The 57,671-nt window shown below is 62.6% G+C and carries 44 protein-coding genes and 3 tRNA genes (2 of these 47 only partly in view); 25 read left to right on the top strand and 22 right to left on the bottom strand.

What is annotated here, in order from left to right; translation table 11 throughout:
* The 3 genes from M0D66_RS09825 to mfd all read right to left on the bottom strand — a co-directional run.
* On the bottom strand, nt 1-634 hold the 5' portion of the coding sequence (locus M0D66_RS09825) for a pyridoxal-phosphate dependent enzyme (protein WP_093632675.1). The gene continues 401 nt to the left of window position 1, outside the view; the window shows 634 of its 1,035 coding nt (coding positions 1-634); it begins with the start codon at nt 632-634; its stop codon lies beyond the left edge, outside the window.
* Nucleotides 635-689: 55 nt separating this feature from the next.
* Nucleotides 690-1,928 carry an acetylornithine deacetylase gene (argE, locus tag M0D66_RS09830; protein WP_093632676.1) on the bottom strand — a complete coding sequence of 413 codons (1,239 nt, stop codon included), beginning with the start codon at nt 1,926-1,928 and terminating at the stop codon, nt 690-692.
* A gap of 212 nt (nt 1,929-2,140) precedes the next feature.
* Nucleotides 2,141-5,623, bottom strand: a complete 3,483-nt coding sequence (gene mfd / locus M0D66_RS09835) for a transcription-repair coupling factor (protein ID WP_200622566.1) — start codon at nt 5,621-5,623, stop codon at nt 2,141-2,143.
* 121 nt (nt 5,624-5,744) lie between these two features.
* Between mfd and ispD the strand changes: the two genes are divergently transcribed.
* Both ispD and ispF read left to right on the top strand, forming a co-directional pair.
* Complete coding sequence (ispD, locus tag M0D66_RS09840) at nt 5,745-6,461, top strand: 2-C-methyl-D-erythritol 4-phosphate cytidylyltransferase (protein ID WP_266210667.1); 717 nt, start codon at nt 5,745-5,747, stop codon at nt 6,459-6,461.
* Between the two features lie 46 nt (nt 6,462-6,507).
* Nucleotides 6,508-6,987, top strand: coding sequence for a 2-C-methyl-D-erythritol 2,4-cyclodiphosphate synthase (ispF, locus tag M0D66_RS09845; protein WP_093632679.1), 480 nt, complete (start codon nt 6,508-6,510; stop codon nt 6,985-6,987).
* Nucleotides 6,988-7,107: 120 nt separating this feature from the next.
* Here ispF and M0D66_RS09850 read toward each other — a convergent pair whose 3' ends face one another.
* The 3 genes from M0D66_RS09850 to ompR form a co-directional block, all read right to left on the bottom strand.
* Nucleotides 7,108-7,656 (bottom strand): peroxiredoxin, encoded by a 549-nt coding sequence (locus tag M0D66_RS09850; protein ID WP_093632680.1) that lies wholly within the window; start codon nt 7,654-7,656, stop codon nt 7,108-7,110.
* Between the two features lie 186 nt (nt 7,657-7,842).
* Nucleotides 7,843-9,192: an ATP-binding protein gene (locus M0D66_RS09855; RefSeq protein WP_093632681.1), complete on the bottom strand. Its 1,350-nt coding sequence runs from the start codon at nt 9,190-9,192 to the stop codon at nt 7,843-7,845.
* A 142-nt stretch (nt 9,193-9,334) separates the two neighbouring features.
* Nucleotides 9,335-10,060 (bottom strand): two-component system response regulator OmpR, encoded by a 726-nt coding sequence (gene ompR / locus M0D66_RS09860; protein ID WP_033379433.1) that lies wholly within the window; start codon nt 10,058-10,060, stop codon nt 9,335-9,337.
* Nucleotides 10,061-10,298: 238 nt separating this feature from the next.
* On the opposite strand from ompR, the gene M0D66_RS09865 reads away from it, so the two are divergent.
* The 3 genes from M0D66_RS09865 to M0D66_RS09875 all read left to right on the top strand — a co-directional run bounded on the left by M0D66_RS09865 (nt 10,299) and on the right by M0D66_RS09875 (nt 13,811).
* Nucleotides 10,299-10,631: a hypothetical protein gene (locus M0D66_RS09865; protein ID WP_093632682.1), complete on the top strand. Its 333-nt coding sequence runs from the start codon at nt 10,299-10,301 to the stop codon at nt 10,629-10,631.
* Between the two features lie 194 nt (nt 10,632-10,825).
* Nucleotides 10,826-12,466, top strand: coding sequence for a DUF1800 family protein (locus M0D66_RS09870; protein ID WP_266210668.1), 1,641 nt, complete (start codon nt 10,826-10,828; stop codon nt 12,464-12,466).
* 127 nt (nt 12,467-12,593) lie between these two features.
* A complete protein-coding gene (locus M0D66_RS09875) occupies nt 12,594-13,811 on the top strand; it encodes a DUF1501 domain-containing protein (RefSeq protein WP_266210669.1) in 1,218 nt (405 codons plus the stop codon).
* Between the two features lie 53 nt (nt 13,812-13,864).
* On the opposite strand, the gene M0D66_RS09880 is transcribed toward M0D66_RS09875, so the two are convergent.
* Nucleotides 13,865-14,689: a squalene/phytoene synthase family protein gene (locus tag M0D66_RS09880; protein ID WP_266210670.1), complete on the bottom strand. Its 825-nt coding sequence runs from the start codon at nt 14,687-14,689 to the stop codon at nt 13,865-13,867.
* Between the two features lie 219 nt (nt 14,690-14,908).
* Here M0D66_RS09880 and M0D66_RS09885 point away from each other — a divergent pair.
* Nucleotides 14,909-14,995: transfer RNA gene (locus tag M0D66_RS09885), tRNA-Leu, on the top strand.
* A gap of 97 nt (nt 14,996-15,092) precedes the next feature.
* Here M0D66_RS09885 and M0D66_RS09890 read toward each other — a convergent pair.
* The gene (locus M0D66_RS09890; RefSeq protein WP_093632685.1) at nt 15,093-15,386 is read right to left on the bottom strand and encodes a hypothetical protein; all 294 of its coding nucleotides are present in this window, start codon (nt 15,384-15,386) and stop codon (nt 15,093-15,095) included.
* Between the two features lie 514 nt (nt 15,387-15,900).
* On the opposite strand from M0D66_RS09890, the gene M0D66_RS09895 reads away from it, so the two are divergent.
* On the top strand, nt 15,901-19,317 hold the full coding sequence (locus M0D66_RS09895) for a DUF2339 domain-containing protein (RefSeq protein WP_266210671.1): 3,417 nt from the start codon (nt 15,901-15,903) through the stop codon (nt 19,315-19,317).
* Nucleotides 19,314-20,840, top strand: a complete 1,527-nt coding sequence (locus tag M0D66_RS09900; RefSeq protein WP_266210672.1) for a DUF3999 domain-containing protein — start codon at nt 19,314-19,316, stop codon at nt 20,838-20,840. Before M0D66_RS09895 ends, M0D66_RS09900 begins: the two co-directional genes overlap by 4 nt.
* Before the next feature lie 160 nt (nt 20,841-21,000).
* Here the strand turns inward: M0D66_RS09900 and M0D66_RS09905 are convergent, their stop codons facing one another.
* Both M0D66_RS09905 and M0D66_RS09910 read right to left on the bottom strand, forming a co-directional pair.
* Nucleotides 21,001-21,453, bottom strand: coding sequence for a MarR family winged helix-turn-helix transcriptional regulator (locus tag M0D66_RS09905; protein WP_054039525.1), 453 nt, complete (start codon nt 21,451-21,453; stop codon nt 21,001-21,003).
* 64 nt (nt 21,454-21,517) lie between these two features.
* The gene (locus M0D66_RS09910) at nt 21,518-22,663 is read right to left on the bottom strand and encodes a glycerate kinase (protein WP_093632689.1); all 1,146 of its coding nucleotides are present in this window, start codon (nt 22,661-22,663) and stop codon (nt 21,518-21,520) included.
* A 578-nt stretch (nt 22,664-23,241) separates the two neighbouring features.
* Here M0D66_RS09910 and tig point away from each other — a divergent pair.
* The 8 genes from tig (at nt 23,242) to M0D66_RS09950 (ending at nt 32,530) form a co-directional block, all read left to right on the top strand.
* A complete protein-coding gene (gene tig / locus M0D66_RS09915; RefSeq protein ID WP_054039527.1) occupies nt 23,242-24,588 on the top strand; it encodes a trigger factor in 1,347 nt (448 codons plus the stop codon).
* Nucleotides 24,589-24,794: 206 nt separating this feature from the next.
* Nucleotides 24,795-25,448: an ATP-dependent Clp endopeptidase proteolytic subunit ClpP gene (gene clpP / locus M0D66_RS09920; protein ID WP_007182010.1), complete on the top strand. Its 654-nt coding sequence runs from the start codon at nt 24,795-24,797 to the stop codon at nt 25,446-25,448.
* Between the two features lie 197 nt (nt 25,449-25,645).
* Nucleotides 25,646-26,917, top strand: coding sequence for an ATP-dependent Clp protease ATP-binding subunit ClpX (gene clpX, locus M0D66_RS09925; protein WP_007182009.1), 1,272 nt, complete (start codon nt 25,646-25,648; stop codon nt 26,915-26,917).
* 202 nt (nt 26,918-27,119) lie between these two features.
* Nucleotides 27,120-29,546, top strand: a complete 2,427-nt coding sequence (gene lon / locus M0D66_RS09930) for an endopeptidase La (RefSeq protein WP_054039529.1) — start codon at nt 27,120-27,122, stop codon at nt 29,544-29,546.
* Nucleotides 29,547-29,798: 252 nt separating this feature from the next.
* Nucleotides 29,799-30,161, top strand: a complete 363-nt coding sequence (locus tag M0D66_RS09935; RefSeq protein ID WP_266210673.1) for an HU family DNA-binding protein — start codon at nt 29,799-29,801, stop codon at nt 30,159-30,161.
* Nucleotides 30,162-30,305: 144 nt separating this feature from the next.
* Nucleotides 30,306-30,381 (top strand) — tRNA-Val (locus M0D66_RS09940).
* A gap of 47 nt (nt 30,382-30,428) precedes the next feature.
* Nucleotides 30,429-30,505: transfer RNA gene (locus tag M0D66_RS09945), tRNA-Asp, on the top strand.
* A gap of 87 nt (nt 30,506-30,592) precedes the next feature.
* Nucleotides 30,593-32,530, top strand: a complete 1,938-nt coding sequence (locus tag M0D66_RS09950; protein WP_093633787.1) for a SurA N-terminal domain-containing protein — start codon at nt 30,593-30,595, stop codon at nt 32,528-32,530.
* 142 nt (nt 32,531-32,672) lie between these two features.
* On the opposite strand, the gene M0D66_RS09955 is transcribed toward M0D66_RS09950, so the two are convergent.
* Together M0D66_RS09955 and M0D66_RS09960 are read right to left on the bottom strand one after the other, a co-directional pair.
* Nucleotides 32,673-33,014, bottom strand: a complete 342-nt coding sequence (locus M0D66_RS09955; RefSeq protein ID WP_200619936.1) for a hypothetical protein — start codon at nt 33,012-33,014, stop codon at nt 32,673-32,675.
* Between the two features lie 116 nt (nt 33,015-33,130).
* Nucleotides 33,131-33,826: an arylesterase gene (locus M0D66_RS09960; RefSeq protein ID WP_093633785.1), complete on the bottom strand. Its 696-nt coding sequence runs from the start codon at nt 33,824-33,826 to the stop codon at nt 33,131-33,133.
* Here M0D66_RS09960 and M0D66_RS09965 point away from each other — a divergent pair.
* On the top strand, nt 33,825-34,511 hold the full coding sequence (locus M0D66_RS09965) for an ABC transporter ATP-binding protein (RefSeq protein WP_093633784.1): 687 nt from the start codon (nt 33,825-33,827) through the stop codon (nt 34,509-34,511). The two genes, M0D66_RS09960 and M0D66_RS09965, sit on opposite strands and share 2 nt — an antisense overlap.
* Nucleotides 34,512-34,669: 158 nt before the next feature.
* On the opposite strand, the gene pgi is transcribed toward M0D66_RS09965, so the two are convergent.
* The 3 genes from pgi to M0D66_RS09980 form a co-directional block, all read right to left on the bottom strand.
* Complete coding sequence (gene pgi, locus M0D66_RS09970; RefSeq protein WP_200619938.1) at nt 34,670-36,292, bottom strand: glucose-6-phosphate isomerase; 1,623 nt, start codon at nt 36,290-36,292, stop codon at nt 34,670-34,672.
* Nucleotides 36,293-36,621: 329 nt separating this feature from the next.
* Nucleotides 36,622-38,235: an NAD(P)H-hydrate dehydratase gene (locus M0D66_RS09975; protein ID WP_266210674.1), complete on the bottom strand. Its 1,614-nt coding sequence runs from the start codon at nt 38,233-38,235 to the stop codon at nt 36,622-36,624.
* Between the two features lie 84 nt (nt 38,236-38,319).
* Nucleotides 38,320-39,618, bottom strand: a complete 1,299-nt coding sequence (locus M0D66_RS09980) for an FAD-dependent oxidoreductase (RefSeq protein ID WP_266210675.1) — start codon at nt 39,616-39,618, stop codon at nt 38,320-38,322.
* Between the two features lie 280 nt (nt 39,619-39,898).
* On the opposite strand from M0D66_RS09980, the gene purL reads away from it, so the two are divergent.
* On the top strand, nt 39,899-43,978 hold the full coding sequence (purL, locus tag M0D66_RS09985) for a phosphoribosylformylglycinamidine synthase (protein WP_266210676.1): 4,080 nt from the start codon (nt 39,899-39,901) through the stop codon (nt 43,976-43,978).
* Between the two features lie 134 nt (nt 43,979-44,112).
* Here the strand turns inward: purL and M0D66_RS09990 are convergent, their stop codons facing one another.
* The 5 genes from M0D66_RS09990 to M0D66_RS10010 all read right to left on the bottom strand — a co-directional run bounded on the left by M0D66_RS09990 (nt 44,113) and on the right by M0D66_RS10010 (nt 48,042).
* The gene (locus tag M0D66_RS09990; protein WP_054042673.1) at nt 44,113-44,892 is read right to left on the bottom strand and encodes a peptidylprolyl isomerase; all 780 of its coding nucleotides are present in this window, start codon (nt 44,890-44,892) and stop codon (nt 44,113-44,115) included.
* Between the two features lie 11 nt (nt 44,893-44,903).
* Nucleotides 44,904-45,218, bottom strand: a complete 315-nt coding sequence (locus M0D66_RS09995) for a BolA family transcriptional regulator (protein ID WP_266210677.1) — start codon at nt 45,216-45,218, stop codon at nt 44,904-44,906.
* Between the two features lies 1 nt (nt 45,219).
* Entirely contained in the window at nt 45,220-45,750 is a 531-nt protein-coding gene (locus M0D66_RS10000; RefSeq protein ID WP_054042677.1) for a septation protein A, read from the bottom strand.
* A 274-nt stretch (nt 45,751-46,024) separates the two neighbouring features.
* On the bottom strand, nt 46,025-46,447 hold the full coding sequence (msrB, locus tag M0D66_RS10005; protein WP_093633779.1) for a peptide-methionine (R)-S-oxide reductase MsrB: 423 nt from the start codon (nt 46,445-46,447) through the stop codon (nt 46,025-46,027).
* Nucleotides 46,448-46,485: 38 nt separating this feature from the next.
* Nucleotides 46,486-48,042: a YdiU family protein gene (locus M0D66_RS10010; RefSeq protein WP_200651043.1), complete on the bottom strand. Its 1,557-nt coding sequence runs from the start codon at nt 48,040-48,042 to the stop codon at nt 46,486-46,488.
* Nucleotides 48,043-48,308: 266 nt separating this feature from the next.
* Here M0D66_RS10010 and M0D66_RS10015 point away from each other — a divergent pair, with 266 nt between their 5' ends.
* From M0D66_RS10015 to M0D66_RS10025, 3 genes are all read left to right on the top strand, one after another.
* Complete coding sequence (locus tag M0D66_RS10015) at nt 48,309-49,994, top strand: 3-(methylthio)propionyl-CoA ligase (protein ID WP_200651042.1); 1,686 nt, start codon at nt 48,309-48,311, stop codon at nt 49,992-49,994.
* A gap of 142 nt (nt 49,995-50,136) precedes the next feature.
* Nucleotides 50,137-52,221, top strand: coding sequence for a 3-hydroxyacyl-CoA dehydrogenase NAD-binding domain-containing protein (locus tag M0D66_RS10020; protein WP_200651041.1), 2,085 nt, complete (start codon nt 50,137-50,139; stop codon nt 52,219-52,221).
* Nucleotides 52,222-52,426: 205 nt separating this feature from the next.
* Entirely contained in the window at nt 52,427-53,605 is a 1,179-nt protein-coding gene (locus M0D66_RS10025; protein ID WP_256454905.1) for an acetyl-CoA C-acyltransferase, read from the top strand.
* 169 nt (nt 53,606-53,774) lie between these two features.
* On the opposite strand, the gene M0D66_RS10030 is transcribed toward M0D66_RS10025, so the two are convergent.
* Both M0D66_RS10030 and M0D66_RS10035 read right to left on the bottom strand, forming a co-directional pair.
* The gene (locus M0D66_RS10030; RefSeq protein WP_266210768.1) at nt 53,775-54,296 is read right to left on the bottom strand and encodes an LEA type 2 family protein; all 522 of its coding nucleotides are present in this window, start codon (nt 54,294-54,296) and stop codon (nt 53,775-53,777) included.
* A gap of 70 nt (nt 54,297-54,366) precedes the next feature.
* Nucleotides 54,367-54,744: a hypothetical protein gene (locus M0D66_RS10035; protein ID WP_266210678.1), complete on the bottom strand. Its 378-nt coding sequence runs from the start codon at nt 54,742-54,744 to the stop codon at nt 54,367-54,369.
* A gap of 178 nt (nt 54,745-54,922) precedes the next feature.
* Here M0D66_RS10035 and M0D66_RS10040 point away from each other — a divergent pair, with 178 nt between their 5' ends.
* From M0D66_RS10040 to M0D66_RS10055, 4 genes are all read left to right on the top strand, one after another.
* On the top strand, nt 54,923-56,452 hold the full coding sequence (locus tag M0D66_RS10040; protein WP_244179282.1) for a PLP-dependent aminotransferase family protein: 1,530 nt from the start codon (nt 54,923-54,925) through the stop codon (nt 56,450-56,452).
* Nucleotides 56,453-56,515: 63 nt separating this feature from the next.
* On the top strand, nt 56,516-56,818 hold the full coding sequence (locus M0D66_RS10045) for a Dabb family protein (RefSeq protein WP_266210679.1): 303 nt from the start codon (nt 56,516-56,518) through the stop codon (nt 56,816-56,818).
* 8 nt (nt 56,819-56,826) lie between these two features.
* Nucleotides 56,827-57,312: a PaaI family thioesterase gene (locus tag M0D66_RS10050; RefSeq protein WP_054042689.1), complete on the top strand. Its 486-nt coding sequence runs from the start codon at nt 56,827-56,829 to the stop codon at nt 57,310-57,312.
* Between the two features lie 112 nt (nt 57,313-57,424).
* A protein-coding gene (locus M0D66_RS10055; protein ID WP_200619949.1) for an NADP-dependent oxidoreductase crosses the window boundary here: on the top strand, nt 57,425-57,671 show its start. Its footprint extends 752 nt past the window's final position; the window shows 247 of its 999 coding nt (coding positions 1-247); its start codon is at nt 57,425-57,427; its stop codon lies beyond the right edge, outside the window.

A 57,671-nucleotide genomic window follows, 5' to 3' on the forward strand; every position in this document is an offset into this window, starting at 1 on the left:
CCCGCGGATTCGCGAGCCGCATGGCGGTGGCCACGCCGGCAGCGAGACCGCCACCGCCGATCGGCACGATCACCGCTTCGAGGTCGGGCGTTTGCGTGGCCCATTCATAGCCGAGCGTGGCTGAGCCGAGCACGGTGCGATAGCCGTTGAACGGATGCACGAAATAACGGCCTTCCTCCGCCTCGATACGGCGCACAAGCTCGAAGGCTTCGGCGAGGTTTTCCGCGAAGACGATGTCGGCGTGATACTGCCGGCACAAGGCGACGCGTGCCGGATTGGCCGCGCGAAACAGCACGACCTTCGCGCTAACGCCGAGACGCATGGCGGCGTACGCGACCGCCACCGCATGATTGCCGCCCGACACACAGGTGACGCCCGCACTGCGTTGCGCTTCGTCGAGCGCGAGCAGGTTAGTGAACGCGCCGCGCGCCTTGAAGCTGCCACCCGCCTGCAGCAACTCGAACTTGAAGTTCACCACCGTGCCTTCCAGCGACGGAAAATCGAGCCGGTCGAACACCGGCGTTCGCGTTACCCACGGCGTCAACGCAAAATGCTGTGTGGCGATGTTGTCGAGAGTGGGGATCGGCTCGCCGTTGATCGTGTGGTCGGTGTGCTGCGGTGTGGCGGTTGACATGGCGTGGGCGTGTTTTTCCTCGATATGGCTAAGACCGTTTTTACCGCGCTCAGTTTCAGTGCGCGTGCGCTTCCACCGACATGCTGTGGATGAATTTTTGCAGGAAGCGCTCGCATGCCACGAGCTGATCCAGCGCGACGAATTCGTTGGCTTTGTGTGCCTGCTGGATGTCGCCGGGACCGCACACAATGCTCGGAATGCCCGCCAGCGAGAACAGCCCCGCCTCAGTGCCGTACGCGACCTTGCGCTTGTCCTGGTCCGCGGTCAGCGCGCGCACGAGTTGCGTGATCGCGGCTTGTTCAGACGAATCGAGGCCGGGCGCCGCGGCAATCTTTGTGATCTCGATGGCGGCAGATGGATGCTCGCGCAACATTTTCGGCAGCAGCGTTTCGCGTGCGTATTGATCGATGCGCTCGAAGATCGGTTCGGGATCGAGCGTGGGCAGATTGCGGAATTCGAACTGGAACTTGCATTCGGCCGGCACGGTATTGATCGCGTTGCCGCCGATGATCGTGCTGGTTTGCGCGGTGGTGAAGGGCACGTCGTATAGTTCGTCGAACGGGCCTTGCGCGCGGAATTGATCGGCCATATCGCGGATGTAGCAGATCAGGCGCGCGGCGTATTCGATCGCGTTCAAGCCCTTCGGTGTGAGCGACGAATGCGCCGCCTGGCCGCGCACGCAGCACTGATACGCGTTGATGCCTTTGTGCGCCACGATCGGGCGCATGCTGGTCGGCTCGCCGACGATGCAACCGTCCGGCTTCACGCCACGCTTCATCAGATCGGCAATCAGGAGCGGCGCGCCGGCACAGCCCACTTCCTCGTCAAACGACAACGCGAAGTGAATCGGCCTCGCGAGCCTGGTACGTTGCATCTCGGGCACGAGTGCGAGCGCCGCGCCGATGAAGCCTTTCATGTCGCAGGTGCCGCGGCCGTACAGTTTGTCGCCGCGAATTTCCGGTTTGAACGGATCGCTGTCCCATTGCTGACCGTCTACGGGCACAACATCTGTATGGCCCGACAGCACCACGCCGCCGTTGGTCTCACCGTCGTGTGCGGGAATCGTTGCGAACAGATTCGCCCATTTGCCGCTTTCGTCGTGGGTGAGCGTGGCTTCGATGCCGACTGCGCGCAATTCGTCGCGTACGGTTTCGATCAGGCCGAGATTCGGATTGCGGCTCACCGTGTCCATCGACACGAGACGGGTCACCCACGGAAGCGAGGCAGGCAACGAGGAATTCGATTCAGAGGCGGGCGTTTGCGAGGACTGCGCTGTTTCAGCGACGTGAGACATAACAAGACTCCGGCATTTGAGTCTTTCGATCATACCCAAAAAAAACGCACCCGTATGCTGCGGCGCGCATTTGCGCACCGCAGCATAAACAAAAAAACGGCTAGACGTACCCCGTTTTTTTAATGGTGCCGCCGTTGGTTCCGTTGGCGGCGCCGGTGTTGACACCGGTGTTGCCGCGACACCGGCGTGCGGGTACGCAACGGTGCGCAGCCTTAGCGCGCGGCAGCCGTGGCCGCTGTGCCGCGGCTGGGCGTGCCGAGTGCGCGCAAGGTTTCTTTCACCGTCGCTACACGCACGGCCAGATCCGGGCTGCGCGTTTCAATGCGCAGCTTGTCCTGGCCCGCGAGCTTGATGTGTTTGTGTTTCTGCACCATCTCGATGATCCGCATCGCGTCGATCGGCGGATTGGGGATGAACTGCAAGCCGATCACCGTTTCGCCTGCATCGATCTTCGAAATGCCCAAGGGTTTCGCCGCCAACCGCAGGCGATGCGTCTCGACAAGCGCATGCGCTTGCGGCGGCAACTTGCCGAAGCGGTCGATCAACTCCTCCTGAATGCTGTCGATCGAATCGTTGTGTTCGCAATTAGCGAGGCGCTTGTAGAGCGACAGGCGTTCCTGCACATCGCCGCAATAGTCCGCCGGCAGAATCGCGGGGGCGTGCAGATTGATCTCGGTGGTCGCCGCGAGCGGTGCCGTGAGGTCCGGTTCCTTGCCTTCCTTGAGCGCCTTCACGGCGTCGTTCAGCATGTCGGTGTAAAGCTGGAATCCGATCTCCTGAATCTCGCCCGATTGCTTGTCGCCGAGCACTTCACCCGTACCGCGAATTTCGAGGTCGTGCATCGCGAGATAGAAGCCCGAACCGAGTTCCTCCATCTGCTGGATCGCTTCGAGGCGGCGCTGCGCCTGCTTTGTCAGTCCTTGCGGGTCATGCACCAGCAGATACGAATACGCCTGGTGATGCGAGCGGCCCACGCGGCCACGCAGCTGATGCAATTGCGCGAGACCGAACTTGTCGGCGCGGTGAATCAGAATCGTGTTGGCGCTCGGCACGTCGATACCGGTTTCGATAATCGTCGTGCACAGCAGAACATTCGCGCGTTGCGCAACGAAGTCACGCATCACGCGTTCGAGTTCGCGCTCATGCATCTGTCCGTGCGCAACGGCGATACGTGCTTCCGGCACGAGCGCTTCCAGCATCTGCCGGCGATTCTCGATCGTTTCGACTTCGTTGTGCAGGAAGTACACCTGGCCGCCACGCTTCAACTCGCGCAACATCGCTTCGCGAATCACGCTGTCTTCTTCGCGGCGCACGAAGGTTTTGATCGCGAGGCGCTTTTGCGGCGCCGTGGCGATCACGGAGAAATCGCGCAGTCCTTCGAGCGCCATGCCGAGCGTACGCGGGATCGGCGTCGCAGTGAGCGTGAGCACGTCGACTTCGGCGCGCAACGCTTTCAAGGCCTCTTTCTGACGCACGCCGAAACGGTGCTCCTCGTCGATGATCACGAGCCCCAGCCGCTTGAACTGCACATCCGACGACAGCAGCTTGTGCGTGCCGATCACGATATCGACCGTGCCTTCGTTGATCTGCTGGATCGCCGCGTTGACTTCCTTGGTCGACTTGAAGCGCGACAATTCGGCGATCCGCACCGGCCAGTCGGAGAAGCGATCGCTAAAGGTTTGGGTGTGCTGTTCGGCGAGCAGCGTGGTGGGCGAGAGCAGCGCGACCTGCTTGCCGCCCATCACCGCGATGAATGCCGCGCGCAAGGCCACCTCGGTCTTGCCGAAGCCGACGTCGCCGCACACGAGGCGGTCCATCGGTTTGCCGCTCGTCATGTCGCCGATCACCGCAGCAATCGCCGCGGCCTGGTCCGGCGTTTCTTCGAAGCCGAAGCTTTCGGCGAACTTCACATAGTCTCTCGGTTCGAGCGCGAATGCATGGCCTTCGCGCAGGGCGCGGCGAGCGTACAGGTTCAGCAACTCGGCCGCGGTGTCGCGGATCTGCTGCGCGGCTCTGCGCTTGGCCTTTTCCCATTGGCCTGAGCCGAGCGAATGCAAGGGCGCGCTTTCCGGATCCGCGCCGCTGTAACGCGAGATGACGTGCAATTGCGCGACCGGCACGTAAAGCTTGCTGTCGCCTGCGTATTCGAGATGCAGGAACTCGGTTTCGCCTTCGCCGAGATCCATCGTGACGAGGCCCATATAGCGGCCGATGCCGTGCTGCGAATGCACGACTGGATCGCCGAGCTTCAGCTCGGACAGATCCCGCACCATCGAATCGACGTTGCTCGCCTGCTCCTGACGGCGGCGCCCTGTACGGCGCGCGAGCGGCCCGTAAAGTTCGGTCTCGGTGATGATCGCGATGCCGTCGACAGGCACCGCAAAGCCGTTCGCCAAAGGCGCGACGCCTAGCGAAAAACGTTCGTCGCTCGTGAGCCAGTCCTGGAAGCTGTCGCTCGAGACGGGCCTGAGGTGGTTGTCGGCCAGCAGCTGCAAGAGCGTTTCACGACGGCCCGCCGATTCCGTGGCGAACAGCACGCGGTTCGGCGTGGTCTCGAGATAGGTACGCAAGGCCGAGACCGGATCTTCCGCGTGACGGTCGATCGCCAGATCCGGCAGCGGGGTCGACCAGCCGCCGCCCGCATTGGCGGGCAAGGCGAGCCGCGCGAACGGCTTGGCGAACGCAAAGAAATCCTCGTCCGAGAGGAACAGACGCTGCGGCTCCAGAATCGGCCGGTCGCGATCGTGCGACAGGAAGTTGTAGCGCTGTTTGGTGTCGTTGGTGAAGCGCCGGATCGCCGCGTCCAGATCGCCGACGAACGCCAGTTGCGCGCCTTCGGGCAGGTAGTGGAACAGCGTCGCCGTTTCTTCGAAGAAGAGCGGCAAATAATATTCGATGCCCGCCGACGGCACGCCGTTGCCGATGTCCTTGTAAATCGACGCGCGGCTCGGATCGCCCTCGAAGGTCTCGCGCCAGCGGCTGCGGAAAGCCGTGCGCGCTGCTTCGTCGAAGGGGAATTCGCGGCCGGGCAACAGACGCACGTCCTTTACCGGATAAAGGCTGCGCTGAGTGTCCGGATCGAAGGCACGGATCGAGTCGACCTGGTCGTCGAACAGGTCGATCCGGTACGGCAGGGGCGAGCCCATCGGGTAAAGATCGAGCAGCGAGCCGCGCACGCAGTATTCGCCCGGACGCACCACTTGGCTCACGTGCTCGTAGCCGGCGAGCGTCAACTGCGCTTTCAGCTTGGCCTCGTCGAGACGTTCGCCTTGCGAGAAGGAGAACGTGTAGCCCGCCATGAATGAGGCGGGCGGCATCCGGTACAACGCGGTGGTAGCCGGTACCAGCAGGATGTCGCAGCGGCCTTCGCCCAGATCGTGCAGCGTGGCGAGGCGTTCCGAGACCAGATCCTGGTGGGGCGAAAAGGTATCGTAAGGCAGCGTTTCCCAGTCGGGCAGCAAACGCACGCGTGCCTCGGGCGCGAAAAAGCTGATTTCCTGCGCCAGCCGCTGCGCGTCGACGGCGCTTTCGCAGACGACCGCCAGCAGCGGCACCTTCTCGCGGTAGGCGAGATGGTAGCGGGCGATCAGCAGCGCGTCGGACGAGCCGTGCGTGCCGTCGAAGGCGAAACGCTGGCCGGCCTTGACGAGCGCGACGGGCGGGGAGTACTGCGATGATGCGGCGATGTCTGGCATAGAAGAGAAAAAGCGGCCTCGGGCTCACACGTGATCGGCAAGTTTACGCGTGTCGGGGCGTAGATGCGAAGGACCTATTATAAAATCCGTCCTTTACTTTGACCTCGCGGCATCCGCACTCGTGACTTCCCGTCTATTTGCCCTGATTCCGTGCGCTGGCACCGGCAGCCGTTCCGGCGCCGCGATGCCCAAACAATATCGCACCGTCGCCGGTCGCGACATGTTGCATTACTCGCTGGCGGCTTTCGACGCCTGCAGCGAGTTCGCGCAAACCCTTGTCGTGATTGCCCCCGACGACCAGCACTTCGACGCCCGCCGCTTCAGCGGCTTGCGTTTCGCCGTGCGCCGCGCCGGTGGGGCGTCGCGCCAGGCGTCGGTGCTGAACGGGCTGCACGCGCTGGCCGAATTCGGCGCGCGCGACGACGACTGGGTGCTGGTGCACGACGCCGCGCGGCCGGGCATCACGCCTGGCTTGATCCGCACGCTGATCGGCGCGCTGAAGGACGACCCGGTGGGCGGCATCATGGCGTTGCCGGTGGCGGACACCTTGAAGCGGATCGACCCGGGCTCGCCCGACGGGCGGATTGCCCGCACCGAGGCGCGCGATGGCCTGTGGCAAGCGCAAACGCCGCAGATGTTCCGCATCGGCATGTTGCGCGAAGCGATTTTGCGCGCGCAGGCGGACGGCCACGATTTGACCGACGAAGCGAGCGCGATCGAGTGGCTGGGGCACGCGCCCCGCCTGGTGCAGGGGAGTTTGCGCAACTTCAAGGTCACTTATCCGGAAGACTTCGATCTGGCCGAGGCGATTTTGTGCCGGCCGTCTTCGGCTTCCTGAATGGATAAATCAGATTTTAATCAATGGGCTTGAGGACTTGACGCATATGGATTTCAGAATTGGGCAGGGTTATGACGTGCATGCGCTGGTGCCGGGACGTCCGTTGATTATCGGCGGCGTGACGATTCCTTATGAGCGCGGGCTGCTCGGGCATTCGGATGCGGATGTGCTGTTGCATGCGATTACCGATGCTATTTTCGGCGCGGCCGCGATGGGCGATATTGGGCGGCATTTTTCCGATACGGATGCGAAGTTCGCTGGTGCGGATAGCCGGGTGTTATTGCGGGAGTGTTTTGCGCGCGTTAAAGCTGCCGGGTTTTCCATTGCCAATGTGGATAGCAGCGTGGTTGCTCAGGCGCCCAAGCTGGCGCCGCATATCGAAGGCATGCGGGCTAATATCGCTGCGGACCTTAATCTGCCGGTTGAACGGGTTAACGTTAAGGCCAAGACTAATGAGAAGCTGGGCTACCTCGGGCGAGGCGAGGGCATTGAAGCGCAGGCGGTGGTTTTGTTAATCAAGAATTGATATTGGATTTTGGTTTTGGTGTTTGCGGTGCATCCACAAAAACCATGAGCGCGCAGCGAAAAAACTTAATCCCGCTGCGCGCGAAAAAAACCTGTCCATCTTCAGCAGCAATACGCGGCTTTACAGCGTTGCACCGCCGATCGGGCGATTGCACGGGCACTCTTCGTTCGTTTGAAGAGCGTCGAGAATACGCAGCACTTCTGTCGGGTTGCGGCCGACATTCAGGTTGTTCACGGAAACGTGTTGAATCGTATTGTCCGGATCGACGATGAACGTTGCGCGCAGCGCCACGCCGGCTTCCTGGTCGCGCACACCGAGCTGGTCGATCAACTCACCCTTCACGTCACCAAACGAATAGTGGTTTAGCCTGCTTAGCTCCTTTAGCTCGCGGCGCCAGGCCAGCTTGACGAATTCATTGTCCACACTGCCGCCGAGCAGTACGGCGTCGCGCTCTTCGAAATCCTTGACCAGCTTGTCGAACTCGACGATTTCGGTCGGGCACACGAACGTGAAGTCTTTCGGATAGAAGTAGATGATTTTCCACTTGCCCGGAAACGACTGCTCCGTGATCTCTTCGAACGCGGACACGCCATTTTCTTCATGGTTGTTGAAGCCCGGCTTGGCCGCAGTGACGGTGAACGCTTCGACTTTATCGCCAACGGTTTTCATGCAAGAGCTCCTTCGTGAGATGGGAAAGCAGCATGTTCGACGCTATCAGCTCGTCGTAACAGGCACGTTGCACGTTTTCGAGTATGGCCCTATGAGGTTATGCGCTCAATAGTGTTTGGCTAGCGCCTTGGAGCGATATGACTCAACGCGGTCGACCGTCTCACGGGCTGCGCGACGCCCAGCCGGTCAGGCGCCTTTTGCGAGCGGAAACTCGATTGTGACCTCGAGGCCCGGACCTGGTGTGCGGTTGCGCAGACGCAGCGCGCCGCGATAACGGCCTACCAGCCGCTGCACGATGGCCATGCCGAGGCCCGTGCCGTTCGCCTGGGTGCGCGCGGAATTCACGCGATAGAACGGTCGCGTGACAAGCGCCAATTGGTCTTCAGGAATTCCTGGCCCTTCGTCGACCACGGACAACTCGACCCGCGAGTGCGATACCCGGGTTTCCAGAATCACGTGCGGTATGCCGTCGCCGTCGCTCAAACCGTACTTGCGCGCGTTTTCCAGCAGATTGCCCACCACGCGCCGCATGTCGGTCTCATCGGCCTCGATCACCGCCGAGGGCGCGAGACGCGTGATCAGCCGCATGCTGTCCTCGCTTTGCATCCGCGCGGCAAGCTCGCCTGCAATCACCGACAGGTCGACGGGCTCCGGCACCCGCTGCACCGGACGCGCGTAATCGAGGAACCGGCCGATGATCATGTCCATCTGCTCGATGTCGTCGACCATCGCGTCTTTGGTGATCTGGTCGGACGGGCTCATTTCGGTTTCGAGCCGCAGCCGTGCGAGCGGCGTGCGCAGATCGTGCGAGATACCGGCGAGCATCAGCGCGCGGTCGGCCTCGAGCTGTTCGAGGTCCTGCACCATCTGGTTGAAACTGCGATTGGTCTCGGCGGCCACGCCCATGCCGCGCTCGGGCAAGGGCTCTGGCGACTGGCCCGAGCCGACCTTGCGAGCAGCCATGGCGAGCCGGGCGAACGGGCGGTTCACGAGACTGGTGATGAAAGCCGCGCCGAATAGTGATAGCGCCAGCGCGAACACGCCCCAGCCGGCCCATTGCAGGCCCGTCGCGTTGTCGAGTTGATCGCGGTCGAGCGCCACCCAGTAATCGTCGTCGTCGATCTTGAAGCTGATCCAGACGCCGGGGATGTCATTCACGCTTTGTGCAATGACCGTGTCGTCGCCGAGGCGGCCGCGAATGTCGTGTTCGATCAGCCGGTTCAGCGACTCGTCGGGTTGGAGCTTGTACTTGTCGGTGGTTTCGCGCGGATACACGCGCACCCCTTCATTGCTCTCCAGGTCCTGCAGCAAGGCGCGCCGCAGGTCAGGATCGGAATAGAGGAGTGCGGTGCGCGTGAGCTTGACGATGGCGACCAGCTGCAACGCCACGCGCTGCGCGCGCGGCTCGCGTTCGATCACCCGAAAGCTCTGGAACCACGCGGCGAGACTGACTGCGATCAACAGCGCGATCAACAGAAAGGTCCGCCAGAAAAGGCCGCCGAACGCGAGCGTCAGGAGGCGCCGGTCGATCCGCATGGGCCCTTCTTATCTGGAACTAGCTTGTATGGGACCGGAGTAGTCGCGCTGACGCGCGAACTCTGGTCGACCGCTTTGCATGGGACCAGAGGTAAGGCGCTGAAGCGCCAACTCTGGTCGACACTGGGGTGGGAGAGCAAACTCAGGCTGCACCGTCAGGAATGAACACGTAGCCGAGACCCCAGACGGTTTGGATGAAACGCGGGCTGCCCGGATCCGGTTCGATCAGCTTGCGCAGACGCGAAATCTGTACGTCGAGACTGCGGTCGAACACTTCGTATTCACGGCCGCGTGCCAGTTCCATCAGCTTTTCACGCGACAGCGGCTGACGCGGATGGCGCGCAAACACCTTCAGCACCGAGAACTCGCCGGTGGTGAGCGGTATTTCCTGGCCGGCCTTGGTCAGCGTGCGAGTGGCGAGATTCAGCGCAAACTCGCCGAACTCGAACACTTCGGTGGTTTCGGACGGCGCACCCGGCAGCTCCGACGGCGATTGCCGGCGCAGCACCGCGTGGATCCGCGCGACCAGTTCGCGCGGGTTGAACGGCTTGGGCAGGTAGTCGTCGGCGCCCATTTCGAGGCCGACGATACGATCGACGTCTTCACCCTTGGCCGTCAGCATGATGATCGGCGTGCGGTCGTTGCTGCCGCGCAGGCGGCGACAGATCGACAGGCCGTCTTCGCCTGGCAGCATCAGATCGAGCACCAGCAAGTCGAAGCGCTCACGCACCCAGAGCTTGTTCATGGACGGCGCGTTCTCGGCAACGTAAACATTGAAGCCCTGTTCACCGAGGTAGCGGCGCAGCAGATCGCGCAGGCGCGGATCGTCGTCGACGACGAGGATTTTCGAAGGGTTTTTGGTTTCCATGGTCGGCATCTTAGCGCGATTAGAAAGTAGCGCGCGGTTGCATCATTTATCGGGTTACAGTCAGTTACAAAATTTACCCGCACTGTGGCACGACGTAAAGCATGGGCAGGTAGACTCCTTTACTGAATGCGGCTGTTCGGTGGATACTTCACACGACTAAAACTCTCGCACCCGGCTCGCTACCGGGGTTTGTATACGCATTTGAGGTAGCCGGTTGCCGCGCCACGAAGGGAACAACATGAAGGGAGGGGTTTGGCCGAATGTGCGCCTGAGCGTAATTGCACTGGCGATTGCCGGTACGCTTGCAGGCACACTAGGACCAACGCTCGCCCACGCCCAGCCTTCGGCCGACAGAGCTGCGAGCGAGCGCGGCCCCAAGCCGCCTAATTCCAAAGCGGGTCGCCACAACCCCAGCGTCACTAACGACCGCCCTGCGTCAGACGTGATGTTGCGCACTGCAGTTCCCCCCGATCTCGATCAACGCCGTCGTGATGGTCATATGACGCCCGACGAGCGGCGCCTGTTACGGCAGCACATCGAAGACGCTGTCCGCGAGCTCTATAAGAGGTAGCTATTTTCGTGCCTGCTCCTGGGCACGCTGGTCGTCAGCCGGACTCCGTTTCTCCGCGCATGAAAGATTTCGTTGCACTTCCCCCGTCAACTTTCCCGTTCCATCTGCCGTTGAGTCGCCAGAGCACAGCGCGTGCATAGAGCGTTTTTCCGTGCGCGAATGCCTTTCCGTGATGCCCCGCAACCGGATGACCGATGATGAAAGTGCTGACAGGCGGTAAAGATGGGCGCTGGCTGGCAGTCATGGCCACGGCGTTAGTGGCCGTGACGTGGTGTGCACCGGCGCCGGCCGTGCAGCAGGGCGCCTCTATCTCTCGTGCTCCCCACAACAAGCATCGCGCGCCGTCTGCCGCGTCAGCCGTTTCCGTGGCCGACCAGGACACCCTCGACGCCGACGATGCCCGCTTTTTCCTGACGCGCGTCGGCTTTGCGCCCGATAGCGGCGAGGTCGCGCAATACGTCGGCCTCACGCGCGAGCAGGCAGTGGACAAGGTGCTCGCAACAGCCCGAACCGAATCTGTCACGCCGCTGCCGGACTGGGTGCTCGAACCCATCCCGACACGCGACATTCGCAAGACATGGACGGACGATCAACGTCGCGACGAGCAGCGGCTGCGCGGCCAGCGTTACGAACTATTACGCGCATGGTGGGTGCGCGAGATGCTTTGGACGCCGTCGCCGCTGACCGAACGCATGACGCTCTTCTGGCACAACCACTTCACTTCCGGCCAGGACAAGGTCCAGTATCCGCAGCAGATGGCGCAGCAGAACATGCTGTTGCGCCGCGACGCGCTGGGCAACTTCGGCGAGTTGTTGCACGACGTCGCGAAGGATCCGGCGATGCTGCAATACCTCGACGGTGCCAGCAATCGCAAGGGCAAGCCCAACGAAAACTTCGCGCGTGAAGTGATGGAGCTGTTCACGCTGGGCGAAGGGCACTACACACAACGTGACGTATCGGAAGCCGCGCGTGCCTACACGGGGTGGAGTCTCGACCCCGACACCCAGGCTTACGTGTGGCGCGCCAACCTGCACGACGATGGCGACAAGACCGTGCTCGGTCAAACGGGTCCGTTCGACGGCGATCAGGTGCTCGACATCCTTCTTGCGCGACCGGAAACCGCGACCTTCGTCACGACCAAACTGTGGCGCGAGTTCGTCTCCGACACACCGGACCCCGCTCGCATCGCGCCGATCGCTGCCCAGTTCCGCGCGAGTCATTACGATATCAAGGTCGCGCTGCGCGGCCTTTTCATGAGCGACGCGTTCTGGGACGACGGCGATCGCGGCGTGCTAGTGAAATCGCCGGTTGAATTCGTGGTCGGGACACTGCGTGCGTTCGACATTGGCTACGACAACACGGCGCCATTCGCCGCACAGATCCGCACGCTTGGCGAGAACCTGTTCTACCCGCCCAACGTCAAAGGATGGCCGGGCGGTACGATATGGATCAATAGCTCGACGCTGCTGGCGCGCAAGCAATTCGTCGAGCAACTGTTTCGCGCGACTGAAACCGCCCGTCCGCAGCGCGTGAACAATCCGGTGGGCGCAAAGATCGCGGCGAGTGGCGCACCTGGCAATATGCCGGCGAGTCAGCCGATGCAGCGCGCGATGGCGCGAGTCGGCCCGGTCAGCCAGGGTGGCGTACGCTTTGATATCGACACGTGGCTTGCGCATTACAACACCGCGCCGACGGCGAAGCCGGGGCTGTCGGCGGAGCTTCAGTTGCAGCACGCGGTCTTGCCGCTCACGCCAGTCGACGCGATCGAAACCGATTCGACCGCCAGCGCTTATCTGGAGGCGCTGCTGATGGACCCGGCTTATCAGCTGAAGTGAGAAAGTGAGCAGCGCGGACGGGCGACGGAATTGAGCCGCTCAACCGTATAACGCCGATGAGCAGCGCAAATAAACGATCCGTCGAAGGCGGCAAGACACGCGCCATGACAATCGAACGAGGTGCAGGATGAAAAGACGCAGCTTTCTCTCGATGGGCGCCGCTGCCGGCGCGACACTCTGGTTGCCACGCGCGTTCGCTGCGCAGGCGGCAGAAGTGGGCGGCGCAACGAATCGAGGCTACGGCAACCTGCTGATCCTCGTCGAACTGAAGGGCGGCAACGACGGTTTGAATACCGTGATTCCGTTTGCCGATCCCAATTACTATCAGCTGCGGAAAAACATCGGCATCAAACGTGAGCAGGCGATCCAGCTCGACGAGCGCACCGCGCTGCATCCGTCGTTACAGCCGCTGATGCCGCTTTGGCAGAGCCAGCAACTGGCGATCGTGCAGGGCGTTAGCTACGCGCAACCGAACCTGTCGCATTTCCGCTCGATCGAGATCTGGGACACCGCCTCGCGTTCGGATCAATATCTGCGGGAGGGCTGGCTCACACGCGCGTTCGCGCAGACGCCGGTGCCCGCCGGTTTTGCCGCCGACGGTGTGGTGATCGGTAGCGCCGAAATGGGACCGCTTGCCAACGGCGCACGCGCGATCGCGCTGGTCAATCCGGCACAGTTCGTCAAGGCTTCGCGCCTCGTCACGCCGGTGTCGCTGCACGAGCGCAATCCGGAATTGGCGCACATTCTCGACGTCGAGAACGATATCGTGAAAGCCGCGGATCGTCTGCGTCCCACGCAAGGTCAGGCGCAATTGAAGACGGTGTTTCCCGGCGGCGCATTCGGCGGTTCGATCAAGACGGCGATGCAGGTGCTCGCTGCCGGGAATACTCCGCAAGGACAGCCGAAGAGCGGGCAGGGTGTGGCGGTGATCCGTTTGACGCTGAACGGCTTCGATACGCATCAGAATCAGCCGGGTCAACAGGCGGCGCTGCTCAAGCAACTGGCTGATGGGGTTGCGTCGATGAAATCGGCGCTGGTGGAGCTCGGCCGTTGGAACGAGACGCTGGTGATGACCTATGCCGAGTTTGGCAGGCGGCCGCGTGAGAACCAGAGCAACGGCACAGACCACGGCACCGTGGCGCCGCATTTCGTCATGGGCGGGCGAGTGCGGGGCGGTTTATACGGCGTGCCGCCGGTGCTCGCGCGGCTCGACGGCAATGGCAACTTGCCGGTCGGCGTCGATTTTCAGCAACTCTACGCGACCGTGCTCGGGCCGTGGTGGGGGCTCGACGCGTCCGCGATCCTGCAGCAGCGGTTCGAACCGCTGCCGTTGCTACGCGTCTGACGATGGACGGCGTTGGCTTATCAGCATGAGCTGGCGGCCGTTGCGTCGCGCGCTTACTTCGCGCGCCACGCGATCCAGAGTTTGCGGATCGGCGTCAACGCAATGCGCTGATGCAGCACGTGATAGCCGTCGCGTTCGATTTCATCCAGCAGCGCCACGGCGAGTGCCGCCTGCGCCACCAGCGTGCGTTGAGAGCGGCGCTCATTTGCGGGCATGGCGGCGAGCGCTGCTTGCACCGCGTCGCGCGCGCGCTTGGTCTCGAAGCGCATCAGCTCGGTAAACGCATCGGAGTATTTCCGATTGATCAGATCCGCAGCGGTGACGTTAAAGCGCTGCATTTCGTCGATCGGAATATAGATGCGGCCGTGGCGCGCATCATTGCCGGTTTCGGCGACGAACTGCGCAAGCTGCAGCGCCTCGCCGAGCGCCGCGGACCAGGTCGATGCCTGCGCGCTGTCTTTCGCCGAAGCACGCGCGACCAGCGACGCGAAGGTGCCGCCGACGCCTTGCACATAGCGCCTCAGATTCGGGTAGTCGAGATAGCGCGCCTGGTCGAGGTCCATTTCGAAACCGGCGAGCAAGGCCTGCAACTCGGGATATTCGGTTTCTACGTTGGGCAGATAAGCCGCCAGCGCCTTGGAAACCGGATGTGACGGTGAGCCCGAAGCCAGCGCGGCGAGTTCGTTTTGCCACCACGCGAGTTTGGTGCGGCCGATGGCCGGATCGCTGGTTTCCTTAACGGTTTCCTCGAACTCGCGACGCAGCGCGAACAGCGCGGTCAGGAGCGGTTGGCTTGCCGCGGGCGCCCGCCGAAGCGCATAGTAAGTGCTCGATCCGGGCGGCGCCGCTTTTTGCTGGCAGTATTCGTCGAAATTCACGGGATAGGAATGTGGGGAAGGGCGGGCGAACAAGGGCACGTCGTGCGTGCGTTTAGCCAAAAATTGTAGCATCGACGCCCAATGGGCCGATGCACGAGCAAATGCAGACAACTGCGAATCAATCGGTTAGAATCTCGCGCTTACGCTTTCGGGCGCGGGTTTTAACGCGGCCGTGGGCATGCAGGACATCGGGCACAACGCACAGCGCTTTGCCCGGCTGCGAGGGTGGCGAAATTGGTAGACGCACCAGGTTTAGGTCCTGACGCCCGCAAGGGTGTAGGGGTTCGAGTCCCCTCCCTCGCACCAACAAATATGTAGCAGAGAACCCCGTTAAGTCTTTGGACTGACGGGGTTTTTTGTTTTTCTTGTGACCTGGTGCCAGGCCTGGTGGGCCCGGCAGCGCTCAGGCGTCCGGTGCCGGCGGCTGCGGTTCGGCTTGTGTGCCTGGCAACTCGGCTTGCACGGCGCCTTCGAGAAAGCGGCGGGTCGATTCGAACGCCTGCAGCATCGGATCGGGCCACGGCGTTTGCAACATGACCGCCTGGTGGTTTTCGAACGCCGACGACAACAGTTTCGCCAGCTCGGGCGAGCGCAGATGACGCAGCACGACACTGACGGCGATCGCCGTCGCCTGGCTCGCGCCGGCGGTTTGAAGTTCTGAGGCGGTGAGGGCCGCTACCTGTTTGTTGATGTCCACTGAAGCTTCCCTGGATGAAATGGGGGTGACTGAAGGCCTGGCGGCCGATTCCGAATTTTGACATGGTTGACGGGTTGCCGCGAACGCGGCTGCCTCGCCGGGGCTGCCGTGTTCGCGGCGGGACGATGGTTTTCAGCGCGGTCAGTCTATTGAGCAATATGGAGTCGGACACCGCTCCTGGATTTGTCCAGGTAATTGGTGTGCCCGTCGAACTGCGCCCGAGATTGGGTGGTATCCGTTGTCATCCATATTGCGTAGATTGTTAATGCACGCGATGCGCTCATGCCTACCCGCCGGCGGATTAATCTCTGGAAATAAGCGCGCAAAGTTGGGAAAAATCGATATGCATCAGCAAATAAGCGTCACGATCCGACAGCGCTCGCCCGATGGCTCAAAAGCGCGATTTACGTGGTATTCTGCGCGCCGATTTTCGCTGTATTGCTGACGCGATATTCTCGGATTAATCCGGGCGACAAATGGATCTCGCAACAGAAGACAATAAAAGAGGGATGCGATGAGCGTGATATTTGCCGTGATCGGCGTGGTGGTCGGGATAATCGCCGCCGTGTCGAACGATTTCTCGATCGGCTTCGGTGCATTGGTGGGTGGGGTGGCCGGCGTTGCGATTGCACGGCTGTTGCAAAAGAAGCGTCCGGGTGTCGCGAACGAACCCGCGTCCAAGCCGGCTGCGGCCTATAGCGTGAGCCAACCCGGCAGCCCATCCGGCACATTAGCCGAGCGCGTCGAGCAACTCGAGCGCGAGATCGTTGCGCTGCGTGGCGAAATCCACGAATTGCGGGCCAGCGTCACCGGTGCATCGGCGGCTGAAAGCGTGGATGGCGATCCTGCGGCGCTCAAACTGCGTCCGGCCAACGTTGTGCCACGTCCGTACGCGATGCCGCCCGCGGTGGGGCAGAAGTCGCATCCCGAGTCTGAGGCAAGGCCGGCGCAACCAGCCGCTGTGCGCCCGACGGCGAGCGCCACTGCGGTCACGCCACCCGTGTCGGCCGGCACGCCTGCATCGAGCGCTTCAGGTGCATCAAGCACGCTGAGTGCTCAGTCAACCAGCCCGATGACGCTGTCGCCATCCGCCGGGCCCGCGCTTTCCACCGAACAACTGCCAGCGCAAACCCCGCCCGCACCACCGTCTCCGCCGCGCGGTCCCAATCTCGCCGAACGCCTCTTCAAAAGTGGCCGCGACTGGCTATTCGGCGGCAACACGGTTGTGCGGGTCGGCATCATCGTGCTGTTCTTCGGCATTGCGTTCCTGCTCAAATACGCAGCCGACAACAGCCTGCTGCCGATCGAATTCCGCCTTGCCGGCGTCGCGCTTGCTGCAACCGTGCTGATCGGACTCGGCTGGCGTATCGGTGAGCGCCGCGGCGCGTACGGGCTGATTCTGCAGGGCGGTGGCGTCGGCGCGCTCTATCTGACCGTGTTCGCCGCAACCAGGCTCTACCATCTGCTGCCGGCGGGTGCCGCCTTGCCGCTGATGATCGCGATCTGCGGCTTGAGCGCGTTTCTGGCGGTGCGGCAGAACGCGTCGTCGCTGGCCTTCATGGGCAGCGCGGGCGGCTTCCTCGCGCCGGTGCTCCTCTCGACGGGCGGTGGCAGTCACGTGATGCTGTTCAGCTACTACGCGCTGCTCAACGCGGGCATCTTCGCGATTGCGTGGTTCAAGGCGTGGCGGCCTCTCAATCTGCTCGGCTTCGTGTTCACGTTTTCGATCGGCGCCGCGTGGGGCGTGACGGCCTACCGGCCCGAACTGCTTGCCAGCACCGAACCGTTCCTGATTTTGTTCTTCCTGATGTACGTCGGCATCGCCTTGCTCTACGCGGTGCGCCGCGAGGTCGCGCTCAAGCATTACGTCGACGGCACGCTGGTGTTCGGCACGCCACTCGTTGCGATCGGTCTGCAAGCGGCGCTGATGAAAGGCACCGAATTCGGTCTCGCGTGGAGCGCGGTGGCGCTGGCCGCGTTCTACCTCGCGATCGCGGGCTGGCTCGCGCGGCGGCGCGCGCATCTCGGCATGATGTTCGAAGCCATGCTCGCGCTGGCCGTGATCTTTGCCACGCTCGCGATCCCGCTCGCTTTCACCGGACCGACCACGAGCGCGACCTGGGCAATCGAAGGCGCCGCGATCACCTGGCTCGCTGTGCGTCAGCGGCGCCTGATCGCGTTCGGCTTCGGCTTGCTGATGCAATTGGCCGCGGCGGGTGCGTATGTGGTCGGCACGCTTGCGCAGATCGATGCCGCGCATGCCTGGCCGGTGCTCAACGGTGCGTACATCGCGAGCGTGCTGATCGCGGTCGCGGGCATCTTCACGGGATGGCGGCTGCATGGGCGGAGCGAGGCGGGCGCGTGGCACGCGTGGATGCCTCAGATTGGCCTTGTCGCCGGCGTGTGGGGGCTGTCGTGGTGGATATTGGGTGGTCTCAGCGAAATTAACACGTATGCGCAGACCCATCTTGCGTATGACCGCGATCGCTTCGAGACTGCCGTCGTCGCGTTGTTCGCCGTTTTGACAGCGTGGCTCGCGCACGGCACGCGCCGCAAGCTGCGTTGGCCGCTCGTCGAACTTCCGGCGCTCGCGCTCGTGCCGGTTCTCGCTCTGCTGACCTTGGGCCTGTTCATGTTGAGCATGGCGCCGGTCAGCGGTTACGGTTGGCTGGTTTGCGCGGTCGCCGCCGCGTTCACCTACTTGCTGCTGTGGCGTCAGCAACGCGATGTCGGCGATCGTGTGCTTGCGCCGCTTCATACGCTGATGTTCTGGACCGCCGGCGCGCTCGTCGCGCTCGAAGGCTATTGGGGCCTGCGCGCCTACGTGCCGGAAGGCGCATGGAGCTGGAGCGCGTGGGCTTATGGCTTCGGCATTCTGCTGCTGTTGGTGGCGGGCGTCGGGCATCGTTTGCGCTGGCCGGTCGCGCGTTTCGTAATGGCCTATCAGGTGTGGGCCGCGGCGCCGCTCGCCGCCTTGCTGTGGGCCTGGAGCATCGCGAGCGTGACGAGCGACGGCAGCGCCGCGCCGCTCTTCTGGCTGCCGATTCTGAATCCACTGGATGTCGCGCAGATCCTCGCGTTCATCGCCTGCGCCGTGTGGCTGCGGCGGTTGCGCGAACTCGGTGTGCACTGGCATCCGCGGGCCTTCGACTATGCGGTGCTCGCGACGCTGTTCCTATGGTTCAACGCGTTGCTGCTGCGCACGCTGCATCATCATTTCCATGCGGCGTACGATGTCGATGCCGTGCTGGCGTCGTTCAATTTCCAACAGGTGTTTCTGGTCGGCTGGAGCGCGTTTGCATTTGCCGGGCTGTGGCTCGCGCGTCGCGACAGCATCGTGCGCTTGTGCGCGATTGCATCGACGCCGCTCGTGCTGGTGATGTGGGTCTGGACGTTCTACGCGAACCTGACACAAGATGGCGGCGCTTGGGCGCAGCTGCCGCTACTCAATCCGCTCGACCTGGTGCAGGCGGTGATTTTTGCGCTGGCGGCGTTGTGGCTCGTGCGCATCAACCGGCTGGGTGTGCCGGTCGGCGAATACCGTGTGCCCTTGCAGGTGGGGGTCGGCGTGACCGGATTTATCTGGCTCAACGCGATGCTGCTGCGCACGCTGCATCATTGGATCGGCGTGCCGTATCAGCTCGACGAGATGTCACATTCGATGCTCGTGCAGGCTTCGATATCGGTGTTCTGGACAGTCTGCGCATTGGCTATGATGATCTGGGCAACGCGCCGGGCGAGCCGGATATTCTGGTTCATCGGCGGCGGCCTGCTGGCGGCGACCGTCGTCAAGCTGTTCCTGTTCGATTTGTCGCACGTGACGGGTATCGAACGGATCGTGTCGTTCATCGGTATCGGTCTGATGCTGCTGCTGATAGGCTACTTCTCGCCGTTGCCGCCGAAAGCGGCCGTTCTGGAAACTGAGCAATGAAGCGTGTCCTGATAGCGACGGGGTGGTGTCTTGCGATCTCGTCCGTGTGGGTATCGACGGCGGCCGTAGCGGCCGATCGTTTTGCCCTGCGTTTTGCGCTCGAACTCGAAAGCGGCGCCGCCTATTACAGCGTGCCGTTGCCGGCGGCCGTTTACGCTGCCAGTCAGCGCAACGATCTCGGTGATGTGCGCGTATTCAATGGCGCCGGCGAACCTGTGCCGTATTCGCTTGACGCGCCACGCGAGTCAGCCCGCGCGCCGGCCACATTGCGAACGGTGCACTGGTTTCCCTTGCCGCCCGCCGCTTCCGGCGGCACCGGTGCGCCACTCGGCGTGACGATTGCCGCCGACGGCTCGCTGCGGGCAACCTCGGCGCCGCCTGATCGCTCGCAACATGACACCGATCTGATTGACGTCGCGCGCGAAGTGCGAGGCGAAGCGCGGGTCGATGCCTTGGTCGTGCATGTGCGTGACGACAATTACCAGGGGCGTGTCAGTGTCGAGTCGAGTGACGATCTGCGCAACTGGCAACCCGCGGGCGAGGCACAACTGCTCAAGGTCAGCTACAACGGCAGCACGCTGAGCCAGGATCGCATCGAGCTCAACGGGATGCGCGCGCGTTATCTGCGTTTGCACTGGCTCGACGGCGCGCCGTATGTCGAATCGATCGACGCTCAGGTGCAGGTGTCCAGCGCCGGCGCGGCGCAGCGCGCGGATATGCAACGGCAATGGCGCGAAGGGATCGTCGCCCATCCGGGGCCGAAAGCCGGTGAGTATTTCTTCGAGAGCGGTGGGCCGTATCCCGTCGATCGTTTGCGTCTGAATCTCCCGCAGCCGAATACGGTGGCGCCGGCCGTCGTCTATTCGCGCTCGGGTCTGGAGACGGCGTGGCGAGAGGTATCGAGCGCGACGCTGTTCCGCTTGCATAACGGCACGGTGGAACAGAGCAATCCATCGCTTGAAATGGAGCCCGACACGGATCGCCACTGGCGCGTGGTGGTCGACACGCGCAACGGCGGTTTGGGAAGCGGTGCGTTGACCGTCGCCGCGGGCTGGCGTCCGGCGACGCTCACCTTTGTCGCGCGCGGCGCGGCGCCGTTTACGTTGGCGGTGGGGAATGCGGCTGCGGTGTCGTCGGCGGTGAGCCGGGCGGATCTGCTGATGGGCGCTTCGTCGGTTGCGGTGATGGCGCGGGTGGGTGAGGAATTGCCCGTTGGGCCGGAGGCTGATGCGCAGTCATCGGGCAAAGACCCCGATGCAATGCGGCGCTACATGTTGTGGGCCGCTTTGTTGTTGGCCGTCGGCTCGCTCGGCGCGATTGCCTGGCGGCTTGCGCGTGGCGCTCAGGGGCAGGCTGCGGCTCAGGCTCACGGCGTGGCCGACGGCGGCGGTGGAGTGGCCGGCGCGGCCAACGCTGGCGGAGTGGCCGGCGATGGTCTCGGCGGCGAGTCGGGCGCGGCGAGCGCTACAACTAAGGACGCAGGCAGCGCCAGCGTTGACGGTCAAAGCACCGAAACGAAGTGACTTCGGCGCGAGCGGACTTCGGCGTAGAGGATTGCAGGAAGTCGTGCAATTGGAACGTGCCGAGGGGCTGCGCTGTAGCGTGGCAATCGTGCCGAACAGAGCGATCGCGGCGCCAGAGGATTGCCCGTCGCGGGCACCCCGCGCCTGCGCGCGCCGTTGCTTACTCCTCGCGCTCCGACATCGTGTTGATGATCTTGTCCAGCGCTTCGCCGAACGCGAGTTTTTCCTGTTCGTCGAGGCAGTCGAACATATCCCCGTTCCACTTGCGCGCGATCGGCATCACCTTGCGATAGAGCGCGCGGCCCTCAGGGGTCAGTGACACCAGCACGACGCGGCCGTCTTCGGCGCTCGGCTCGCGCTTCACAAGTCCTTGCTTGATCAACGCCTCAGCCGCACGGCTCGCCTGACTCTTGTCGAGGTTGGCGTGCCGCGCCAGTTCCATGATCGAAAACGGTCCGAACGAGCCCACCGACGCCACCACTCTTGCTTCAGGCAATGTCACGCCGAGTTTGTCCTGATAGCGCTCGCTGATGCCACGCTCGGCGAGTTTGTTCAGGACGTGCAGACGGTACGTGAGGAACTGTTCGAGTCCGGTTCTGGCGGAGGCCTTCATTGTCTTCCCGTGGTGAGAGGGTGCGGTCGTGGCGCTGTGATTGTTGCCGCAACCGTTCCGCCGGTCAACGCGCGCCGTATTTCAGGCGCGTCAACTGTTCGGCTGCGTCCGCCAGCAGACGCGCCGCGTCGCGAATCGCAACCTCGAGCGTGATCGGCCCCGGGGCCGGAGAGAAGCAGCCACTGAAGTATTCGGCGAGGCGCGGTAGCGCCGCGGAGTCGACCGCGCCTGAGAGCAGCGTGGCCGGTACGCCCGCCGCCTGCGCATGACGGCACGCAATGAACGGCGCCTTGCCGTGCAGCGTTTGCACGTCCGAGCGGCCTTCGCCGGTGATCAGCCAGTTCGCGCCCTCGAGCGCCGCGTCCAGACCGATCTGGCGCGCGACGGTTTCCGCACCCGGCTCGAACTGCGCGCCGAGCATGTGCAGCGCAAAGCCGAGACCGCCGGCCGCACCCGCGCCGGGTTGGTCGCGGGCTGTGCGCCCGAGCGCTGCCTCGAGCAGATCGGCGAAGCGGGCGAGGGCGGCGTCGATCGCAGCAACCTGTTCCGGCTTCACGCCCTTTTGCGGACCGAACACCGCGGTTGCGCCGTGATCGCCGGTCAGGGGATTATCCACGTCCGACATGCCGACGAATTGTGTGTCCGCGAGGCGCGCATCAAGTTGCGACACGTCGAGACGCGCCACGCGCGCGAGTTGTTCGGGTGTGGCGTCGAGTTCTTTGTCTTGTGCGTCGAAAAGTTTCAGCCCGAGGCCGGCCAGCAGGCCGGCGCCACCGTCGTTCGTGCTGCTGCCGCCGAGCGCGACGAAAAAGCGCCGCACGCCTGCATCGAGCAGCGCGCGAATCGCTTCGCCCATGCCGCGCGTGCTGCGCGCCTCGACCGGTACACCCATGCCGACCGGATCGGTAATGCCGACGATTTCCGCAGTTTCGATGATCGCACTGCCGTCTGCCAGCAGGCCCGTGAGTGCCTCGCGCATCGGACCGGCCGCGCCGCGCACGCTCAGCTTGCGGCGTTCGCCGCCACTCGTGAGCATGGCGTCGAGTGTGCCTTCGCCACCGTCGGCCATCGGACAGATGCGCACGCTGGCGTCCGGCCGGGCGCGCTGGATGCCGGACGCAATCGCCTGGGCGACCTGTTCCGCGCTGAGCGAACCTTTGAAGGAATCGGGGGCGATGACGACGACAGGCGAGGACGGCAAATTCGGCATGGTGTCTCTGAATAATGGTTGGAGTCGTTGCGAGGGCGGGTGAATTGACCAGATGCGTGCGCAGCCCCGAGCGCGTCCGTAAGCTTATCAGCATGGGCGCGCCGACTGAATATGTCGAATGGCATAGCCGGGATTGTCCGTGGAGGCGCGCGCGGGATCCATCCGTATGAACGCGGGCGGCGGGCGCGAGGCATATCGGTCATGCGGGCGCTTCCGACGCAAGCGTGGCAGGGAAAGGGGGCGTTAAGACGCCGTAAGCGAGCTGAAAACTGGCAGGGGATGGGCGTGAAGCGTTCAGCGAACCGCCGCCAGGCAACCTGCAAACAGGCGAAAAACAGCGCGGAAAACGGCTCGAACACCGATAAAAGTGCGCGCAATCATCGAATCCCGGCTAAGCGCGCAAATAGTTTGCTAAAATATTCGGCTCTTTGGACCCAACCGTGCTGCCGGCGGCCTGCAAGCCCGCGGCGCAGGCGCGCAATCGATGCCAGACGACGCAAATGCGACATCGGCGACATCGAAAAGCGGCACGGAGAAGATAACTGATTCGCTCGAATAATTTTAGGACGATTGAAGCCATGGCTAACGTTGTTGAAAACCTCGGCAAGCTCGAACGCCGCGTAACGATTTCCCTGCCGAAGGACGCCGTGCAGAAGGAAGTGGACTCGCGTATCCGCCAACTGGCAAAGAACGTGCGCATGCCGGGTTTCCGCCCGGGCAAGGTGCCGCTCAAGATGGTGACGCAACAGTATTCGGGCCAGGTTGAAGCTGAAGTGCTGAGCGACAAGGTCGGCAAGGAATTTTTCGACATCAGCCGCGCCGAAAATCTGCGCGTTGCCGGTCAGCCGAGCTTCGCGCCGAAGGCCGACGCTGCTGAAGGCGACTACGCGTTCGACGCGACGTTCGAGGTGTATCCGGAAGTGAAGCTGGGCGACGTCGCCACGGCTGAAATCGAACGCACCACGACCACCATCAGCGAAGCGGAAATCGACCGCACGCTGGACATCCTGCGCAAGCAGCGCGTGCACTTCCACGCTCGCGGCGAAGCCGGCGAGCACGGTGATGGCGGCGCGGACACGGCGGCTAAAGACGGCGACCGCGTGACGGTCGACTTCGTCGGCAAGATCGACGGGGAAGTGTTCCAGGGCGGCAGCGCTGAAGATTTCGCTTTCGTGCTGGGCGAAGGCCGCATGCTGCCGGAATTCGAAAAAGCAGCGCTGGGCCTCGCGGTCGGCGCATCGAAGGAATTCGACCTGGCTTTCCCGGCTGACTATCACGGCAAGGATGTCGCTGGTAAGACTGCGCAATTCACGATCACGATGAAGAAGATCGAGTGGCCGCATCTGCCGGAAATCGACGCCGAATTCGCCAAGTCGCTCGGTATCGAAGACGGCGATCTGGTCAAGATGCGCGCTGAAATCAAAGACAATCTCGAACGCGAAGCGAAGCGCCGCACGCAAGCCATCGTCAAGAATCAGGTGATGGACGCGCTCTTGAAGATTTCGGAACTCGACGTGCCGAGCGCCTTGATCGCGCAAGATCAGGAACGCCTCGTCGGCATGGCGCGTCAGGATCTCGAGCAACGTGGCGTGCCGAACGCCGCCGACGCACCGATCCCGGCTGAAATGTTCAAGGAACAGGCTGAGCGTCGCGTGAAGCTGGGCCTCGTGCTGGCCGAACTGGTCAAGGCCAACGAACTGCAAGCCAAGCCGGAGCAGATTCGTGCCGAAGTCGACGAATTCGCGAAAAGCTACGAAGACCCGAAGGAAGTCGTCCGCTGGTATTATTCCAATCAGCAACGTCTTGCAGAAATGGAAGCGTACGTCGTTGAAGCCAACGTCGTCGATTTCGTCCTCAGCAAGGCCAAGGTGACGGACAAGGAAGTAAGCTTCGAAGAACTGGCAAGCGCAACGGCGCAAGCGTAAGCGTCGCTGCAACGGCGTGCCGGCTGTCGGAGCGACGGCCCGCACGCCGTTTTTTTGTGCTGTGAAAGTGCGGTGCGTTTTGCATGGCGTGTTTTACACTGCGTCGCACGCCGCGCTCGCACTGATCGGGCACTTGAATACGGGCTCGTCGGCCACACCTGTCTAGCATCTAATATTTAGAATATTTCCAGACAAGGATCCATTGCATGACCTTTCGCGCCCAAATGCTGGACACGTTGACCTCCCAGTCGTCCCGGGATCTCGAAGCGCAGGCGCTCGGACTGGTGCCGATCGTCGTGGAAACGAGCGGCCGGGGCGAGCGCTCGTATGACATCTATTCGCGTCTGCTGAAGGAACGCATCGTGTTCCTGGTCGGTGAAGTGAACGACCAGACGGCCAACCTCGTCGTCGCGCAGATGTTGTTCCTTGAAAGTGAAAACCCGGACAAGGACATCAGCTTCTACATCAACAGCCCGGGCGGTTCGGTTTCGGCCGGGATGGCGATCTACGACACGATGCAATTCATCAAGCCGGACGTGTCCACGTTGTGCATGGGTCTCGCGGCTAGTATGGGCGCATTCCTGCTGGCAGCGGGCGCGAAGGGCAAGCGTTTTGCGCTGCCGAATTCACGGGTGATGATTCACCAGCCGCTGGGCGGGGCGCGCGGCCAGGCGTCGGACATCGAAATCCAGGCGCGTGAAATTCTGTACCTGAAGGAACGTCTGAATCACCTGCTCGCGCACCACACCGGCCAGCCGGTCGAGCGTATTGCACGCGACACCGACCGCGACAATTTCATGTCCGGCGATGACGCGCAAGCTTACGGTCTGGTTGATCAGGTGGCGCACAAGCGTCCTTGAAGTGTCCTTGAAACGCCGGTGCGGTCTTGCCCCAAAATGGGGCGAGGCCGTCGTCGGATCGGTTGTGAAATAATCAAGACTCGTCCGAGTGCCTGCGGCAAACGCCGTCACCTTGGCTCAAGCCCTGCCGCGCCCAAACTGCGAGGCCGGGGCAAACGGCGTATCATGTAATCGAGTGTCCGGAGGCTCACACATCTATGGCGGACAAGAAAGGTTCTAACAGCGAAAAGCTGCTGTATTGCTCGTTCTGCGGCAAGAGCCAGCATGAAGTCAAAAAACTGATTGCCGGCCCGTCGGTGTTCATCTGTGATGAATGTATCGACCTGTGCAACGAAATCATCCGCGATGAGGCTGCAGGTGCGGGCATCGAGGCGGGCTTGTCCAAGTCCGATCTGCCGAGTCCGCAGGAAATCCGTGAAATCCTCGACCAGTACGTGATCGGTCAGGAACGCGCGAAGAAGATTCTCGCGGTCGCGGTGTACAACCACTACAAGCGCCTCAAGCACCTCGACAAGAAGGACGAAATCGAGCTGTCCAAGAGCAACATTCTGCTGATCGGCCCGACCGGTTCCGGCAAGACCTTGCTCGCACAGACGCTCGCACGCCTTCTGAATGTCCCGTTCGTCATTGCCGATGCAACGACGCTGACGGAAGCCGGCTATGTCGGCGAAGACGTCGAGAACATCATTCAGAAGCTGCTGCAGAACTGCAATTACGAAGTCGACAAGGCCCAGCGCGGCATTGTCTACATCGACGAAATCGACAAGATCAGCCGCAAGTCCGACAACCCGTCGATCACCCGCGACGTGTCGGGCGAAGGCGTGCAACAGGCCCTGCTGAAACTGGTTGAAGGCACGATGGCGTCGGTGCCGCCGCAAGGTGGCCGTAAGCATCCGAATCAGGACTTCATCCAGGTCGACACCACCAATATTCTGTTTATTTGCGGTGGCGCATTCGACGGCCTCGAGAAAGTCATCGTCGACCGTACCGAGAAAACCGGTATCGGCTTCGGCGCAAGCGTGAAGAGCAAGCAGGACCGCGACGCCGGCGAAGTGCTGCGCGAAGTGGAGCCGGAAGATCTGATCAAGTTCGGCCTGATCCCTGAACTGATCGGCCGTCTGCCGGTGGTGGCTACGCTTGGCAAGCTCGACGAAGTGGCTTTGATGAAGATCCTCGTCGAACCGAAGAACGCTCTGGTGAAGCAATACCACAAGCTGTTCAATATGGAACGCGTCGAGCTCGAAATTCGCCCGGCTGCGTTGCAGGCTGTTGCACGCAAGGCGATCCGTCGCAAGACGGGCGCTCGCGGTCTGCGCTCCATCCTGGAACAGGCGTTGCTTGATGTCATGTACGATTTGCCGCAGATGAAAGGTGTTAGCAAGGTCATCATCGACGACAACGTGATTGACGGCGACGGGAAACCCCTACTGATCTACGAAGACGCGCCCAAAGTGGCGGGTTCGAACTGATCGGCTTTCGGGTTCTGCAAAAAAAGCCGTTCATGGCAACGTGAACGGCTTTTTTCGTTTATCGTGTGGTCAGGATGGTTGTTTTCACTATGGAGTCACTGAACCTTCGGAGTCACTGAACTTTTCCCACACGCGGAGGCTTGCAATCTTTTCTGCTGGCCTCACCTATCGAACGAACTGATTCCACTCATGGGGAAATGAAATGTCAGGAACCCAACTCCTTCCGCCGGAACGCATTACGCTCCCGCTGCTCCCGCTGCGTGACGTAGTCGTCTTCCCGCACATGGTGATTCCGCTCTTCGTAGGCCGCCCGAAGTCGATCAAGGCTCTCGAAGCAGCGATGGAAGGCGGCAAGCACATCATGCTCGTCGCCCAGAAAACGGCTGCGAAAGATGAGCCGACCGAAAAGGACATGTACGAAGTAGGGTGTATCGCCAACATCCTGCAAATGCTGAAGCTGCCCGATGGCACCGTTAAGGTGCTCGTCGAAGGCTTGCAGCGCGCGAAAACGCTTTCCATCGAAGAACAGGAAACGCAGTTCTCGTGCGAAGTCATGCCGCTCGAACCCGACCACGCCGACAGCGCTGAAACTGAAGCGCTGCGCCGCGCGATCGTGTCGCAGTTCGACCAGTATGTGAAGCTGAACAAGAAGATCCCGCCGGAGATCCTGACGTCGCTGTCGGGCATCGACGAGGCTGGCCGCCTGGCCGACACGATCGCGGCGCATCTGCCGCTCAAGCTCGACCAGAAGCAGCACATTCTCGAAATGTTCCCGGTCATCGAGCGCCTCGAGCATCTGCTCGCGCAACTCGAAGCCGAGATCGACATCCTGCAGGTCGAAAAGCGCATCCGTGGGCGTGTGAAGCGCCAGATGGAGAAGAGCCAGCGCGAGTACTACCTGAACGAACAGGTCAAGGCGATCCAGAAGGAACTGGGCGAAGGCGAAGAAGGTGCGGATCTCGAGGAACTTGAGAAGCGCATCACGGCTGCCCGCATGCCGAAGGAAGCCAAGAAGAAGGCCGACGCCGAGCTGAAGAAGCTCAAGCTGATGTCGCCGATGTCGGCTGAAGCGACCGTCGTGCGTAACTACATCGATACGCTGATCGGCTTGCCGTGGCGCAAGAAGAGCAAGGTCAACAACGACCTCTCGAATGCGGAACGCGTGCTCGACGAAGACCACTTCGGTCTCGAGAAAGTGAAGGAACGCATTCTCGAGTATCTCGCGGTCCAGCAACGTGTCGACAAGGTCAAAGCGCCGATCCTGTGCCTCGTTGGGCCTCCGGGTGTTGGTAAGACGTCGCTGGGTCAGTCGATCGCTCGCGCTACGAACCGCAAGTTCGTGCGTATGGCGCTCGGCGGCGTGCGCGACGAAGCCGAGATCCGCGGTCACCGTCGTACGTACATCGGTTCGATGCCCGGCAAGATTCTGCAAAGCCTGACCAAGGTCGGCGTGCGCAATCCGCTCTTCCTGCTCGACGAAGTCGACAAGATGGGCCAGGATTTCCGCGGCGATCCGTCCTCGGCTCTGCTGGAAGTGCTCGATCCGGAACAGAACCATACGTTCGCCGATCACTACGTCGAAGTCGACTTCGATCTGTCGGACGTGATGTTCGTGGCAACGTCGAACTCGCTGAACATTCCGCCGCCGCTGCTCGACCGGATGGAAGTGATCCGTCTGTCGGGTTACACGGAAGACGAGAAGGTCAGCATCGCGCAACGTTATCTTTTGCCCAAGCAGAAGAAGAACAACGGCCTCAAGGATGGCGAGGTCGATGTGACGGAAACCGCGATCCGCGACATCATTCGTTACTACACGCGTGAAGCGGGTGTCCGTTCGCTCGAGCGTGAAATTTCGAAGATCTGCCGCAAGGTGGTGAAGATGCTTCTGCTGAAGAAGGCGGAAGGCGCGGTGACGGTCGACGGCAGCAATATCGACACGTTCCTCGGCGTGCGCAAGTACGACTTCGGTCTGGCCGCGAAGGAAAATCAGGTTGGCCAGGTCACGGGTCTTGCGTGGACGGAAGTGGGCGGCGATCTGCTGACCATCGAAGCCGCGGTGATGCCGGGTAAGGGCAATGTGATCCGCACGGGTTCGCTCGGCGACGTGATGAAGGAATCCGTCGAGGCTGCGCGCTCGGTGGTCCGCTCGCGTTCGCGCCGTCTGGGTATCAAGGACGAAGCGTTCGAGAAGCAGGATATTCACATTCACGTGCCGGAAGGCGCGACGCCGAAGGACGGTCCGTCGGCTGGCATCGCGATGACGACCGCGCTGGTGTCGGTGTTGACCGGTATTCCGGTTCGTGCCGATGTCGCGATGACGGGCGAAATCACGTTGCGTGGTGAAGTCCTGCCGATCGGCGGCCTGAAGGAAAAACTGCTGGCGGCGCATCGCGGCGGTATCAAGCTGGTGCTGATTCCGGAAGAAAACGTCAAGGACTTGACGGAGATTCCGGACAACGTGAAGAACGCCATCGAAATCATGCCGGTCCGCTGGATCGACAGGGTTCTGGAACTGGCGCTCGAACGTGTGCCGCAGGCATTGCCGGACGAAGAGCCCAAGCCTGCTGCGCCTGTCGCGGCGGCTGAGCCGGGCAAAGACGCCGGTGCAACGGAAGTCGTGAAGCACTAAGCTGGTCAGTAGCGAAAGCTGTTTGCTGTATGAAAACCCGCGGCCTCGGTCGCGGGTTTTTTATTGCCTGCGAGATGCATGAAATCACGTCTGGAACGCATGCAATCCCACTTTTTGAGTAAAGGACGTTCTGAGCCGCCGACTGGTTGTGCGCACATCGATCTGTAGCAAGATTTGGTGACAGAGGGCGCCCTCCAGAAGCGCTTAAGTCAGGCTCAACCCCGCTTGACACAAGGGTTTCGGCCAATTCTAATGAGTCGGCTCGGCGTTACCCGCCGGCCGCGTGATGCCAGGCGCTACAGAGCGCCGTCACGGTTGCCACAAACATTCTCGGGGGTTGGAATGAATAAAACGGAATTGATCGATCACATTGCACAGCAAGCCGATATTTCGAAGGCGGCGGCAGGTCGTGCACTCGACGCGGTGATCGGTGGGGTCAAAGGTACGTTGAAGAAGGGCGGTTCGGTGACGCTGGTGGGATTCGGTACCTTTGCCGTGGGCAAGCGTACCGCGCGTACGGGGCGCAATCCGCGCACCGGCGCCGCCATCAAGATCAAGGCAGCGAAGGTCCCTAAATTTAGGCCTGGCAAAGCTCTGAAGGATGCGCTAAACTAATGGGCTTGCTGCTTGAGGAATTGCAGGTTCGTTAGAAAGAAGTGCAACGAATCGTGCGTGATCTGTGTGACTTGGCGTCGCACTAGTTGATACGCAAGTTGATCAATCAGGCAGCAAAAGCAGGAGCACGCTGAATCGCGAAACGGGTGCTTAGCTCAGTTGGTAGAGCGGCGCCCTTACAAGGCGTAGGTCGGGAGTTCGAGCCTCTCAGCACCCACCAGTTTCAGATTCGGCATAGTGGTTCTGTTTAGTACAAGTGCAGTATAAGGAGTGGTAGTTCAGTCGGTTAGAATACCGGCCTGTCACGCCGGGGGTCGCGGGTTCGAGTCCCGTCCACTCCGCCAGTATCCACGAAAGGCGAACTCCGGTTCGCCTTTTTTATTGCCCGCTGTTGTAAGATCGGGCGTTCTGTTTTTGGCACTCCCTCACGCATGCTCGATTTTTTCCGCAATCACAAACGCCTGATGATGTTCATGCTCATCCTCGTCATTGTGCCGGGGTTGGGTTTTGTGGGTATTCAAGGCTTCCGCGGCTTCTTTGACGAAAGTGCAAACGTCGCCAGCGTTAACGGCCACAAGATTACTCGCGCAGAGTATGACGACGCGATGCGTCAGCAACTCGACCGCGCCCGTCAAATGCTCGGTGCGCAGTTCGACATGAAGTCGTTTGATACGCCTGCGCGCCGTAGCGAAATGCTCGACGGTCTGATCGAGCAGCGCGTGCTGGCTGATGAAACACAGCGCCTGCATCTGACCGCGTCTGACGACGCCGTGCGCCGTGTGCTGTTGAACGATCCGGTGATCTCGTCGCTGAAGAATCCTGACGGCTCGATCGACGTCGACCGCTACAAGCAGCTGCTCGCGATGCAAGGCATGACGCCCGATCAGTACGACGAACGTGTGCGTTACAGCATTGCCACGCAGCAGTTGCCTGCAAGCATTCAAGGCAGCGCCTTCACGTCGAAGACGCTCGCCCAGCATCTCACTGAGCTCGCCGAACAGCAACGCGAAGTGCAGGGCATTGCGTTCCATCCGCGCGACTATGCAGCGAAGGTGCAGCCCACGGACGCGCAACTTCAGGCGTATTACGACGCGCATCGCAACGACTTCGCCACGCCCGCCACGGCAACGATCCAGTACCTTGTGATGTCGCCGGCAACGTTGTCGGCTGCTGTGCAGCCGAGCGATGCTGATCTGAAAAAGTACTACGACGACAACATCGCGCATTACCGCACGGATGGTCAGGTACGCGCGAGCCACATCCTGATCGCCGCGCCAAAAGATGCAAGCGCAGCTGACAAGGCCAAGGCAAAGCAGAAGGCCGACGAGGTGCTCGCACAGGTCAAGGCGCATCCGGACCAGTTCGCGCAGATCGCGCAGCAGAATTCGCAGGATCCGGGTTCGGCGTCGAAGGGCGGTGATCTGGGTTACTTCGGTCGCGGCATGATCGCTGGCGGCCAGGCATTCGACGACGCCGTGTTCGGTCTCAAGAAAGACGAAGTCAGCGGCATCGTGCAGACCGATTTCGGCTATCACATCGTCAAGGTCACGGACGTGAAGCCGGCCGTCACCAAGCCGTTCGACGAAGTGAAAGATCAGATCGCAAAAGACCTGAAAACGCAGCTGGCGAGCAAGGCATTCAGCGACGACTCGGAAGGCTTCACGTCGATCGTTTACGAGAAGGCGAAGAGCCTGCAGCCGGCTGCCGACAAGTACAAGCTGCAACTGCAAACGGCCACGGTCACGCCGCAGCCGGATCCGAAGCTGCCGCCTGACAGCCCGCTGAACAACGCGAAGTTCCTGGCTGCGGTGTTCGCGAGCGATGCAGTCACCGCGCGCAACAACACGCAAGCGATCGATGTCGGCGGTAACACGTTGATCGCGGCGCGCGTGACGGATTACAAAGCTGCAGCCGTGCCGGCGCTCGACGCCGTCAAGGACGCGGTGCGTCAGAAAGTGATCGCGGCTCAGTCGAACGAGGCCGCTCACAAGGAAGGCATCGCGAAGTTGGCGGAGCTCGATAAGTCGAAGGCCACGACGGGCTTCTCGTCGCCGCTGAAGGTGTCGCGCAACGACGCGCAAGGTGTGCCGCCGGTTGCATTGAGTGCAATCTACAAGGCAGACGCGCAAAAGTTACCTGCGTACGTCGGTGTGGACCTCGGCGGCGACGGTTATGCGATCTATCGCGTGAACGCGGTCGTTGCAAGCGCACCTATCGATCCGCAGCGTCTGGCTGCAGCGCAGCAGCAGATTGCGCAAGTCGATGCGCAATCCGACGCTGAGGCTTACGTCGAATCGCTGCGTGCCCGTTCGAAGGTGAAGTTCTACGGCTCGCTCGACAGCAGCAATGCGCAGGCGAGCGGCGAATAAGCACTACCACTAGCGTGAGCGCGCAAGCAGGTAAAGCGCGCAGCCACAAAAAAGCCCCGCAATTGCGGGGCTTTTTCATTTGACGCGTGCAAGCGCGTCAAACGGTCTGCCTGGGAGCGCGGCTTGTTATGCCGTCAGCCGCCTAGAGGCAGGCGCTGATCGAACTGGTGGCGTCGCTGCCCGCAGCGCCATTGGCGCGGAAGCCGACCCACGAGCCCGGGCCGCTGTAGGAGGGCCGTACGACGGCGGCTGCGCCGTTAGGCGGCTGCTGACCCGGCACATAGACATCCATTGCCTGATCGTTAGCCATGACGTCTTGCGACACGACTTGCTGTTGTGAACTATCGGCCCATTTGTGCGCGATGCACGCAGCGACGGCCTTCGGCGGCTGCTGGCTTTGGCCCACGGATTGGACACCTGCCGGCGGTTGAGCGGCGCATGCAGAAATTGCCACGGTCAAAGCGATTAACGGTAAATATTTCACGTTATCTCCTCAGAAGTCGCTCAGAATCGAGCCGGGTTGCGCGGGATTACGAAAGTTGGAGCGATCTTGCCGATCCGCGCTCCCCAATTACCGGAAACAAGTTGTTAGCGAGCTTTTCAGTGCGGCGAACTTGTGCGAAGGAGTGGCTTGATAGCCGGCCACACGTTGTTGAGTAGCACTGGCTGTGCCTGCTGCGTGGGATGGATCTGATCCGCCTGAAACATTTCCGGTTTGTCGGCGATGCCGGCCAGCAAGAAGGGCACCAGCGGCACGCGCAATTGCTTCGAGAGTTCGCCGTACAGGCCGTGGAACTTTTGCGTGTAGTCGGGGCCGTAATTGGGTGGTACGTACATGCCGACCAGCACGACCTTCGCGTGGCCTTGTTGAGCCTGCTCGATGATCGTGCGCAGGTTGTCTTCGGTGGTGGAGAGCGGCACGCCGCGCAACGCATCGTTGGCGCCGAGCTCGACGATCACGATACTCGGCTTGAGCCGCTGCAGAAGCGCCGGCAAGCGCGCCCGGCCACCGCTGGTGGTGTCGCCGCTGATGCTTGCATTGGCGACGCTATAATCGATTCGCTCATCGGTGAGGCGCTGGCGCATCAAGGCAACCCAGCCAGTGTCGCGGGGCAAGCCGTATTCGGCCGAGATGCTGTCGCCTAGCACGACGATCACCGGCTTGGCCTGTTCGGGCGGGTTGGCCGCATGGGCTGTGAAGGGCAACGAAAACAGGGTTGCGGCCAGCACGGCCGGGCCGAATGCAGTAGTCAGCGCCGTCGCTACGGCGCGCACTTTCAACCTACGCTTCACCATGCTAAACAAAACTGATCCAGTCATTGAAGTGCGGGGTTTGTGCAAGAAGGTTAAGGATGCAACAGGCGAACTGACGATTCTCGAGGACATCGATCTTGCTATCGATGCCGGCAGCAGTGTGGCGATCGTCGGTGCATCCGGGTCGGGCAAGTCTACGCTGCTCGGCTTGCTCGCAGGATTGGACAGCGCAAGCTCGGGCTCGGTTCGGCTGCTCGGCCGCGAGCTCACCGAATTGGACGAAGACGAGCGCGCCGCGTTGAGGAGCGGCTCGGTCGGTTTCGTGTTCCAGTCGTTTCAACTGATGCCGCATTTGACGGCGCTCGAAAACGTCACGCTTCCGCTCGAACTGCAAGGCGGCATCGGCACGCGCGAGGCCGCGGCGCGTGCGCGCGGATTGCTGGAGCAGGTGGGACTCGCCAAGCGCACTGCGCACTATCCGAAACTGCTGTCGGGCGGCGAACAGCAACGGGTCGCGCTCGCGCGAGCCTTTGTCACGCATCCGGCGATTCTGTTCGCCGACGAGCCGACCGGCAGTCTCGATGCAGCCACCGGTCACGCGGTGATCGATCTGATGTTCGAGATGAACCGCGCGAATGGCGCCACCTTGATCCTCGTCACGCACGACATCGAACTGGCGCGCCGCTGCGATACGACGGTGACCATCGAAGCGGGACGTCTGGCCTGAGAAGCGTGCCAACCAAGCGTCACTCGTTCGTATAAAGCAAAGCGGGCCACAAGGGCCCGCTTTGCTTTTCCTCTCACGCAACTCGATAACGCAACGCCGCTAACCACGCGGGCGTGAGCAATCAGCGCATGCGGCACGAGCAAGCGCGCCGCTCACGCTTATCGCTTCAAGGCAGCACGCGCCCGCGCGATCAACGCCGACGTCGACGAGTCATGCTTCTTCTCATCGACGCTTGCCGACGTCAGATCCGCCTCGACCACCTTGCCGAGGATCTTGCCCAACTCGACGCCCCATTGATCGAACGGATTGATGTCCCATACCGATGCCTGCACCAGCACCTTGTGCTCGTACAGCGCGATCAATGCGCCGAGCGAACGCGCGGTGAGCGCATCGACCAGCAACGTGCTCGTCGGACGGTTGCCCGGAAACACCAGATGCGGCGCCAGTTCCGGCTTGTCCGCACCGGCCACCTTCTTCGCTTCTTCGAGCGTGCGGCCGAGCATCAGCGCTTCGCTTTGCGCGAAACAGTTCGCCAGCAGCTTCGGATGATGGCTGACGAGCGGATGCTCCGGCGTCAACACGGCGATGAAGTCGATCGGCACGATCGTCGGGCCTTGATGCAGCATCTGGAAGAACGCATGCTGACCGTTCGTACCTGGTTCGCCCCAGGTCACGGCGGCGGTCGGATAGTCGACCATCACGCCATCCAGGCGCGCCGACTTGCCGTTGCTCTCCATTTCGAGCTGTTGCAGATACGACGGCAGGAAATGCAGCGCTTCCGAATACGGCGCGACCAGATAGCTTTGCGAGCCGAAGAAGTTGCGATACCAGATGCCGATCATGCCGAGCAGCACCGGCAGATTTTTTTCGAGCGGCGCGTCGCGGAAATGCTGGTCCATCTCGTTGGCGCCGGCCAGCAGTTCGTCGAACTGTTTTGGGCCGATCGCGATCATGATCGACAAACCCACTGCCGACCACAGCGAATAACGCCCGCCGACCCAGTCCCACATCTCGAACACATTCTCTTTCGCGATGCCGAACTTGACCACCTCAGAAGGATTGGCCGACACGCCAACAAAGTGCTTCGCCAGCGCACTCTCCGGGCAACCTTTTTCGATGAACCAGTCGCGCAGCGAGCGCGCATTGGTCATCGTTTCGAGCGTCGTGAAAGTCTTGGAGACGATGATCGCGAGCGTCTCTTCGGGATCGATCATCTGCATCACGTTGTACAGATCCGCGCCGTCCACGTTCGACACGAAGTGCGTGGTGATCTCCGGCGTGGCCAGGTGATGCAGCGCGTGCACGACCATCTTGGGCCCGAGGTCCGAGCCGCCGATGCCGATGTTCACGACGTAGCGAATCCGCTTGCCGGTATAGCCGGTCCACTCGCCGCTGCGGACCTTGTCGGCGAATGCGGCCATCTTGGCGCGCTCCGCCTGGATTTCCGCATGGAACGGCGCCTTCGGATCAGTGGCGCGCAGCGCGGTGTGCAAGGCGGCGCGGCCTTCGGTCGGGTTGACGACTTCGCCCGCGAACATCGCGTCGCGGCGCTTCTCGACGCCGGCTTCGCGCGCGAGTTGCACCAGCAGTTTCAGGGTTTCGTCGGAGATGCGGTTCTTCGAAAAATCGGCCGCGAGACCGCCGCCCGCGAACGCAAAGCGCTCAGCACGGGTAGGGGCGGGATCGTTCTCGGGGGCGAACCAGTCGCGCATGTGCGCATCGCGAATCTTCTCGTAATGCGTTTGCAGCGAGGACCAGGAGGGGAGCGAGTTCTGCGTCATAGCGTCCGTCTAACGAAGGGGCACGAAGAATGGCGCGCGCGTGAAGCGCTGCCGAGGATGATGCAACGATGCTGTTAGAGCGATGCCGCGCGGTGGGGTTCGTAGTGGGTTGCGGGGAAACTTCGCGAGTCCGCCAGGAGATCGAACGGCCCACCGAAATTTCGCCGTAACCCGCGATGAATCCGACGGGCGGCGCAGTCAATCAGTATAACGGCGTTGTGTGACGGGTGGCAGCGGTTTGGGCGTCCCATGCAAACTGTGGGATGAGGCGCCACGTTCAGGGCACCCCGTTTGATGCGCTGCATGGGGCGCTTCATTCACCCGCTGACTCATCCACCCGTTGCCGGATAGAACAGACGGTTGAGCAAAGTGCGCACCATCGGGGCGAGTTCACCCGCCGTCAATCCGGCTGGGCCGTGGCCTTGCGCGCTCAGCGTGTCGGCGGCGAGGCCATGCAGGTAGACGCCTGCCAGCGCGGCTTCGTAACGCGGCAGATGCTGGGCGAGCAGTGCGCCGATGATGCCACCGAGCACGTCGCCGGTGCCGCCTGTCGCGAGTGCGGCATTGCCGGTCGGATTGATCGCGACGCGGCCGTCCGGCGCGGCGATGACCGTGCCCGTGCCTTTCAGCACGACCACTGCGGCGAAGCGCGCAGCCAGCGCCCGCGCTGCGGCGAGGCGGTCGCGTTGCACGCCTCGCGCATCCGTGCCGAGCAGGCGCGCGGCTTCCAACGGATGCGGTGTGAGCACGCAAGGATCGCCTTGTATGCCGCGCGCGGTGACTTCGGCCGCGAGCGATGGGTCTGTCGAAATCAGATTGAGCGCGTCGGCGTCGAACAGTTTGGGTACGTCGAGCGTCAGCACGTCGTGCATGACACGCGTGGCGATGTCGCGCTGACCCATGCCGCAACCGACGGCGAGTGCGTCCATTTTGTCGAGCGGCAGATCGTCGACTGCATGCAGCATCAGTTCGGGATGTGGCGGATCGTAGGGCGGGGCACCGTCGCCGAGCAAGGCAACATGCACTTTGCCGGCACCGGTATAGAGCGCCGCGCGCGAGGCGAGGATCGGCGCGCCGCACATACCGGTGTCGCCGCCGACCACGGCGAGGCTGCCGAAGGTGCCCTTGTTGGTGGCGAAGTCGCGCGGCGGCAGGAAGTCGGCGAACAGGGCCGGCGCGTTGAGTTGCACGGCCGTGCGAGTGCTGCTGTCGATGCCGATCGGCGCCACCGTTACCGTGCCGGCAAGATCACGGCCCTGCGCCGTGAAGAGGCCGGGCTTTGCGCCGATGAAGGTGATCGTGTGGGTGGCGTGGACTGCGACATTGTCGTTCTGGCCGCCGGCTTGGTCCAGTTTTTCGCCGACGACAGTCCCGGTGTCGCTGTCGAGGCCGCTCGGCGTATCGAGCGCCAGCACACCGCCTCGTCTGGATTTCGCTTTCGTGCGTTGTGAAAGCTGGCGGGCGATGGCAGCAAAGACACCTTCCAGAGGACGGGTCAACCCGATGCCGAACATGCCGTCCACCAGCCATGTATAGCTTTCCAGCGAAGCCGGCGGCGTCGATGTGATGGCCACGCCTGCGGCACGGGCGGTGTCGAGCGCCCAGCGGGCGTCGTCCGGCTTGACTTCAAGCGGCATGCAAAGATCTACGGCGATACCTGCCCGGTGCAGTTCCGCGGCCACGATCAATGCGTCGCCGCCGTTGTTGCCCGGGCCGGCTACGACCCATACCTTGTGCTTCGATTTTTCGATCGAGGTGTCGCGGGTGATCAGCTCTTGCAGGTAGCTCGCGGCTGCTTTGCCGGCGCGAGACATCAGGGTGTGCTGAGGCAGTGCCGCCGCGGCCTGGGTTTCAAGGATGCGCAGGTCGGTGAGCGAGAGCAGCGGCAACGCCCGCTTATGCGGGCTGATTAGCGTCGGGAGCGTGGATTCGGGCACTGTCATGGCGAGGCTTGGAGTTCACCTTGGGCAAGGTGAGGAAGCGTTGGGAGCCACTATGGTAGTGCCGATACGCTCCCGCCGCGCCAATTACTGGAATCGGTCCGCGCGCAGCGCCGCCAGCGTGTCCGCGGGGACGTCGGGGGTCTTGTCCGAGATCAGGTCGGCGATCAGCTTACCCGCCCCGCATGCCAGGCCCCAACCGGCCGGGCCGTGGCCGGCGTTCACAAACAGGCGCGGATGAAGCGCATTGCCGATGACCGGCAAACCGTCCGGTGACAGCAGTTTGACGCCTTCCCACGGTAGAGCTGCGGAGATCCGGGCGGCCCCCGGAATCCAGTCGTGGGTCGCCTGGCCCAGCAGCGCCAGCGCTTCCTTCGTCAATGTTTCGCCGAGCGGTTTGTCGATCTGCCCGGCGCTCTGCAAAACCGCGCCGCCTGCAATCCGCAGGCGATGATTCATGCGGCTGACGGTAATCCGCTTGACCGCGTCGACAATCGCGACATGCGGTGCGCATTCCTCATGCGCAATCGGCGCCACCAGGTTATGCAGGCGGAGCGGATGCAGCGGCAGCCGCAGTCCCAGGCGCTCGAGCAGCGGCAGACTGCCGTAACCTGCAGCAACGACGATCGCATCGGCGTTGATCACGTCGACTTCGCGTGAACGCGATGCCATGCCGGGCCGCGGCGCCAGTTCTACCGCAGGGCGCTGACCGTCTAGGCGGATCGCCGAGACTTCGCAGCCCAGCATGAATTGCACGCCGCCTTGTGTATCGAGGGTCTGCTTGATCAGTTTCGCGAAAAGCGGGCAGTTGGCCGTACGCTCGTGGTCGAACAGCACGCCGCCGGAGAATTCCGGCTCGGTCCGCACGGAATGCTCGAACGCGGCGCATTCGGCCGGCGTGAGCACATGGTGCGGGACTTCGTATTGGCGCAGCAGCTCGAGCGCAGTCTGGGTCTGCTGCCATTCCTGCTGGGAACGCACCAGATAGAGCAGGCCGCTCGCCTGTTCGAATTCCAGCCCGAAGCGCGCTTCGACGTCAGCCATCGCCTCGCGCGATGTTTCAATCAACGGACGCAGCCGCGCGTACTGGCGGCTGAACGCCTCCGGCTCCTGCAACGCGGTCAGCTGCTTGACGAACTGGCGCACCGGCCCGTTAAAGCCGGTCTTGCTGATCACGCCGTTTTTGGCGGCCTGACGGCTCGCCATGAAAGTCGGGCCGAACCAGACGTCGAGCGGGGTCGGCAGCACGGTGCCGCCGTGCCCATAGGTCGCGCCTTGCGCGACCGTTGCGTGACGCTCGACGACGCATACCCGGTGACCGGCCGCGCGCAGCTGATAAGCGGTGGCGACGCCCACAATCCCGCCGCCAATGACGATGACATCCATGATCTGATTCGATTTGCCGACGGGACGCCGAAACGCCGCGTTCCCGTTAAGCGTGGCATGCGGCGCACTGCCCGGGATTGCTCAGGCTGCTCGCGCCGATCTGGTGAAAGGGCGAATGATAGCAGTCAAAACGGCAGACCGGCCACGCAAACCCCGCCAAAACCCTGGTGCGACGCCCGTTGGAGGGCCGTTCCCGGGGTATAATCTCGGACTTCCTTTCCGCCTCACGTCGCCTTCACGCGCGACTCATCGGCATCATTAGCGACGCAACGTCAAGTCCATGGCCCACTTCTCGTGTTTCCCCGGCGCTTCGGCCCTTTCCGATTTCCGTCAAACCCGCCTGCTCGAGACGCTTACGCGCATCGACGCCAACATCACCGGCGTGCGCGGGCAGTATTTGCACTTCGTCAATGCGCAAAATCCGCTGTCAGCGGAAGACAACGCGAAGATCGAAGCGCTGATGCATTACGGCGATCCGCTCGAAGAAACCAAAGAGCGCGGCGCGGCCGAAACCTTCCTCGTGGTGCCGCGCTTCGGCACGGTGTCGCCGTGGGCCAGCAAGGCAACCGATATTGCCCACCTCTGCGGTCTCACGCAGGTGCGCCGTATCGAGCGCGGCGTCGAATACACGGTCACGCTGAAAAGCGGTCTGCTGGGCGGCAAGAAGGCGCTCTCCGACGAAGCCCGCGCGGCCGTCGCCGCAGCGCTGCACGACCGCATGACCGAAAGCGTGGCGCCCTCGCGTGACCACGCGCTGCATCTGTTCGACGAACTGCCGGCCAAGCCGCTGCAAACCGTCGACGTGTTGAGCAACGGCCGTGGCGCGCTGGAAGTGGCGAACACGGAACTGGGCCTTGCGCTCGCGGACGACGAAATCGACTATCTGGTCGACGCTTTCACGAAACTCGGCCGCAACCCGACCGACGTCGAGCTGATGATGTTCGCGCAGGCCAACAGCGAACACTGCCGTCACAAGATCTTCAACGCGGACTGGACGATCGACGGCGAGAAGCAGGACATCTCGCTGTTCAACATGATCCGCAACACGGAAAAGCTGAACCCGCAGGGCACGATCGTCGCGTATTCGGACAACTCGGCGATCATGGCGGGCGGCGTGGCTGAGCGCTGGTTCCCGCGCACGCCGGCTGAACCCGGCGCGCTGCCCGAACACTATCGCCGTAACGTCGAACTGACGCACACGTTGATGAAGGTGGAAACGCACAACCACCCGACCGCGATCTCGCCGTTCCCGGGCGCCTCGACCGGCGCGGGCGGTGAAATCCGCGACGAAGGCGCGACGGGCCGCGGCGCGCGTCCGAAGGCGGGTCTGGCGGGCTTCACGGTGTCGAATCTGGAGTTGCCGGATGGCGTCGAAGCATGGGAAAACGCCCGTGACGCCGCGCAGCCGTTGGCGCACCGGAACCCGGACGACAAGCACGAAGCGTATGGCCGTCCTGACCGCATCGCGTCGCCGCTGCAAATCATGATCGACGGCCCGCTCGGCGGCGCTGCGTTCAACAACGAATTCGGCCGGCCGAATTTGGGTGGCTATTTCCGCGCATACGAGCAGAACGTTGCAGGTCTGGTGCGCGGTTATCACAAGCCGATCATGATCGCCGGTGGCATCGGCAATATTTCGGATCAACACACGCACAAGCACGATCTGCCGGAAGGCTCGCTCCTGATCCAGATCGGCGGCCCGGGTATGCGTATCGGCATGGGCGGCGGCGCTGCCAGCTCGATGGCGACCGGCACCAACACAGCCGAACTCGACTTCGACTCGGTCCAGCGCGGCAATCCGGAAATCGAGCGCCGTGCGCAAGAAGTGATCAACGCGTGCTGGCAACTCGGCGAGAAGAACCCGATTCTGAGCATTCACGACGTGGGTGCGGGCGGTTTGTCGAACGCCTTCCCGGAGGTGGTGGACGGCGCCAGCAAGGGCGCGATCTTCGATCTGCGCAAGATCCAGCTGGAAGAGAGCGGTTTGTCGCCGCGTGAAATCTGGTCGAACGAAGCACAGGAGCGTTACGTTCTGGCGATTGCGCCGGCTGATCTGCCGGCCTTCCAGGCCATGTGCGAGCGCGAGCGCTGCCCGTTCGCGGTGGTCGGCACGGCTACGGCCGAACGTCAGTTGAAGGTGATCGACTCCGAATCGAACAGCGACACCGCACACGAGCCGGTCGACATGCCGATGGAAGTGCTGCTCGGCAAGGCGCCGCGCATGCATCGCGACGTGAAGCGCGTCGAGCAGAAGCTCGAGCCGGTGGATGTCACCGGCATCGCGTTGTCGGAAGTGGCGGTCAGCGTGCTGCGTCATCCGACGGTTGCCAGCAAGTCGTTCCTGATCACGATCGGCGACCGTTCGGTGGGCGGCACAACCGCGCGCGACCAGATGGTCGGGCCGTGGCAAGTGCCGGTGGCCGACGTCGCGATTACGACGATGGACTACGCAGGCTTCCGTGGCGAAGCGATGACCATGGCCGAGCGTACGCCGCTCGCTGTGATCAACGCGCCGGCGTCGGGCCGCATGGCGGTCGGCGAGGCGGTCACCAACATCGCGGCGGCGCCGATTGCGTCGCTCGATAAGCTCAAGCTGTCGGCCAACTGGATGGCCGCATGCGGCGCAGCAGGCGAAGACGCCGCGCTGTACGACACGGTCAAGGCCATCGGCATGGAACTGTGCCCGGCGCTGGGTATCAGCATTCCGGTGGGCAAGGATTCGCTGTCCATGCGCACCAAGTGGGAAGACCGTGGCGTGGCGAAGGAAGTCGTCGCGCCGGTCTCGCTGATCATCTCGGCATTTGCGCCGGTCGAAGATGTGCGTAAGCACCTCACGCCGCAACTGCGCAGCGCAAGCGGCGCGGGCGACTCCGTGCTGATCGCGATCGACCTTGGCCGCGCCAAGCATCGTCTGGGCGGCAGTATCCTCGCGCAAGTCACACAGCAGGTTGGCGACACGGTGCCGGACGTCGACGATCCGCAAGATCTGAAGCGTTTCTTTACCGCGATCCAGTCACTCAATAGCGACGGCAAGCTGCTCGCGTACCACGACCGCTCGGACGGCGGCCTGTGGGCGACGGTTTGCGAAATGGCGTTTGCGGGTCACGTGGGCGTGTCGCTCAACGTCGACATGCTGGTGCTCGATCCGAACCATGAATCCGATTACGGCGATGCGAAAGACTGGGCGAAGCAGACCAGCGGCCGTCGTGAAGACCGCACGATCCGCGCGCTCTTCACCGAAGAACTTGGCGCCGTGATTCAGGTGCGCGCAGCGGACCGCGACGCGGTGCTGGGCGCATTGCGCGAACACGGTCTGTCGGCGTGCTCGCACGTGATCGGCAAGATCAACGATCGTGACACGATCGAAATCTATCGCGACGCGAAGAAGATCTACGACGCGCCGCGTACCGAGTTGCATCGTGCGTGGAGCGAAGTGAGCTGGCGTATTTCGCGTCTGCGCGACAACCCGGCGTGTGCCGATGCCGAATACGACGCGCTCTCCGATGCCGCCGATCCGGGCATCTCGCCGGTCCTCACGTTCGATCCTTCTGAAGACGTCGCCGCGCCGTTCATCGGCAAGGGCGCACGTCCGCGTGTCGCGATCCTGCGTGAGCAAGGCGTGAACTCGCACCTCGAAACGGCTTATGCATTCGACCGCGCCGGCTTCGACGCGCACGACGTGCACATGAGCGACCTGCTGGCCGGCCGCGCCAACCTGGCGGATTTCGCCGGCGCGGTGGCGTGCGGCGGCTTCTCATACGGCGACACGCTGGGCGCCGGTGAAGGCTGGGCGAAGGCGATCCGTTTCAACTCGCAACTCGCCGATATGTTCGCTGCGTTCTTCGGCCGCGAAGACACGTTCGCGCTGGGCATCTGCAATGGCTGCCAGATGATGAGCAGCCTCGCTTCGATGATTCCGGGCGCGGAAGCCTGGCCGAAGTTCACCCGTAACAAGTCGGAGAAATTCGAAGCGCGCTTCTCGCTGGTCGAGGTGCAGGCTTCGCCGTCGATCTTCTTCTCCGGCATGGAAGGCTCGCGCATTCCGGTGGCGATTGCGCACGGCGAGGGTTACGCGGACTTCTCGCAGCAAGGCGATGCGTCGAAGGTAGCGGTGGCGATGCGTTACGTCGATCACCGTGGGCAGGCAACGGAGCAGTATCCGTTCAACCCGAACGGTTCGCCGGACGGCATCACGTCGGTCACGACGCCTGATGGCCGCTTCAGCGTGCTAATGCCGCACACCGAGCGCGTGCATCGCGCGGTGCAGATGAGCTGGCATCCGGAAGGTTGGGGTGAGGGCAGCACGGACGCGAGCCCGTGGCTGCGCGTGTTCCAGAACGCACGCCGCTGGCTGGGTTGATGATGCGACGGGGGCCGCCGCTCGTCGCGGCGGCTCCCTCGCTGTAGCAGAAGGGAAGTAAAGCAGAACCCGCAGAAACAAAAAAACCGCCCGAGGGCGGTTTTTTTATTCCAACGCAGCAGCGCAAAAACCGCTTACTGAATCTTCGCGTTCTTACGCAGACCTTCTTCGAACGCCTGCAGCTTTTCCTGCTGGATCTGCTGCACGATTTGCGGACGCACTTGTTCCAGCGGCGGCGGCGTGATGTTGCGCACGTCGTCGACACGGATGATGTGCCAGCCGAATTGTGTGTGAACCGGCGTGTCGGTCATCTGGCCTTTCTGCAGATGCGTGGCCGCGTCCGCGAATTCAGGTACATAGGCCTTCGGGTCCGACCAGTCCAGGTCGCCGCCGTTCTTGCCCGATCCCGGGTCCTTCGAGAATTGCTTGGCGAGGTCTTCGAAGCTTGCGCCGGCCTTGATCTTGGCGATCAGATCCTTCGCTTGCTGTTCATTGTCGACCAGGATGTGATGCAGGTGATATTCCTTGCCGCCCGCGTCCTTGATCAGCGCGTTGTAACGCGCGGTGACTTCCGCGTCAGTCGGCGTGTTGTTCTTCACGAAGTCTTCGATCAGCGCGCGCAGCACGACGGTTTGTTGCGCGACGGCGATTTGCGCCTTGATGTCCGGACGATTCGGCAGGCCACGGCGCAGCGCTTCCTGCATCAGGATCTCGCGGTTCACCAGCTCTTCGCGCACGGCCATTTGCAGTTGCGGCGTGTTTTGCTGGCCTTGATGAACCAGTTGATCGATCAGCGCGTCAGCGCGTGCTTTCGGAATCGGCGTGCCGTTCACGACGGCGATGTTCTGTGCGAATGCAGGTGCGGCTGCAAATGCAGCCAGCAATACCCAAAGGCGGGTTTTCTTCAAGGTCATCGAAAGGTTTCCTAGCGGGGCAACAAAGCAAATTCTTCGGGCGTATACGCCGTGATTGCAAGGGCGTGAATGCCGCGCTGCATGGCATCGGCCAGCGCATCATACACCATGCGATGCCGCGCCACGCGGGCTTTCCCGGCGAATGCGGCAGCCACGATCGTGACAGAGAAATGACCGCCGGCGGACGCGCCGGCGTGGCCCGCGTGCTGCGCGCTGTCATCCGTGATCTGGATCGAGGCGACCGGCGCGAGCGCCGCGGTAAGACGCGCCTCGATCAGCGCGGCGCGCTCGGCGGTCGTGGCGTGCATGAACACATCGCTCGTCATGTCATTCTTCCTTCATATACTTCGACAGCCACAAACTCTGCCCGACGATGAATACCACCAGACACCCGGTGGCGCCGAACAGCTTGAAATTGACCCACTGGTCGGTCGTGTAGTTGTACGCGACGAACAGGTTCACCAGTCCCAGCAGCACGAAGAAAATCGCCCAGACGATGTTCAGCTTGCCCCAGATCGCGTGCGGCAGCGTGATCTGCTTGCCCATCATCGCTTCGATCAGGTTCTTGTTGAAGGCCAGTTGCGAGACGATCAGCGCGACCGAAAACGCCCAGTACAGCACGGTCGGCTTCCATTTGATAAACGTGTCGTTGTGCAGCACGAGCGTCGCGCCGCCGAACACGGTGACGACGCCGAGGCTCACCCACAGCATCGGATCGACCTTGCGGTGGCGGAATGCCACCCACGCGATCTGCACCAGCGTGGCGACGATCGCCACTGCCGTCGCCGTAAAAATGCCCCAGATCTTGAAGGCGACGAAGAACAGGATGATCGGGAACAGATCGAACAGGAATTTCATTATCTGGTCGGGAATTCGGAGAGTGGGTTGGAGAGTCGGAGAATTGGGGACGCGGCGCGGGGCGTTCGGTGGCAGGGATGCTGCAGAAACTCGTCGCGGCAGCCGGGAACAGCGCATTGCGCTGTTCGTAGCATGATTGCCGTGCCGGGTCGACCGCCGGCTGACCGCTGGGGTGACCGGATTGCAAGCCGGATGAAGGGTGTCGCGGCCGGCGCGTGCCTGACGACAGACGCTGGCCGCACATCATTCAACGGGCGCCGGACGCCGCGCTGCGTTACTTGGGCTCGAATTGTAACGCAGCCGAATTGATGCAGTAACGCAGACCGGTCGGCGCCGGTCCGTCTTCGAACACATGGCCCAGATGCGCGCCGCAGTTCTTGCACTGCACTTCGATGCGCAGCATGCCGTGCGTGCGGTCGGTTTTCTCGGCGATCACTTCGCCGTTGATCGGCTTGAAATAGCTCGGCCAGCCGCAGCCGGCGTCGAACTTGGTGTCCGATTCGAACAGCGGCGTGCCGCAACAGACGCAGTCATAGATGCCGCGGTCCCAGTGATCGTGATAGCGGCCGGTGAAGGGGCGCTCGGTGGCCGCGTGGCGCGTCACCTGGTATTCGATGTCGGAGAGCTGATTGCGCCACTCGGCGTCGTCTTTCTGCACGGCGGGGGCGCCAGTGTTGAGGTCGTCGGGCTTGTTCATGGTCGGGGTTCCTGTCTCAAGATTGTTTTGGGGGCTCGTCACGAAGAGCAACTCACTTCCAGCGAGCTGGCCCAATCCGGCGGCAGCCCCGCATACGCCTCGTTTTCCGGTTGCTCGTCGAACGGGCGGCGCAGGACGGCTGCCAGGCGTTCCACTTCGGAGAAGTCCTTCTCTTTCGCCCGGCGGATCGCCGTTTCTGCCAGATGATTACGAAGTACGAATTTGGGGTTCACACGGTTCATTGCAATGGCGCGCGCGGCGTCGTCGCGTGTTTCTTCGGACAGTCGCGCGCGGTAGTCGTTCACCCACGCGTCGAATGCGGCGCGGTCGAGGAACAGGTCGCGCACTGGCGCGTCGCCGCTCGCATCGTGCTTCGAAATACGCGCCAGATTGCGGAAGGTCAGCGTGAAATCCGCACGGTTGGCGTGCATCACTTCGAATAGACCGTTGATCAGGGTGTCGTCACCATCGCGCTCGCTTTCGAGGCCGAGCTTGGCGCGCATGCGTTTTTCCAGCGCCGGCGCGAACCGCTCCTTGAAGCCGCCGAGCACGCGCTGCGCGTCTTCGATCGCCTTCTCGCCGCGCACGCTTTCTTCATGCTGGACGCCCAGCAGCGGCAGCAGCCCTTGTGCGAGGCAAAACAGGTTCCAGTACGCAATCTGCGGCTGCATCTTGTACGCGTAGCGGCCTTGCGAATCCGAGTGATTGCAGATGTAGCCGGCGTCGAAGCCGTCCATGAAACCGAACGGGCCGTAGTCGATCGTGAGACCGAGGATCGACATGTTGTCGGTATTCATCACGCCGTGGCAGAAGCCCACGGCTTGCCATTCGACCATCAGATCGGCGGTCGAATTCACGGCTTCATTCAGCAGCGCGAGATACGGATCGTCGGTTTCGCGGCAATGCGGATAGAAGCGGTCGATCACGTGATCGGCGAGCGCACGCAGTGCATCGACGCGATCGTTCGAATAGAAATGCTCGAAGTGCCCAAAGCGCACGAAACTTGGCGCGACGCGCGTGACGACCGCCGCGGTCTCGACTTCCTCGCGGCGCACCGGCTGGTCGGAGCCGATCACGCACAGCGCGCGCGTGGTCGGAATGCCGAGGTGATGCATGGCTTCCGAGCACAGATATTCGCGGATCGACGAACGCAGCACCGCGCGGCCGTCGCCCATGCGCGAATAGGGCGTGCGGCCCGCGCCTTTGAGCTGCAGCTCGAAGCGCCGGCCATTGTGTTCGACTTCGCCGAGACCGAGCGCGCGGCCGTCGCCGAGCTGGCCCGCCCACACGCCGAACTGATGCCCTGAATACACCGACGCATACGGCAGCGCTTCGGAAGGCCATTCACGCGTGGCGTTGCCAGAGAACAGTTCGGCGAAGCCCGGATCATTCTGGAGCCCGGGCTCTAAACCGAGCAACGCGGCGGTCTCTGCGGAGAACCCGACCACGTACGGCGCACTCAGCGGCGCAGCCGGCAGCCGCGTCAGAAACACGCTGCCGAGCCGCGCGAATGCGCTTTCGGGCGAGGTGATCAGTGCGTCGGAAAGAGCCGCTAAAGGCCCGGATAACCCTGCAATGCTTGGGGAAAACGACATGTTGAGCGCCTCTGGATTAACCGATATTGTAAGTCCGCGCCCGCGGCGGTGCTGGCCGGCTGTCAGTCCGAGGTTTGGCCGGACACGCGCCTGCGTGCCGGACGTCTCCTGCCGGAGCGCTTCCGCGCCGCTTCAGAGCACGCCGCGCGACCAACCGGAGCGTCCCTTGCGGACCAACCTTAAGCGTCGCGCGCGACGCAGCGGAGTGCGCGCGGCCCCCGAGCTACAACCCAAACGACGCAAACAAGGCGAGGAGACCTCTCTTTATGACGACGCCGCTGCTTGGCCAGATGATGGACGTGCCGCTCACCGTGTCCTCGTTGCTCGCGCACGCCGCGCGGCATTTCGGCGACACCGAGATCGTGTCGCGGCGCATCGAAGGCGACGTACATCGCTACACCTACCGCGACTGCGAAAAGCGCGCGAAGCAGCTGGCGCAGGCGCTGATCGCGCTTGGCGTCGAACCCGGCGAGCGGGTGGCCACACTGGCCTGGAACGGCTACCGGCATCTGGAAGCGTATTACGGCACGACGGGCTTCGGCGCCGTGTGTCACACGATCAATCCGCGGCTCTTCCCCGATCAGATCGCTTACATCATCAACCACGCCGACGACGCCTACGTGCTGTTCGACACCACGTTCGCACCGCTCGTCGATGCGTTGGCACCGCAGTGCCCCAAAGTGCGCGGCTGGATCGCACTGGCCGATGAAGCGCATCTGCCGGCGATGCAAACGCCGGTGCTGAGCTACGAAACCTTGGTGGAAGCACAGGACGGGAATTACGACTGGCCGGCCATCGACGAACGGCAGGCCTCCTATCTTTGCTATACGTCCGGCACCACCGGCAACCCGAAAGGCGCGCTGTACTCGCACCGCTCGACCGTCCTGCACGCATTCGGTGCAGCGCTGCCCGACGCGATGAGCCTGTCCGCGCGCGACTCCGTGCTGCCGGTCGTGCCGATGTTCCACGTGAACGCCTGGGGCATTCCGCATTCCGCGCCGCTGACAGGCGCGAAGCTGGTCTTTCCCGGCAAGGATCTCGACGGCAAATCGCTGTATGAATTGATGGAAAACGAGCGCGTCACATATTCTGCCGGCGTACCGACCGTGTGGCTCGGCCTGCTCAACTATCTGCGCGAAGCCAAGGTGCGTTTTTCTTCGCTGAATCGCACGGTGATTGGCGGCTCGGCCTGTCCGCCAGCCATGCTGCGAGCTTTCGAAGACGAATACGGCATACAGGTGATCCATGCATGGGGTATGACGGAAATGTCGCCGCTCGGCACCTTGTCGAAACTAACGTGGGAACAGAGTCAGCGACCCCTGGCAGAGCAGCGCAAATTGCTCGAAAAGCAGGGTCATGTGCTGTATGGCGTCGATATGAAGATCGTCGGCGAAGACGGGCGCGATCTGCCGTGGGACGGTGTGGCGTTCGGCGATCTGCACGTACGCGGCCCGTGGGTGATCGACCGGTATTTCCGCAAGGACGATTCGCCGCTGGTGGACGGCTGGTTCCCGACTGGCGACGTCGCCACCATCGACCGTGATAGTTTCCTGCACATCACGGATCGCTCGAAAGACGTGATCAAGTCGGGCGGTGAGTGGATCAGTTCGATCGACATCGAGAACGTCGCGATCGCGCACCCGGCGGTGGCCGAAGCCGCGTGCATCGCCTGCTCGCATCCAAAATGGACCGAACGGCCGTTGCTGGTGATTGTCAAGCGTGCGGGTTTCGAGGTGACACGCGAGGAACTGCTCGCGTTCTACGACGGCAAGGTCGCCAAATGGTGGATTCCCGACGACGTCGTCTTTGTCGACGAACTCCCGCATACGGCCACCGGCAAGCTGCAGAAACTCAAACTGCGCGACATTTTCCGCGACCACATCCTGCCGTCCGCGCTCGAAGACGAGAAGGATTGCCCCCTGACTCCGCTTGCCAGGGGAAACCCCGTCTAACGATAAATTGAACGAGCGTGCTTTTTTGTGTATTCTGCCTGCTGACCCCGGGGAAATCGGAGCTAAAGTCGGACAATGAGCCGACTCGATCAACCGGACAGGCGGCGCGCCATGCGCCGCCTCATCGCACGGAGGCAGGCAGATGGCAGTGGACTACACAACTCATGACGGCGTGGCCGTCATCACGCTGAACAATCCCCCCGTAAACGGGCTCGGCCTCTCGACTCGAGCCGGCATCGTGGAAGGGATCGAGCGCGCGCAGAACGATCCGGCCATCAAGGCGATCGTGCTGACGGGCGCCGGCAAGGCCTTCTCGGGCGGCGCCGACATCACCGAATTCAATACGCCGAAGGCGACTCAGGAACCGACCCTCCATACGGTTATCAAGGCCGTCGAGGGCAGCGCCAAGCCGGTCATCGCCGCGATTCATAGCGTCGCCATGGGCGGCGGGCTGGAACTGGCGCTCGGCGCGCACTACCGCATCGCCGCACCCGGCGCGCAGATCGCGCTGCCGGAAGTCAAACTCGGCATCCTGCCGGGCGCGGGCGGCACGCAGCGTCTGCCGCGCGCAATCGGCCTCGAAGCCGCGCTCAACATGATCGTCTCCGGCGCGCCGGTACTGTCGGAAAAGCTCGCCGATTCAGGCCTGTTCGATGAAGTCGTGGAAGGCGATCTGGCCGAAGCCGCGCTCGCGTTTGCCCGCAAGGTCGGGGCGAAAACGGGCCCGCATCCGAAGGTGCGTGACCGCAAGATCGAACATCCGAATGCCGCCGGTTTCATCCAGTTCACGCGCAATACGGTCGGGGCGATGGCGAAGAATTTCCCGGCGCCGCTGAAGTGCATCGATGCGGTGGAAGCGGGCGTTCAGATCGGTTTCGACAAGGGCCTCGCGTTCGAACGCGAATGCTTTATCGCGCTCGTGCAGACGCCGGAAAGCCACGCGCTGCGTCACGCGTTCTTCGGTGAACGCGCTGCGAGCAAGATTCCTGATGTGCCGTCGGACACGCCGGTGCGCGACATCAAGCAGGTGGCCGTGATCGGCGCCGGCACGATGGGTGGTGGCATCGCGATGAACTTCATCAACGCGGGCATTCCGGTCACGCTGCTGGAAACGAAGCAGGAAGCGCTCGATCGCGGACTCGCCACGATCCGCAAGAACTACGAAGCCACGGTCAAGAAGGGCAAGCTTAAGTCTGAAGTGCTGGAACAGCGCATGGCTTTGATCACGCCGACGCTCTCCTATGACGACCTGAAAAACGCCGACCTGATCGTCGAAGCGGTGTTCGAGGAACTCGGCGTCAAGGAACAGGTGTTCAAGCGTCTCGACGAAGTGGCGAAGCCCGGCGCAATCCTGGCCTCGAACACGTCGACGCTGGATGTCGACAAGATCGCCGCTTTCACCAAGCGTCCGCAGGACGTGGTTGGCATGCACTTCTTCAGTCCCGCCAACGTGATGAAGCTGCTCGAAGTGGTGCGCGGCAAGGACACGGCGAAAGACGTGCTCGCCACCGTCATGAAGCTCGCCAAGAAGATCAAGAAGACCGCGGTGGTCTCGGGCGTGTGCGATGGTTTCATCGGCAACCGGATGATCGAACAGTACGTCCGTCAGGCGCTCTTCATGCTCGAAGAAGGCGCATTGCCCGCGCAAGTGGACAAGGCGATCGAGAAGTTCGGCTTCGCGATGGGCCCGTTCCGCATGAGCGACCTGGCCGGCAACGACATCGGCTGGGCGATCCGCAAGCGCCGCTATCAGGAACATCCTGACATGCACTACTCGAAAATCGCCGATCGTCTGTGCGAGACGGGGCGCTTCGGGCAGAAGACCGGTGGCGGCTGGTACGACTACAAGGCGGGTGACCGCACGGCGTATCCGTCGAAAGTGGTCGACGAGATGATCACGTCGTTCTCGAAGGAAGCCAACGCGGAGCGCCGCAAGATCAGCGACGAGGAAATCGTCGAGCGTCTTGTTTTCGCGCTCGTTAATGAAGGCGCGAAGATTCTCGAGGAAGGGATTGCGTCGAAGGCGTCGGATATCGACATGGTCTATCTGACTGGCTACGGCTTCCCGCTCTATCGCGGCGGTCCGATGCTGTACGCGGATACGGTCGGCCTCTACAACGTCGAGCGCGCGATTCGCCGCTATGCGTCGCGCCCGAATGGCGATGCGTGGCAACTGGCGCCGAGCATCGCGGAGCTCGCGGCAAAGGGCCGGGGGTTCAACGGCTGAAGCGCCGCCGCTCAGGCGTAATGAGTGAAATGAATGAAGTGGGGCGACTGAGCGATCCGCCAGCGCGCCCACCATCACCATCTGGAAGGACCAGCCAACTGGCATGGGACCCTAGTAAGCGCTGAAGCGCCAACTCGGGCGACCGCTTTGCATGGGACCCGAGTAAGCACTAAAGCGCTAACTCGGGTCGACATAGGAGAGATGTATGACTGATGCCGTAATCGTATCGACCGCCCGTACGGGCCTCGCCAAATCATGGCGCGGCGGTTTCAACATGACGCACGGCGCGACGCTTGGCGGGCATGTGACGCAGGCCGCTGTCGAACGCGCGAAGCTGGACCCGGCGCGCATTGAAGACGTGATCATGGGTTGCGCGAATCCGGAAGGCGCGACGGGCATGAACATCGCGCGCCAGATCGCACTGCGCGCCGGTTTGCCGGTTAGCGTGCCGGGCATGACGGTGAACCGTTTCTGTTCGTCCGGTTTGCAAACCATCGCACTGGCCGCGCAACGCGTGATTGCCGGTGAGGGCGATGTGTTCGTCGCGGGGGGCGTGGAATCGATCTCGTGCGTGCAGAACGAGATGAACCGCCACATGGTGACCGAAGGCTGGCTCAGCCAGAACAAGCCGGAAATCTACTGGTCGATGCTGCAGACCGCCGAGAACGTCGCGAAGCGTTACTCGATCTCGAAGGAACGTCAGGACGAATACGGCGTGCGCTCGCAACAGCGCGCCGCGGCCGCACTCGAAGCCGGCAAGTTCAAGGACGAGATCGTGCCGCTGACGGTGCTGGCCGGCGTCGCCGACAAAGCGAGCGGCCGTCTTTTCACGAAGGAAGTCACGGTCAGCGCCGACGAAGGCATTCGTGCCGACACGACGCTCGAAGGCGTCTCGAAGATTCGTACCGCGATGCCGGGCGGCGTGATTACCGCGGGCAACGCGAGCCAGTTCTCGGACGGCGCGTCGGCTTGCGTCGTGATGAACGCGAAAGTCGCGGAGCGCGAAGGTCTGCAACCGCTGGGCATTTTCCGCGGCTTCGCGGTGGCCGGTTGCGAGCCGGACGAGATGGGCATCGGCCCGGTGTTCGCGGTGCCGAAGCTGCTCAAGCAGGCGAGCCTGAAAGTCGAAGACATCGACCTGTGGGAGCTGAACGAAGCGTTCGCGGTGCAGGTGCTGTATTGCGCCGACAAGCTCGGCATTCCGCAAGACCGTCTGAACGTGAACGGCGGCGCAATCGCTGTGGGCCATCCGTATGGCGTGTCAGGCGCGCGTTTGACCGGCCATGCGCTGATCGAAGGCAAGCGACGCGGGGCGAAGCTGGTCGTCGTGACGATGTGTATCGGTGGCGGCCAGGGTGCGGCGGGCCTGTTCGAAGTGGTGTGATCAGGCGCGAGAGCGGGCTTGATTAAAAGCGGGTGTCGTGTGGTTCGGTGCGATGGGATGTACAGGCATTGAATCTACGGCGCCCGTTTTTTATACGCGTGGGTCGGGCTTGTTTTGGTATTGGGCATGCATCACTAGCGCGACGACTGGCGGCGCGAACCGGGCCAAATCAGGGCAACGCCATACCGAGCGCCGGCAGGCTCAACGTACCCTGATCGACGAAACGTGTCGTACTTGTCAGCCCGCCCGCAAGCTTGCCACGCAGGATGTACGGAATCTGTCCCGACTGCGCGGCGCCAGCGAAGGCGAATGCCTGACGAACCGCGGCGAAGGCGGGCACCGTCAGCGGTACGTTGACGACCGTTTCGCCGAAGCGCGGCACTGTGCCGCTCTGATCGCTGACGCCGCTGGCGAACGGCTTGCCGTTCAGTTCGAGCGCAAGCGACACGCCGTCGAAGTTGACAGCGGATTCATTGGGGTTCTGTACGCGTAGTTTGACGTTGAAGCGCATTTCCAGACCCTGACCATCGACCGGTTCGATGCCGGCCATGCTCACGCGCAAAGGGTCGCCGCCGAACAGACCGGCGCAGCCGTTGAGCGCCAGCGTGATGACGGAGAGGATCGCGGCCAGACGGGCGTAACGGGCATAACGGGCGTCGGGGCGGGACAGCAGTACGCGGAAGAAGGGCATGACCGGCACCTCGAAGGAAGCGGCTTGGGTCATGCATTGTAGCGGGCCGTTGTGCGCCGGTAGCGACGCTTCAGGTGGCGCGCTGCAGCCGCGTTTTCACGAGGCTCGTCAGCTTGCGCACGGCTTGGCTGATGGAGCGGTGCCATTCGTGTTCAGCGCGCCATGGCTCGACGACGAACACGGCGGATTTTGCATGCGCTGTGCTGATCGACACGATGCCGCGCTGTGGCGTGACATAGCGTTCGCCTTCGTGCAGCGTGACCGACGTGACCGGCACGGCGTCTCCGAGCAACGCGAGAGAATGATCGCGAAAGGCGAGTTGCAGATCACCTTCGACGGCCACGATCGAGGTTCGTGCGCGCAGGTCGTGCACGGCCATCTGACCGCCGGCAACGCGCGAGGTGGTGGCATCGTGAGGTAAACCGGTGCGAGGCTGAGTGAGGGGCATGACCGATTCCTTTAAACCGTTTTCATGCCACACAGCTTATTGAGTCCGTCCAGGTGAAAACAGGCGCAATAATGGACAATGTGAACCGGTACAAGGCGAGGTTTAAACGTGCTGTATCGGTTGGAATCTCGCGGATGTGTATCTGTCGCCACGCCCTAACTATCCGCACCATCGGCTCATGAGCACTTCTACCTCGATACCCGACGCACAAGCGGCAACGTGCACGGAAGCGTCGCCCGCCGACGGCCGCCCCCCGGATGGCCGCCCCCTCTACCGCCAACTGGCCGACCAATACCGCCGCGCCATAGATAACGGTGTGCTGCGTCCCGGCGACCGCATGCCGTCGATGCGCGCCTTCATGCAGCGGCACGGCGTGAGCCTCGCAACCGCGACCGAGAGCTATCGAACCCTGGAACGCGCGGCGCTGATCGACGCCCGGCCGCGTGCCGGTTATTTCGTGCGCGCCCGTCAAACGGCGGCGCTGCCCGCGGCAACCGAGCCCGATCTTGCCGTCGCGCCCGGCGCCGCGCAGTTCGTCGGTATCCATTCGGCGATTTCGGCGATCGTGTCGAAATTCCAGCGCTATCCCGACGCGCTGAATCTCGGCGGTGCCACCGCATCGCCCGATCTTTATCCCACCGACGCTTTGCAGAAAGCCGCACTGCGCGCTTTGCGCCGACGGCCGACCTTGCTGACCGCGGCCGGACCCGATCAGGGCGATCCTGAACTGCGCGCCATCATCGCGCGCCGTGCGCTCGACGCCGGCATCCAGATCGGCATGGACGACGTGATCATGACCCACGGCGGCATCGAGGCAGTGAACCTGGCTTTGCGCGCGGTCACGCAGCCGGGCGACACGGTTGCGGTCGAATCGCCGTGCTTCTTTGGCTTGCTGCAGGTGCTCGAAAGCCTCGGCCTGCGTGCGCTCGAAATTCCGGCCAGTCCAACCACCGGCATTGCCATCGAAGCACTGGCGTTCGCACTGCAAACGCATCCCGACATCAAGGCGGTCGTGGTCGTGCCGAATCTGCAGAACCCACTCGGCAGCGTGATGCCCGACACGCACAAAGCACAGCTCGTCGAACTCTGCGCGCGAGCAGGCATTCCGCTGATCGAAGACGATCCCTACCGCGAACTCTCCGACGCCGCGCAGCCGCCCAGATCGCTGAAGGCTTGGGACACCGACGGCACGGTGATCCATTGCACGTCGTTCAACAAGACGCTCGCACCTGGCATGCGGGTCGGCTGGATCAACGGCGGACGCTGGCATCCGCGCATCGGCATGCTCAAGTTCGCGCAGTCGCGCCATAACGAGCAGTTGTCGCAAGTCGTGCTCGCCGAATTTCTGGAAACGAATGCGTATGAACGGCATCTGCGGCGTTTGCGCGACCGTCTGCGGATTCAGCGCGAACGGATGGCCGCAGCAATCGCCGCTTCGTTTCCCGAGGGCACGCGCTTTACGCCGCCGGGCGGGGGCATGTTTTTCTGGATCGAGCTGCCGCGTGACGTGTCATCGGCTGCTTTTTTCGATGCGGCTCTGGACGAAGGCATTCGCGTGATGCCGGGCACGGTGTTTTCGAACGCCGGGCGCTTCGATCATTTCATTCGCCTGAGTTGCCCGAGTACGGATCTCGATGAGGCCGATGACGCGGTGCGCAGGTTAGGGCGTCTGGCGGCACGGAGGGTGGCGCATGCGCGAACGCCGTAGCGGTTATGATTTCCTGCTGTGCCGAGTCCCGGCCCCACGAATTGAATCGAAGAAGGTGATTCTGTGATCCGTCATATTGTGATGTGGAAACTCAAAGAACACGCCGAAGGTGCCTCGCGTGCCGAAAACGTCCTGAAGCTGAAGGAAAAACTCGAAGGCTGCCGCGACATTGTTCCGGGCATGCTCAAGCTCGAAGTGGGCATCGCGGCACCGAGCCTCGAATCGACCTACGACATCGTGATGGTGTCGGACTTCGCCGACAAGGCCGCGCTCGACGCTTATCAGGTCCATCCGAAGCACCAGGCGCTGAAGGGCTTCACCGGTGCGGTGCGTGAATCGCGTGAATGTGTCGACTACGAAATCTGAAATCCGCAATGACCGACTCATCCTCATCCAAAGCGAGCAGCGCGACGCTGCCCGAAAGCCCGTTCGTCGACCGGCTCGGCGCGCAGTTGTTGTCGGCGGCGGACGGCGCCAGCGAAGTCGTGTTGCCGCTGCAACCCGATCACATGAACACGTGGGACGTCGCGCATGGCGGCGTGACCATGACGCTCGCCGACGTCGCGCTCGCGATGGCCGCGCGCAGTCTGGCCGGTGACGGCGTCGGCGTGGTCACCGTCGAGATGAAAGTCAACTTCATGCAGCCGGGCCGCGGCGAATTGCGCGCCACCGGCCGCGTGCTGCACCGCTCGACCACCATGGCCTATTGCGAAGGCGAGATCCGCGACAGCGAAGGCCACTTCGTCGCCAAAGCACTCGGCACTTTCAAATACATGCGGCGCCTCGCCGTGGGCCGCGACGTGACGCAACAGCGTCTGCGCAGCGACCCTTCGGCGAAACCCGGTCCAAGCGACGGTTAATCACCGGACGAATAGCGTGCGTGTCGAGCGCCGCGCGCTGACTCCTCTTTTGCAGACGCTGTTGGTTCGAACTATTCGCCGATCACATCGGTAACTCATGGAGACGATCGTCATGCCCCAGATCAACCGTCAACTCGTGCTGGCTTCGCGTCCGCAAGGCGCTGTTACGCCCGATAACTTCAAGCTCGTCGAAACGCCGCTGGCGCCGCTTGCCGAAGGCGAATTCCGCGTGCGCAATCACTTCCTGTCGCTCGACCCGTATATGCGCGGTCGGATGAACGACAGCAAGTCGTACGCAGCGCCGCAGCCGCTGAACGAAGTGATGATCGGCGGCACGGTGGGCGAAGTGGTGGAGTCGA

The organism is Paraburkholderia sp. SECH2, assembly GCF_030464795.1.
Lineage (GTDB): Bacteria > Pseudomonadota > Gammaproteobacteria > Burkholderiales > Burkholderiaceae > Paraburkholderia > Paraburkholderia aspalathi.

Excerpts from the sequence above, each read along its gene's own strand:
- M0D66_RS10050 (WP_054042689.1), top strand. The coding sequence starts at position 56,827 with ATGACCGACTCATCCTCATCCAAAGCGAGCAGCGCGACGCTGCCCGAA.
- M0D66_RS10025 (WP_256454905.1), top strand. The coding sequence starts at position 52,427 with ATGACTGATGCCGTAATCGTATCGACCGCCCGTACGGGCCTCGCCAAA.
- mfd (WP_200622566.1), bottom strand. The coding sequence starts at position 5,623 with ATGCCAGACATCGCCGCATCATCGCAGTACTCCCCGCCCGTCGCGCTC.
- M0D66_RS09865 (WP_093632682.1), top strand. The coding sequence starts at position 10,299 with ATGAAGGGAGGGGTTTGGCCGAATGTGCGCCTGAGCGTAATTGCACTG.
- lon (WP_054039529.1), top strand. The coding sequence starts at position 27,120 with ATGTCAGGAACCCAACTCCTTCCGCCGGAACGCATTACGCTCCCGCTG.
- M0D66_RS09895 (WP_266210671.1), top strand. The coding sequence starts at position 15,901 with ATGAGCGTGATATTTGCCGTGATCGGCGTGGTGGTCGGGATAATCGCC.
- M0D66_RS10000 (WP_054042677.1), bottom strand. The coding sequence starts at position 45,750 with ATGAAATTCCTGTTCGATCTGTTCCCGATCATCCTGTTCTTCGTCGCC.
- M0D66_RS09875 (WP_266210669.1), top strand. The coding sequence starts at position 12,594 with ATGAAAAGACGCAGCTTTCTCTCGATGGGCGCCGCTGCCGGCGCGACA.
- M0D66_RS09995 (WP_266210677.1), bottom strand. The coding sequence starts at position 45,218 with ATGACGAGCGATGTGTTCATGCACGCCACGACCGCCGAGCGCGCCGCG.
- clpP (WP_007182010.1), top strand. The coding sequence starts at position 24,795 with ATGACCTTTCGCGCCCAAATGCTGGACACGTTGACCTCCCAGTCGTCC.
- clpX (WP_007182009.1), top strand. The coding sequence starts at position 25,646 with ATGGCGGACAAGAAAGGTTCTAACAGCGAAAAGCTGCTGTATTGCTCG.
- M0D66_RS09855 (WP_093632681.1), bottom strand. The coding sequence starts at position 9,192 with ATGCGGATCGACCGGCGCCTCCTGACGCTCGCGTTCGGCGGCCTTTTC.
- M0D66_RS09935 (WP_266210673.1), top strand. The coding sequence starts at position 29,799 with ATGAGTCGGCTCGGCGTTACCCGCCGGCCGCGTGATGCCAGGCGCTAC.
- M0D66_RS10040 (WP_244179282.1), top strand. The coding sequence starts at position 54,923 with ATGAGCACTTCTACCTCGATACCCGACGCACAAGCGGCAACGTGCACG.
- ispF (WP_093632679.1), top strand. The coding sequence starts at position 6,508 with ATGGATTTCAGAATTGGGCAGGGTTATGACGTGCATGCGCTGGTGCCG.
- M0D66_RS09870 (WP_266210668.1), top strand. The coding sequence starts at position 10,826 with ATGATGAAAGTGCTGACAGGCGGTAAAGATGGGCGCTGGCTGGCAGTC.
- M0D66_RS09850 (WP_093632680.1), bottom strand. The coding sequence starts at position 7,656 with ATGAAAACCGTTGGCGATAAAGTCGAAGCGTTCACCGTCACTGCGGCC.
- tig (WP_054039527.1), top strand. The coding sequence starts at position 23,242 with ATGGCTAACGTTGTTGAAAACCTCGGCAAGCTCGAACGCCGCGTAACG.
- argE (WP_093632676.1), bottom strand. The coding sequence starts at position 1,928 with ATGTCTCACGTCGCTGAAACAGCGCAGTCCTCGCAAACGCCCGCCTCT.
- M0D66_RS09980 (WP_266210675.1), bottom strand. The coding sequence starts at position 39,618 with ATGGATGTCATCGTCATTGGCGGCGGGATTGTGGGCGTCGCCACCGCT.
- M0D66_RS09910 (WP_093632689.1), bottom strand. The coding sequence starts at position 22,663 with ATGCCGAATTTGCCGTCCTCGCCTGTCGTCGTCATCGCCCCCGATTCC.
- M0D66_RS10010 (WP_200651043.1), bottom strand. The coding sequence starts at position 48,042 with ATGTCGTTTTCCCCAAGCATTGCAGGGTTATCCGGGCCTTTAGCGGCT.
- M0D66_RS10035 (WP_266210678.1), bottom strand. The coding sequence starts at position 54,744 with ATGCCCCTCACTCAGCCTCGCACCGGTTTACCTCACGATGCCACCACC.
- purL (WP_266210676.1), top strand. The coding sequence starts at position 39,899 with ATGGCCCACTTCTCGTGTTTCCCCGGCGCTTCGGCCCTTTCCGATTTC.
- M0D66_RS09905 (WP_054039525.1), bottom strand. The coding sequence starts at position 21,453 with ATGAAGGCCTCCGCCAGAACCGGACTCGAACAGTTCCTCACGTACCGT.
- M0D66_RS10020 (WP_200651041.1), top strand. The coding sequence starts at position 50,137 with ATGGCAGTGGACTACACAACTCATGACGGCGTGGCCGTCATCACGCTG.
- M0D66_RS09990 (WP_054042673.1), bottom strand. The coding sequence starts at position 44,892 with ATGACCTTGAAGAAAACCCGCCTTTGGGTATTGCTGGCTGCATTTGCA.
- pgi (WP_200619938.1), bottom strand. The coding sequence starts at position 36,292 with ATGACGCAGAACTCGCTCCCCTCCTGGTCCTCGCTGCAAACGCATTAC.
- M0D66_RS10030 (WP_266210768.1), bottom strand. The coding sequence starts at position 54,296 with ATGCCCTTCTTCCGCGTACTGCTGTCCCGCCCCGACGCCCGTTATGCC.
- M0D66_RS09960 (WP_093633785.1), bottom strand. The coding sequence starts at position 33,826 with ATGGTGAAGCGTAGGTTGAAAGTGCGCGCCGTAGCGACGGCGCTGACT.
- msrB (WP_093633779.1), bottom strand. The coding sequence starts at position 46,447 with ATGAACAAGCCCGACGACCTCAACACTGGCGCCCCCGCCGTGCAGAAA.
- M0D66_RS09950 (WP_093633787.1), top strand. The coding sequence starts at position 30,593 with ATGCTCGATTTTTTCCGCAATCACAAACGCCTGATGATGTTCATGCTC.
- M0D66_RS09900 (WP_266210672.1), top strand. The coding sequence starts at position 19,314 with ATGAAGCGTGTCCTGATAGCGACGGGGTGGTGTCTTGCGATCTCGTCC.
- ompR (WP_033379433.1), bottom strand. The coding sequence starts at position 10,060 with ATGGAAACCAAAAACCCTTCGAAAATCCTCGTCGTCGACGACGATCCG.
- M0D66_RS10015 (WP_200651042.1), top strand. The coding sequence starts at position 48,309 with ATGACGACGCCGCTGCTTGGCCAGATGATGGACGTGCCGCTCACCGTG.
- M0D66_RS09975 (WP_266210674.1), bottom strand. The coding sequence starts at position 38,235 with ATGACAGTGCCCGAATCCACGCTCCCGACGCTAATCAGCCCGCATAAG.
- M0D66_RS09965 (WP_093633784.1), top strand. The coding sequence starts at position 33,825 with ATGCTAAACAAAACTGATCCAGTCATTGAAGTGCGGGGTTTGTGCAAG.